Annotated in this window: 47 protein-coding genes (1 of these 47 only partly in view); 22 read left to right on the forward strand and 25 right to left on the reverse strand. The window is 60.4% G+C overall.

What is annotated here, in order from left to right; all coding sequences use genetic code 11:
• The 7 genes in view from KGA85_RS08965 to KGA85_RS08995 are tightly spaced (at most 37 nt apart) and all read left to right on the forward strand, a layout consistent with a single transcriptional unit that may run on beyond the window.
• A protein-coding gene (locus KGA85_RS08965; RefSeq protein WP_223536763.1) for an ImcF-related family protein crosses the window boundary here: on the forward strand, positions 1 to 2,694 show its 3' portion. The gene continues 672 nt to the left of window position 1, outside the view; 2,694 of the gene's 3,366 nt are visible here — the last part of the coding sequence; its start codon lies off the left edge, out of view; it ends in the stop codon at positions 2,692 to 2,694.
• Positions 2,691 to 4,277, forward strand: a complete 1,587-nt coding sequence (gene tssA / locus KGA85_RS08970; RefSeq protein ID WP_223536759.1) for a type VI secretion system protein TssA — start codon at positions 2,691 to 2,693, stop codon at positions 4,275 to 4,277. Before KGA85_RS08965 ends, tssA begins: the two co-directional genes overlap by 4 nt.
• A 27-nt stretch (positions 4,278 to 4,304) precedes the next feature.
• Positions 4,305 to 6,068, forward strand: coding sequence for a type VI secretion system baseplate subunit TssF (gene tssF / locus KGA85_RS08975; protein ID WP_223456718.1), 1,764 nt, complete (start codon positions 4,305 to 4,307; stop codon positions 6,066 to 6,068).
• Positions 6,032 to 7,129 carry a type VI secretion system baseplate subunit TssG gene (gene tssG / locus KGA85_RS08980; RefSeq protein ID WP_223533279.1) on the forward strand — a complete coding sequence of 366 codons (1,098 nt, stop codon included), beginning with the start codon at positions 6,032 to 6,034 and terminating at the stop codon, positions 7,127 to 7,129. Before tssF ends, tssG begins: the two co-directional genes overlap by 37 nt.
• Positions 7,110 to 7,646 carry a type VI secretion system lipoprotein TssJ gene (gene tssJ, locus KGA85_RS08985; RefSeq protein WP_223543063.1) on the forward strand — a complete coding sequence of 179 codons (537 nt, stop codon included), beginning with the start codon at positions 7,110 to 7,112 and terminating at the stop codon, positions 7,644 to 7,646. Before tssG ends, tssJ begins: the two co-directional genes overlap by 20 nt.
• Positions 7,647 to 7,648: 2 nt before the next feature.
• Complete coding sequence (tssE, locus tag KGA85_RS08990; protein WP_150725442.1) at positions 7,649 to 8,089, forward strand: type VI secretion system baseplate subunit TssE; 441 nt, start codon at positions 7,649 to 7,651, stop codon at positions 8,087 to 8,089.
• Between the two features lie 37 nt (positions 8,090 to 8,126).
• Positions 8,127 to 9,266: an OmpA family protein gene (locus KGA85_RS08995; protein ID WP_223456726.1), complete on the forward strand. Its 1,140-nt coding sequence runs from the start codon at positions 8,127 to 8,129 to the stop codon at positions 9,264 to 9,266.
• A gap of 64 nt (positions 9,267 to 9,330) precedes the next feature.
• On the opposite strand, the gene speF is transcribed toward KGA85_RS08995, so the two are convergent.
• Positions 9,331 to 11,514, reverse strand: a complete 2,184-nt coding sequence (gene speF / locus KGA85_RS09000) for an ornithine decarboxylase SpeF (protein WP_223456728.1) — start codon at positions 11,512 to 11,514, stop codon at positions 9,331 to 9,333.
• Positions 11,515 to 11,942: 428 nt separating this feature from the next.
• Here speF and KGA85_RS09005 point away from each other — a divergent pair, with 428 nt between their 5' ends.
• A complete protein-coding gene (locus tag KGA85_RS09005; RefSeq protein WP_223456729.1) occupies positions 11,943 to 12,725 on the forward strand; it encodes a DeoR/GlpR family DNA-binding transcription regulator in 783 nt (260 codons plus the stop codon).
• 106 nt (positions 12,726 to 12,831) lie between these two features.
• On the opposite strand, the gene KGA85_RS09010 is transcribed toward KGA85_RS09005, so the two are convergent.
• The 7 genes from KGA85_RS09010 to KGA85_RS09040 form a co-directional block, all read right to left on the reverse strand.
• The gene (locus KGA85_RS09010) at positions 12,832 to 14,115 is read right to left on the reverse strand and encodes an NAD(P)/FAD-dependent oxidoreductase (RefSeq protein WP_223543064.1); all 1,284 of its coding nucleotides are present in this window, start codon (positions 14,113 to 14,115) and stop codon (positions 12,832 to 12,834) included.
• Positions 14,116 to 14,525: 410 nt separating this feature from the next.
• Positions 14,526 to 15,884, reverse strand: coding sequence for a chromate efflux transporter (chrA, locus tag KGA85_RS09015; protein ID WP_223456733.1), 1,359 nt, complete (start codon positions 15,882 to 15,884; stop codon positions 14,526 to 14,528).
• 44 nt (positions 15,885 to 15,928) lie between these two features.
• Entirely contained in the window at positions 15,929 to 16,417 is a 489-nt protein-coding gene (moaE, locus tag KGA85_RS09020; protein ID WP_223456735.1) for a molybdopterin synthase catalytic subunit MoaE, read from the reverse strand.
• Positions 16,418 to 16,420: 3 nt separating this feature from the next.
• Complete coding sequence (gene moaD, locus KGA85_RS09025) at positions 16,421 to 16,672, reverse strand: molybdopterin converting factor subunit 1 (protein ID WP_223533278.1); 252 nt, start codon at positions 16,670 to 16,672, stop codon at positions 16,421 to 16,423.
• Positions 16,669 to 17,175, reverse strand: coding sequence for a cyclic pyranopterin monophosphate synthase MoaC (gene moaC, locus KGA85_RS09030; RefSeq protein ID WP_223456738.1), 507 nt, complete (start codon positions 17,173 to 17,175; stop codon positions 16,669 to 16,671). Before moaC ends, moaD begins: the two co-directional genes overlap by 4 nt.
• Positions 17,176 to 17,218: 43 nt before the next feature.
• Positions 17,219 to 18,046, reverse strand: a complete 828-nt coding sequence (gene fdhD / locus KGA85_RS09035) for a formate dehydrogenase accessory sulfurtransferase FdhD (protein ID WP_223456740.1) — start codon at positions 18,044 to 18,046, stop codon at positions 17,219 to 17,221.
• 146 nt (positions 18,047 to 18,192) lie between these two features.
• On the reverse strand, positions 18,193 to 19,083 hold the full coding sequence (locus KGA85_RS09040) for a LysR family transcriptional regulator (protein WP_223456750.1): 891 nt from the start codon (positions 19,081 to 19,083) through the stop codon (positions 18,193 to 18,195).
• Between the two features lie 299 nt (positions 19,084 to 19,382).
• Between KGA85_RS09040 and moaB the strand changes: the two genes are divergently transcribed.
• Together moaB and glp are read left to right on the forward strand one after the other, a co-directional pair.
• Positions 19,383 to 19,922 (forward strand): molybdenum cofactor biosynthesis protein B, encoded by a 540-nt coding sequence (gene moaB, locus KGA85_RS09045; RefSeq protein ID WP_007976036.1) that lies wholly within the window; start codon positions 19,383 to 19,385, stop codon positions 19,920 to 19,922.
• Positions 19,919 to 21,124 (forward strand): gephyrin-like molybdotransferase Glp, encoded by a 1,206-nt coding sequence (gene glp / locus KGA85_RS09050; protein WP_223456752.1) that lies wholly within the window; start codon positions 19,919 to 19,921, stop codon positions 21,122 to 21,124. Before moaB ends, glp begins: the two co-directional genes overlap by 4 nt.
• Positions 21,125 to 21,251: 127 nt before the next feature.
• Here glp and KGA85_RS09055 read toward each other — a convergent pair whose 3' ends face one another.
• Together KGA85_RS09055 and moaA are read right to left on the reverse strand one after the other, a co-directional pair.
• Positions 21,252 to 22,151, reverse strand: coding sequence for a bestrophin family protein (locus KGA85_RS09055; protein ID WP_046037405.1), 900 nt, complete (start codon positions 22,149 to 22,151; stop codon positions 21,252 to 21,254).
• Between the two features lie 5 nt (positions 22,152 to 22,156).
• Entirely contained in the window at positions 22,157 to 23,155 is a 999-nt protein-coding gene (moaA, locus tag KGA85_RS09060; protein ID WP_223456754.1) for a GTP 3',8-cyclase MoaA, read from the reverse strand.
• A gap of 332 nt (positions 23,156 to 23,487) precedes the next feature.
• On the opposite strand from moaA, the gene KGA85_RS09065 reads away from it, so the two are divergent.
• The 4 genes from KGA85_RS09065 to KGA85_RS09080 all read left to right on the forward strand — a co-directional run bounded on the left by KGA85_RS09065 (position 23,488) and on the right by KGA85_RS09080 (position 28,531).
• Positions 23,488 to 25,812 carry an FdhF/YdeP family oxidoreductase gene (locus KGA85_RS09065; RefSeq protein WP_223456764.1) on the forward strand — a complete coding sequence of 775 codons (2,325 nt, stop codon included), beginning with the start codon at positions 23,488 to 23,490 and terminating at the stop codon, positions 25,810 to 25,812.
• A 121-nt stretch (positions 25,813 to 25,933) separates the two neighbouring features.
• Entirely contained in the window at positions 25,934 to 27,355 is a 1,422-nt protein-coding gene (locus KGA85_RS09070) for a cytochrome ubiquinol oxidase subunit I (RefSeq protein WP_223543065.1), read from the forward strand.
• Positions 27,356 to 27,372: 17 nt separating this feature from the next.
• Complete coding sequence (cydB, locus tag KGA85_RS09075) at positions 27,373 to 28,389, forward strand: cytochrome d ubiquinol oxidase subunit II (RefSeq protein WP_223543066.1); 1,017 nt, start codon at positions 27,373 to 27,375, stop codon at positions 28,387 to 28,389.
• Complete coding sequence (locus tag KGA85_RS09080) at positions 28,376 to 28,531, forward strand: DUF2474 domain-containing protein (protein ID WP_151214959.1); 156 nt, start codon at positions 28,376 to 28,378, stop codon at positions 28,529 to 28,531. The genes cydB and KGA85_RS09080 overlap by 14 nt, the downstream gene beginning before the upstream one ends.
• A gap of 155 nt (positions 28,532 to 28,686) precedes the next feature.
• Here KGA85_RS09080 and proS read toward each other — a convergent pair whose 3' ends face one another.
• On the reverse strand, positions 28,687 to 30,177 hold the full coding sequence (proS, locus tag KGA85_RS09085) for a proline--tRNA ligase (RefSeq protein WP_223533274.1): 1,491 nt from the start codon (positions 30,175 to 30,177) through the stop codon (positions 28,687 to 28,689).
• A 218-nt stretch (positions 30,178 to 30,395) separates the two neighbouring features.
• Positions 30,396 to 31,247: a CAP domain-containing protein gene (locus KGA85_RS09090; RefSeq protein ID WP_223456769.1), complete on the reverse strand. Its 852-nt coding sequence runs from the start codon at positions 31,245 to 31,247 to the stop codon at positions 30,396 to 30,398.
• Positions 31,248 to 31,388: 141 nt separating this feature from the next.
• Between KGA85_RS09090 and KGA85_RS09095 the strand changes: the two genes are divergently transcribed.
• From KGA85_RS09095 to KGA85_RS09115, 5 genes are all read left to right on the forward strand, one after another.
• Complete coding sequence (locus KGA85_RS09095; RefSeq protein WP_223456771.1) at positions 31,389 to 32,009, forward strand: cell wall hydrolase; 621 nt, start codon at positions 31,389 to 31,391, stop codon at positions 32,007 to 32,009.
• 200 nt (positions 32,010 to 32,209) lie between these two features.
• Positions 32,210 to 33,187, forward strand: coding sequence for an NAD-dependent epimerase (locus tag KGA85_RS09100; protein ID WP_223456773.1), 978 nt, complete (start codon positions 32,210 to 32,212; stop codon positions 33,185 to 33,187).
• Between the two features lie 48 nt (positions 33,188 to 33,235).
• Positions 33,236 to 33,976 (forward strand): glycosyltransferase family 2 protein, encoded by a 741-nt coding sequence (locus KGA85_RS09105; RefSeq protein WP_223456781.1) that lies wholly within the window; start codon positions 33,236 to 33,238, stop codon positions 33,974 to 33,976.
• A complete protein-coding gene (locus KGA85_RS09110) occupies positions 33,973 to 34,251 on the forward strand; it encodes a lipid-A-disaccharide synthase N-terminal domain-containing protein (protein ID WP_223456783.1) in 279 nt (92 codons plus the stop codon). Before KGA85_RS09105 ends, KGA85_RS09110 begins: the two co-directional genes overlap by 4 nt.
• A 3-nt stretch (positions 34,252 to 34,254) precedes the next feature.
• Positions 34,255 to 35,805 (forward strand): ArnT family glycosyltransferase, encoded by a 1,551-nt coding sequence (locus KGA85_RS09115; protein ID WP_223543067.1) that lies wholly within the window; start codon positions 34,255 to 34,257, stop codon positions 35,803 to 35,805.
• Between the two features lie 54 nt (positions 35,806 to 35,859).
• Here KGA85_RS09115 and ahr read toward each other — a convergent pair whose 3' ends face one another.
• Complete coding sequence (gene ahr / locus KGA85_RS09120) at positions 35,860 to 36,891, reverse strand: NADPH-dependent aldehyde reductase Ahr (RefSeq protein WP_223456787.1); 1,032 nt, start codon at positions 36,889 to 36,891, stop codon at positions 35,860 to 35,862.
• A gap of 199 nt (positions 36,892 to 37,090) precedes the next feature.
• On the opposite strand from ahr, the gene KGA85_RS09125 reads away from it, so the two are divergent.
• A complete protein-coding gene (locus KGA85_RS09125; RefSeq protein WP_150814436.1) occupies positions 37,091 to 37,291 on the forward strand; it encodes a YbdD/YjiX family protein in 201 nt (66 codons plus the stop codon).
• Between the two features lie 54 nt (positions 37,292 to 37,345).
• Here the strand turns inward: KGA85_RS09125 and KGA85_RS09130 are convergent, their stop codons facing one another.
• Both KGA85_RS09130 and KGA85_RS09135 read right to left on the reverse strand, forming a co-directional pair.
• Positions 37,346 to 38,227, reverse strand: coding sequence for an NmrA family NAD(P)-binding protein (locus KGA85_RS09130; RefSeq protein ID WP_223543068.1), 882 nt, complete (start codon positions 38,225 to 38,227; stop codon positions 37,346 to 37,348).
• Between the two features lie 38 nt (positions 38,228 to 38,265).
• A complete protein-coding gene (locus KGA85_RS09135; protein ID WP_223456791.1) occupies positions 38,266 to 38,907 on the reverse strand; it encodes an HD domain-containing protein in 642 nt (213 codons plus the stop codon).
• A gap of 120 nt (positions 38,908 to 39,027) precedes the next feature.
• Here KGA85_RS09135 and KGA85_RS09140 point away from each other — a divergent pair, with 120 nt between their 5' ends.
• Positions 39,028 to 40,050: a GlxA family transcriptional regulator gene (locus KGA85_RS09140; protein ID WP_223456793.1), complete on the forward strand. Its 1,023-nt coding sequence runs from the start codon at positions 39,028 to 39,030 to the stop codon at positions 40,048 to 40,050.
• A gap of 68 nt (positions 40,051 to 40,118) precedes the next feature.
• On the opposite strand, the gene KGA85_RS09145 is transcribed toward KGA85_RS09140, so the two are convergent.
• From KGA85_RS09145 to KGA85_RS09170, 6 genes are all read right to left on the reverse strand, one after another.
• The gene (locus KGA85_RS09145; protein ID WP_223456794.1) at positions 40,119 to 40,886 is read right to left on the reverse strand and encodes a metallophosphoesterase; all 768 of its coding nucleotides are present in this window, start codon (positions 40,884 to 40,886) and stop codon (positions 40,119 to 40,121) included.
• 509 nt (positions 40,887 to 41,395) lie between these two features.
• Positions 41,396 to 42,868: an aldehyde dehydrogenase family protein gene (locus tag KGA85_RS09150; RefSeq protein WP_223533272.1), complete on the reverse strand. Its 1,473-nt coding sequence runs from the start codon at positions 42,866 to 42,868 to the stop codon at positions 41,396 to 41,398.
• A complete protein-coding gene (locus tag KGA85_RS09155) occupies positions 42,861 to 43,688 on the reverse strand; it encodes an ABC transporter permease (RefSeq protein ID WP_015095519.1) in 828 nt (275 codons plus the stop codon). The genes KGA85_RS09150 and KGA85_RS09155 overlap by 8 nt, the downstream gene beginning before the upstream one ends.
• A gap of 1 nt (position 43,689) precedes the next feature.
• Positions 43,690 to 44,607: an ABC transporter permease gene (locus KGA85_RS09160; protein WP_223456798.1), complete on the reverse strand. Its 918-nt coding sequence runs from the start codon at positions 44,605 to 44,607 to the stop codon at positions 43,690 to 43,692.
• Positions 44,608 to 44,638: 31 nt separating this feature from the next.
• The gene (locus tag KGA85_RS09165) at positions 44,639 to 45,781 is read right to left on the reverse strand and encodes a PotD/PotF family extracellular solute-binding protein (protein ID WP_223456800.1); all 1,143 of its coding nucleotides are present in this window, start codon (positions 45,779 to 45,781) and stop codon (positions 44,639 to 44,641) included.
• Between the two features lie 39 nt (positions 45,782 to 45,820).
• Positions 45,821 to 46,936, reverse strand: coding sequence for an ABC transporter ATP-binding protein (locus tag KGA85_RS09170; protein ID WP_223543069.1), 1,116 nt, complete (start codon positions 46,934 to 46,936; stop codon positions 45,821 to 45,823).
• A 548-nt stretch (positions 46,937 to 47,484) separates the two neighbouring features.
• On the opposite strand from KGA85_RS09170, the gene KGA85_RS09175 reads away from it, so the two are divergent.
• Entirely contained in the window at positions 47,485 to 47,802 is a 318-nt protein-coding gene (locus tag KGA85_RS09175) for a DUF6124 family protein (RefSeq protein ID WP_223456804.1), read from the forward strand.
• A gap of 235 nt (positions 47,803 to 48,037) precedes the next feature.
• On the opposite strand, the gene KGA85_RS09180 is transcribed toward KGA85_RS09175, so the two are convergent.
• The 4 genes from KGA85_RS09180 to KGA85_RS09195 form a co-directional block, all read right to left on the reverse strand.
• Entirely contained in the window at positions 48,038 to 48,730 is a 693-nt protein-coding gene (locus KGA85_RS09180; protein WP_223533269.1) for a hypothetical protein, read from the reverse strand.
• A 199-nt stretch (positions 48,731 to 48,929) separates the two neighbouring features.
• Positions 48,930 to 49,082, reverse strand: coding sequence for a hypothetical protein (locus KGA85_RS09185; protein ID WP_223456808.1), 153 nt, complete (start codon positions 49,080 to 49,082; stop codon positions 48,930 to 48,932).
• On the reverse strand, positions 49,083 to 49,877 hold the full coding sequence (locus tag KGA85_RS09190) for a hypothetical protein (protein WP_223456810.1): 795 nt from the start codon (positions 49,875 to 49,877) through the stop codon (positions 49,083 to 49,085).
• A partial coding sequence (locus KGA85_RS09195) for a glycoside hydrolase family 19 protein (RefSeq protein WP_223543070.1) occupies positions 49,874 to 51,665 on the reverse strand: 1,792 nt, incomplete at its 5' end. The genes KGA85_RS09190 and KGA85_RS09195, both read right to left, overlap by 4 nt.

Below are 51,665 nucleotides of genomic sequence, written 5' to 3' on the forward strand. Positions count from 1 at the left end.
TGGTTGCAGGAGAAACGCCCGAGCCAGGCGGTGGGCTGCGCACTGTCATCTCGCCTTACCGCCACAGAACTGGAAACGTCGCTGCGCAGTCTACTGGGCCCCATGCGCCAGGAAGGCTGGGCGCAGATGAACCTGACGATGGCGCATGACTTTCTGGTGCGTCTTGCGCGGGACCTGGAGGTCGAAGGCTTGTCACGCTGGCGTAAGGCACTGACGCCGTGGTTCGGCAGTTCCAGGCAGGATGTACCGTTGCGCGGCCTGTGGTTCAGCCTGCCGTTGTCCAATACAACGCAGAACAAGGAAGAGCACTTCTGGCCCATGGACCCTGCCTGGCAAGGCGTGCTCGGCGAGCCAAAACAACCAAGCCGTCGTCTGGGCTGGAGCGCACCACGCGTCGCTTATGGCTTGGTGTTGGCCGTGGCCCTTGCGTGGGGCGCCGGCCTGCTGCTGTCGTTCCTCAGCAACCGCGTGCAGATCCACCATTTGCAGACGTCGCTGACCACGCTGCAACAAGCCACCCCCGGAGACGCGCAGCTCAGCGCCCTCAACGAACTGACCCGCGAACTGGGCCGCCTGGATTACCGCGCCAGCCACGGCTCACCATGGCATCAGCGTTTCGGCCTGAACCAGAACGACGCGCTGTTGGCTATGCTGTGGCCGCGTTACGTCGAGGCCAATCAGCGCCTGTTGCGTGACCCGGCAGCGGCCACGCTCAAGGCCCAGCTCAACGCTCTGGTCAAGCTGCCACCGGACAGCCCCGAACGCGCCAAGCAGGCCCCGGCCGCCTACGCGCAGCTCAAGGCTTACCTGATGCTGGCGCGCCCGGAGAAAACCGACCCGGTCTTTCTCACCCAAGCCTTGGTGGAAGCCGAACCGCAAAGCACCGGCTACTCACCAGGCCTCTGGCACGCGCTGGCACCGACCCTGTGGGCCTTTTACGCCGAACAACTGGCCGCCCACCCAAACTGGCGCATCGACGCCGATCCCAAGCTGGTCGCCCAGGTGCGCCAGGTGCTGATCAGCCAGCTGGGCCAGCGCAACGGCGAAGCCAGCCTGTACCAGACTGTGCTCGACAACGCCGCCAATCACGCGCCGGCGCTGAGCCTGGCGCAGATGGTCGGCGACACCGAGGCATCGACGCTGTTTGCCACTTCGGCCGAGGTGCCGGGGGTGTTCACCCGCCAAGCCTGGGAAGGCCAGGTGCGGCCGGCCATCGATGCCATCGCCGAAGCGCGCCGCGAAGAAATCGACTGGGTGCTCAGCGATAACCCGGGCCGTCTCGCCGCCGACTTGAGCCCTGAGCAGCTCAAGCAACGCCTGACCGAACGCTATTTTCAGGACTACGCCCACGCCTGGCTGGACTTCCTCAACCAACTGCGCTGGCAACCAGTGGACAGCCTCGGCGAGGTGATCGACCAGTTGGCGCTGATGAGCGATGTGCGTCAGTCGCCGCTGATCGCGCTGATGAACACCTTGGCCTATCAGGGCCAGGCTGGCACCCGTCGTCAGGCGCTGGCCGAGTCATTGGTGCAGTCGGCGCAGCAACTGCTCGGCAAGGAGCCAGTGCCGGTGATCGAGCAGGCCAAGCCCGGCGGAGGCAGCCCGCTGGACGCCACCTTTGGGCCATTGTTGACCTTGCTCGGAAAAGACGCCGACAACGCCAACGACAGCGAGCGCCTGAGCCTGCAAGCCTTCCTCAACCGCGTCATCCGGGTGCGCCTGAAGTTGCAGCAAGTGAGCAACGCACCTAATCCCCAGGCAATGACCCAGGCCCTGGCGCAAAGCGTGTTCCAGGGCCACAGCGTCGACCTCACCGACACCCAGGCCTACGGCAGCCTGCTCGCCGCCAGCCTCGGCGCCGAGTGGGACGGCGTCGGCCAGACCCTGTTCGTGCAGCCGCTGGAGCAGGCCTGGCAGCGAGTCCTGCAACCCTCGGTGGCCGGCCTCAACAGCCAGTGGCAGCGGGCGATCGTACGCGACTGGCAGGGCGCGTTTGCCGGGCGCTACCCCTTTGCTGCCACCGGCAGTGACGCCTCGCTGCCGATGTTCGGGCAGATGATCCGCGCCGACGCCGGGCGCATCGACCAGTTCCTCCAGCAGCAATTGGGCGGTGTGCTGCGCAAGGAAGGCAGCCGCTGGGTGGCCGACGCGCGGCACAGCCAGGGTCTGCACTTCAACCCGAAGTTCCTGACGGCGATCAACCAGCTCAGCCACCTCGCCGACGTGCTCTACACCGACGGCGGCATGGGCCTGAGTTTCGAGCTGCGCGGCAAGCCGGTGCGCGACGTGGTGCAGACCACTTTCATCCTCAACGGCGAAAAGCATGAGTACTTCAACCAGAAGGAACGCTGGCAGCGCTTCAGCTGGCCGGGCTTCAGCCAGCACCCGGGCACGCGTTTGTTGTGGATCAGTGTGCTGGCCAATGAACGTCTCTACGGCGATTACGAAGGCACCTGGGGCCTGATCCGCCTGCTCGAACAAGCAAAAGTCACCGCGCTGAACGACACCGACAGCCAGTACCGCGTGCAGCTTCAGGCCCCAGACGGCCTCGACCTGACCTGGCACCTGCGCACTGAACTGGGTGCAGGGCCGCTGGCCTTGCTCAAGTTGCGCGGCTTTGAATTGCCTGCGCAGATCTTTCTCGGCGAAGGCACTCAAGTACAGCCCTATGCGCAGAATGGAAGTTACCCATGAGCCTGCTCAAACTGATCACCCGTTGCCTCGGCGAACGTGACCCGCTGGCCCTTGCCCGTACCCAGGCCGACTGTTGGCAATCCTGGTTGCAGCCCATCAGCGCGCAGTCGCCGGTCGGTGAAGACCCGGGTTATGACGATGACTTCCAGCGCATGCGCGAAGAGGTCAACAAGCTCTCCGGCGCGAACGTCGACGAGGTGATTCAGCTGGCGGAGAAGTTGCTCGGCCAGCGCTGCAAGGACCTGCGCGTCGCCACTTACTACCTGTGGGCACGCCTGCAGAAGGACGGTGAGACGGGGTTGGCCGATGGCCTTGGTTTGTTGGCGGCACTGATCGAGCGCTATGCCGGCGAGGTGTTTCCGGAACGGGCCAACAGTCGCAAGATGGCCCTGGAATGGTTGACCAGTGCCAAGGTGCTGGATTGTCTGTCGCTTTACCCTGAAGTGGTCAAGGCCGAGGCGGAACGCACGGCGGCGGCGCTGGCCTGGCTTGAACATGGGTTGCAAGCCTGGCCCGAGGATCAGCGGCCGCAGCTGGATGCGTTGCATGGGGCGTTGTCGGCGCGCCTGGCGCAGTCCGGCGGGGTCGATGCCGTAGTGCCCCAGCACAGCGCCAGTCACGAGTCCGTCGGCCAGGCCAGCGCGCCGGACAGCCTGGCCATCAAGTCCGGGCGCGACCTGCTGGACAGCGGCCGGAAGCTGGCCGACTACCTGCGTGACCAGCCCCTGGGCTGGCTGGCGGCGCACCGCCTGATGAAGAGTTTGCGCTGGGATACCTTGCACGAGCCGCCGCTACAGGACGCCAGCGGCACGACGCGCCTGGCGCCGCCCCGGGGCGAATCCCGGGCGCAACTAAAGCGCCTGTATCAGCAGCAGAACTGGAGCGAATTGCTCGATCAGGTCGAGCGCACGTTCGCCGAGGGGGTCAACCATTTCTGGCTGGACCTGCAGTGGTACCTGGTCCAGGCCCTGAGCAAACTACCGGCGCCTCACGACGGCTGGGCCGATATCGTCAAGTGCGACCTGGGTATGTTCCTCGAGCGGCTGCCGGGCTTGGAGGCGCTGGGGTGGAACGACGGTACACCGTTCGCCGACGAGACCACCCGTGAATGGATCGCTCAGCACGTCAGCGCCGATCAGTCGCGCCAGCTCCTGCCCGCAGCGGCTGCGCCAACGGTGTTGGCCGACGTCGAGATTCTCTCGCTGGAGAGCGAAGCACTGGCCCAGGCCGACAGCGACGGCGTCGAGCATGCGCTGGCCTGGCTGGCCGCGCGCCCGGACATTCACACCGGCCGCCAGCGCTGGCTGCTGCGCCTGCTGATGGCGCGGGTGGCCGAGCAATGTGGCAAGAACGACCTGGCCCTGCACCTGCTCGGTGAACTGGATGCCACGGCCGAGCGCCAGGCCTTGGCGGACTGGGAGCCGGAATTGAATTTCGAGGTCAAGGCCCGCCTGCTCAAGCTGACCCGCCTGAAAGCGCAGCGCAACGATGCCGACAAGCCGGCCCTGGCCAGGCGCATGGAGACGTTGCTGGCGGCGCTGGTTGCCATCGATCCGGTACGCGCCGCCGTACTGTGCGGTTGAACCCCATTTATCAGGATTATTTACAGCATGGACAATCTGACACTGCGTTATTACGACGCCGAGATGCGCTACCTGCGCGAAGCCGGGCAGGAGTTTGCGCAAGCGTTTCCCGACCGCGCGGCGCAGTTGAACCTGGACAAACCCGGCGCCCGCGATCCCTATGTGGAGCGTCTGTTCGAGGGCTTCGCTTTCTTGATGGGGCGCCTGCGCGAAAAGCTCGACGACGACTTGCCGGAGTTGACCGAAGGCCTGGTCAGCCTGTTGTGGCCCCATTACCTGCGCACCATTCCCTCGCTGTCGATCGTCGAGTTCCAGGTGGAACTGGCACAGCTCAGGCGCAGCGAGCTGATCGCCGCCGGGCAGGAGGTGCTCTCGCAACCCATCGGGCCGCAGCGTACCGTATGCCGTTACACCACCACCCAGGACCTGCGGCTGCAACCCATCGAATTGCAATCCTTGCGCCTGGCCCATGAGCCCGACGGCCGCTCGCTGCTGCGCCTGCGGTTTGCCTGCGCAACGGCGATCGACTGGAGCCAGATCGACCTCAGCCGCGTGCCGATGTACCTGAACGCCGATGCCCCTCTGGCCAGCGCGCTGCATCAGGCCCTGACCCTGCATGCCCAGGCGTTGTATGTGCGCCTGCCGGGCGAGGCGCAACGAGTTGCACTGGCAGGTCATTTCGCGCCCAAGGGCTTTGCCGACGAGGACCGTTTGTGGCCAAAGGGCGACAGCGCGTTCAGCGGCTATCAGTTGCTGCTGGAATATTTCACCTTCCGCGAGAAGTTCATGTTCGTCACCCTCCATGGCCTGGAGCAGGTGAACATCACTGCGGATATGCCCTGGTTCGAACTGGAGGTGGTCCTGCGCGAGTCGTGGCCGCAGGCATTCAACCTGAGCGCCGAACACCTTCGCCTGCATGCGGTACCGGTGATCAATCTGTTCACCCTGGAAGCCGATCCGATGCCGCTGGATCCATTGCAAACCGACTACCTGTTGCGTCCCATGCGCCTGCAGGACGGTCACACGGAAATTTACTCGGTGGACCGGGTCACCGCATCGAAGAACACCGAGCGTCTGGACTATGTGCCGTTCAGCAGTTTTCGTCACAAGGGCGGAATGTTGCGCGACGAGGCGCCCGAGCGTTACTTCCATACCCGCCTCAAGCGAGGCGCCATTGGCCTGCACGATACCTGGCTGATTCTCGGGGGCGACGGCTTCGATCAGGATCGCTTGCAGGGCAGCCAGAGCCTGTCCCTGCAACTGACCGGGACCCACGGCCTGCTGCCACGCAAGGCGCTGCAAAGCACCCTGCTTGATGGGCTGGTCAACACCGCCTTGAGCGGCTTGCGCGTGCGCAATCTGAGCGCCCCGACCTTGCCGTGCTATCCGCCGAACCGCGATCGTTTCCACTGGCGCGTACTCAGCCACCTGGGCTCCAACTTCCTGCCGATGCTCGATAACGCCGAAGTGCTGCGCGGCACCCTGGCGCTGTACGACTGGACCGGCAGCGAACTGAACCGCCGTCGCCTGGCGGCCATCGTCGAAGTCAGGCACCACCTGGTGCAGCGGTTCGAAAAGGGCTTTCTGCTGCGCGGCGTGGACATCGAAGTGACCCTCGACGCCCATGGTTTTTGCGGCGAGGGCGACATCAGCCTGTTCGGCGAAATGCTCCATCGCTTCTTCGCGCTGTACGCCGACATTCACCTGTTCAACCAGCTCACGCTGATCCTTCAACCTACTGGAAAGTGCCTGCGATGGAACGAGAACCACAGTCAGCGTATTCCCGGCTGAAAGCCTGCGGATTGCTCGAGGTGCTGGAGGGGCGGGTGGCCGAGGCCAGTCTGTATCGGTTCTGCCAGCTGCTGGAGCAAGCCCTGCCAGGCCATCCGCCGCTGGGCAGCACCAGCCATCCGGCAGACGACCCGGTACGGTTTCGCCCGGACCCTGGCATGGGCTTTCCCGCCGGTGAGCTGAAGTGCATCGAGATCGATGACCGGCAGCCGCTGCGTCCGGCGACGGTGCGTACGCGGCTGTTGGGCTTGTACGGCGTGGATTCGCCATTGCCGACGGCTTTTGTCGACGACATTGCCCAGCGCCGCGACGGGCATGAGGCGCTTGAGGTGTTTCTGGATATTTTCAACCACCGGATCTTCACCCAGTTCTATCGGATCTGGCGCAAGTATTCCTACCCGGCCACCTTCGAAGCCGGCGGCAGTGATGCGACGTCGCAGTGTCTGCTGGGTCTGGTCGGTCTTGGCATTCCCGGCACGGCCAAGCGCATTGCCACGCCGGTTTCGCGGTTTCTCGCGCTGCTTAGTGTGATGCGCATGCCCACCCGCAACGCCGAGGGCATCACCGCTCTGGTGTCGCTGCTGGCTCCAGAGACCCGGGCCAGGATCACGCCGCACTGGCCACAGAGAATCCCCCTGGCCCATCCGGCGAGTCTGTCCGCGAGTCGTCCGGTCAGCCTGTCCCAGGGCACGCCGCTGGGGAGCAACGGATTCGACGCCAACAGCCAGCTGCACTTGGCGCTGTTCACCAGGGACCGGGACGAAGCACGGGGCTGGTTGCCCGATGGCCAGTTGTATAACGATCTGCTGGTGTTGCTGCGGGTCTACCTGGGCTGGCGCTGCACCGCCAGGCTGCAGTTGTCGCTGCCGGTGCGCAGCTTGCCGCAACCGGTGCTGGGGCGGGCGCCGATCCGCCTGGGCATGACCGGCATGCTGGGTTCGGGCAGTGACACCTGGCAGGGCGCGGAACACGACACCATCACCATCAATCTGGGCCGCTACCAGGGCCTGTCGAAAAACACTCGGAACAGGGAAGCACGGCATGTCGCGTACCGTTGGTAATTCATTGATCCTGACGACGCTGGCGGTAGTGCTCGCCGGCTGTGGTGTCACTCAGACTGTCTCGGAAGGCACGGCATCTGCCACCCGCTCGATTTTCTACAAACAGGTGAAAGACTTGCGCCTGGATTTCAGTGCCCGCACGGCCATCAACACTGATGTTGCGGACATGAATGCGATGTCGGTCCCGACGCTGGTGCGGGTCTATCAACTGAGCGACAGCAAGGCGCTGCTGAGGGCTTCCTACGACAGCCTGCTCGGTGGCGACGAGCAGGCGCTGGCCGGCAATTTGCTCGATACCCGGGCGCTGGTGATCAAGCCTGGCGAGGGCGCGAAACTGGATGTGCCGCTGGACAAGGACGCGCGTTTCGTCACGGTGGTCGCGCTGTTTCGTAACCCCGATGTGCAGATGAATACCTGGCGCCTGACCTTGAACCGCGACGATCTCGACCCGGACCGGGCACGGGTCATCGAGCTGGGGGACAACCAATTGACCCTGCGCGCATTGGCCCGGGACTGACCATGCCTGACCTCAATCCATCGCTTTACGAAACACTGCTGCAGAACTTCGACGGTGACCTGGACCTGTATCAAGTCAATGAAGAGGACCAGCACACGCTGTCGGTACTGGACAACCTGCAACGCATCCTCAACAGCCGGGCCGGAACACTCGCGCACCTGCCCGATTACGGTCTTCCCGACATGGGCCAGATCCTCCAGGGCCTGCCGGGCTCGGCGCACGTGTTGATGAGGGCCATGCAGGACACCCTGAGCAAGTACGAACCGCGTCTGGCGACCGTGCACATCGAGTTGCTCGAGCAAGCTTTGCCAGGCCATCTGGACTACAGCCTCGACGTGCTGCTCAAAAGCGGCCGGCAGGTGACCTTCGGTACCACACTGGCAGCGGAGGGCAAAGTCCTGGTGCGCCATCTGAAACGACAGCAATGGCTGTCGAAATCCTGAACTTATAAAGCAACGGAGGCTGACGGTGCTATTTGAAATGCGTATTCGACTGGGCGGTGATCCGCGCGGTTACGGTGAGTTTATTGCGCTGCGCGAAGAGCTGGCGAAGTTGAGTCATCCGGCCTGTCCCGATGTAGATTGGGCGAGAGTGGAGCAGTGGTGCCTGGCACTGTTCGAACACAACGGCGCAGACCTGCAGACGGCCGCCGCGTTTGCCCTGGCGCGCAGCCAGCGGCATGGCGTGGAAGGCATGACCCAGGGGGTGACGCTGATCGAAACCCTGTGCGGCCAGTGGGCGGCCTGTTGGCCACCCATGGCGTCGGTGCGCCTGGATATCCTCGTCTGGCTGTGCGTGCAGTGGCAGGCGTTGTTGCGCAATCTGGCGCCGGGAACACAACACTTCCCCGAGTTGCTTCAACTGGACAGCGGGCTGGCGCGTTTGCAGCAGCGCCTGGAGCTGCAGGCACAAGCGCCGGTGGTGGCCCTGCATGCCTTGCGCCAGCAGATCGAGAGCCTGATCCGGCGCATGCAGCGCAGCAGCGTTGTGGTCGGCACGCTATCGCCGCCTGCAAGGGAGCCGGCGCCGGCTGTGATGATGCCCGTGGTGATATTGCCGCCCAACCCCTTGCCCATGCCTGAAATGCCGCCGGCGAAGCGTCCCCTGGCCCGGTGGCTTTGCGCTGCAGCCGTTGTGACGGGCCTGGTCAGCGGAGCCTGGTGGCTGGGCTCGACCGGCGTCGCCGAGCAACGCCTGGCGCATCTATTGCAGCCGCCACCGACTATTGTCGCGCCGGTGCGCCTGGACAGCCTGTCGTTGTTCGAGGCCGGCAGCGCCGAGCTCAAGCCGGGCTCGACCAAGATCCTGATCAGCGCCCTGGTCGACATCAAGGCCCAGCCCGGCTGGCTGATCGTCATTGGCGGGCATACGGATGGTCGAGGCAGTGCGCAGCACAATCAGCAGCTTTCCCACGCCCGGGCCTCGGCCGTGCGTGACTGGATGCAACGCATGGGTGATATTCCTGACAGTTGCTTTGCGGTGCAGGGGTTTGCCGCCAGCCAGCCTGTCAGCAGTGATGACAGCGAAACCGGGCGTGCGGCGAACCGACGGGTTGAAATCAGCCTGTTGCCACAAGCGGGTGCATGCGGGCAAACGGCGTCAGGGGAGCGCCCCGTGTAGGCGAGGGGGGAGGGAAATACAGGCGTAGCCGCGGTCCGTGCCCGCGGCTACGCCTGCACAGGGGTCAAGCCTTGATCACATATCCATAAGCGCGAATACGCCCCTCATGCTCCTTCAGATAAACCCCCTGCAACTCCGGTGTGAAGCCGGGCAAGCGGTTGATGCCTTCTTCCAGGGCCAGGAAGTATTTCAACACCGCGCCGCCCCAGATCTCACCCGGCACCACGCACAGGACGCCCGGTGGATAAGGCAGCGCGCCCTCGGCGGCAATACGCCCGTCGGCATCCGCCAGTGCCACCAGTTCGACGTTGCCGCGGATGTACTCGATTTGCGCTTGCTGCGGGTTCATGGCCTTTTTCGGGAAGTGTGCCTTGCGGAACATGTCCTTCTGCAACTGCTGCACATTGTGATGGCGATACAGGTCGTGCATTTCCTGGCAGAGCTGGCGAATGGTGTAGTTGCGATAGCGCTCCTGATGCTGCGCGTAGATCGCCGGCAGCACCCGGCTCATCGGCGCGTCATCGCTGATGAAGCGTTCGAAACGGGCGATTTGCGCGGCCAGGTGGGTCATCTTCGCCCAGTCTTCGGCTGGGGTGAGCAGGAACAGGATCGAGTTGAGGTCGCACTTTTCCGGGACGATGCCGTTCTCGCGCAGGAAGTTGGCCAGGATGCCGGCGTGAATGCCGAAGTCGGTGTAGCTGCCGTCCACCGGGTCGATGCCCGGCGTGGTGAACAGCAACTTGCACGGGTCGATGAAGTACTGCTTCTCGGCGTATCCGGCAAAGGCGTGCCAACGATCCTTGGGATGGAACTCGAAGAAGCGGATGTCGTTGGCGATTTCTTCCGTCGGATAGTCTTCCCACGCGCGCCCTTCAATGCTGTAGGGCACGAACGGGCGGACCATGGTGCAGGCTTCGAGGATCAACTTGCGCGCTTCGATGCCGAACTTCACGCAGTCTTCCCACAGGCGCAGGCCGCTGCGGCCTGAGTGAATGCGCGCATTCACATCCAGCGAGGCGAACAGCGGGTAGAAGGGGCTGGTGGACGCCTGGGCCATGAACGCGTTGTTGAGCCGGTGATGGTTGCAATAGCGCGCCTGGCCTTTGATGTGGCGGTCCTTTTTGTGCACCTGGGAGGCCTGGGAAAAACCGGCCTGCTGCTTGTGCACCGACTGGGTGACGAAGATGCCCGGGTCGTTCTCGTCGAGATCCAGCAACAGCGGCGAGCAGTCCTTCATCATCGGGATGAACTGCTCGTAGCCGACCCACGCCGAGTCGAACAGGATGTAGTCACACAGCTTGCCGATGCGGTCGACCACTTGGCGGGCGTTGTAGATGGTGCCGTCATAGGTGCCCAGCTGAATGATCGCCAGGCGAAACGGCCGCGGCAGCTGCGCCTTGTCCGGGGCGACTTCGGCGATCAGTTCGCGCAGGTAGTCCTCTTCGAAGCAGTGGGCGTCGATGCCGCCGATGAAGCCGTAGGGGTTGCGCGCGGTTTCCAGGTAGACCGGCGTGGCGCCAGCCTGCAACAGCGCGCCCTGGTGGTTGGACTTGTGGTTGTTGCGGTCGAACAGCACCAGGTCACCGGGGGTCAACAGGGCGTTGGTCACCACCTTGTTCGAGGCCGAGGTGCCGTTGAGCACGAAGTAGGTCTTGTCCGCGTTGAACACTTGCGCGGCGTGTTTCTGCGCCAGCAGCGCCGGGCCTTCGTGGATCAGCAGGTCGCCGAGCTTGACGTCGGCGTTGCACATGTCGGCGCGAAACAGCGTCTCGCCGAAGAAGTCGAAAAACTGCCGACCGGCCGGATGTTTGCGAAAGAACTGGCCGCCCTGGTGACCGGGGCAGGCAAAGGTGGCGTTGGCGGCTTCGGTGTAATGCTTGAGCGAATCGAAGAACGGCGGCAGCAGGCTTTCTTCATAGGCCTTGGCCGCTGTCTCCAGTTGGTTGCCATGGTATTCGACGTTGCTGGGCGACAGGTCGAAGATGCCGTTCACTTGCAGCAGCACGTCATTGAGGTGTTTGTAGACTTCCCGGGGGTGGGTGCTGGTGCCGGGGGACGCCACCAGGAAGATCGGGATATCAAAACCGGTGCGCTGAATGACGTCGAGGGATCCGGCCAGCACATCATTGACCGACACCACGGCCACGGCGACGTCGGTGAAGTCGGTGTGACCGAGCGGGACCACCTCCCGGGCGTTCAGGAAACATGTGGATGCGCCTTCACTGGCGGCGATTTTCAGGGCTTTCATCGGTGGCGTCTCCTGGCGGGCACTCAATTGTCCGCAACTTTTTTAGAGATCAACTTCCGGGGGAGCCTTCCAGTTCCCGCTGATCGGAAATCGTGTCACCACTGGTTATAGAGCATATTCCTGATCTGTCAGGCTTTTTACCTCGACCTTGCACATCTTGACGCCCCGCGACATGTCGGTCAGGTGTGCACCAGCGCAATGGTGAACGAGACCACGATCATGCAGGCAAAAGCAAAATTGATATTCATGAGGTTTCCATCCGAAACATGAGTGACGGCGCCATCTTGAACAGGTCACGGGAAAATAAAAAATTCGGCGTAATGATTTGAAAGATCGAAAAAAATGATACTTGGCCGGTTCGTTGTTTTTGCTCCGGGTTGCGGATACTCTCGTGTAACGCGCAACTACATGCATAAACGGGCAAAAACATGCACGACAACCATTCCGCTGCCGAACTTCCATCGGTACGCCGGCAAAAAATCCTGTTGATCCTCGAACGTGACGGCAAGGTCATGGCCTCGGAGTTGAGCCTGCATTTCGCGGTGTCCGAAGACACCATCCGCCGGGATCTGGCGGAGCTGGCCAGTGTCGGGCTGGTGCAGCGGGTGCACGGCGGGGCGTTGCCGCGGCCCAAAGACACCGGCAAGGACTATTTCACCCGGATCAGCGAAACCGATGAGGTGAAAACCCATCTGGCGCAATTGGCCGCGCAACGGGTGCAGGACGGTCAGATCGTGGTGTTCGATTCCGGCACCACCACCTTGCAGATCGCACGTTCGCTGCCGCTGGAGATCGCCATTACCGCGATCACCGCGTCGCCGATGACCGCCATTACCTTGTCCGAATACAAAGGCATCAAGGTGATTCTGGCGGGCGGCCAACTCAACCCGGCGACGATGTCGGCCAGCGGCCACGAAACCCTGCGGCTGCTCGCAGGCATCAAGGCCGACCTGCTGTTTACCGGGGTCTGCGCGATTCACCCGCAGGTGGGCTTGAGCTCACTGCATTTTGATGAGGTGCCGGTGAAACAGGCGATGTTCGACTGTGCTTCCCACGTGATCGCCGTCACCACGGCGGACAAACTTGGGGCGGTGGAACCCTTTGTCGTCGCGCCTTGCAACCGCGTGCATACGCTGATCACCGAACGGCATGTGGCGTCAGGCAATGTCGAGGACTACCGGGCGTTGGGGATTGAGGTGGTGCAGGCTTGAGGATTTTTTGCTGGCAGATGTATTGAATATACCGGCCTCTTCGCGAGCCTGCTCGCGAAGAGGCCAGCCCAGGCAGCATCCATGCTGAATGTGCTGACCAACAACCTCAGCGCAATCGCTCAAGCATCTGGTAGTACCACATGCCGGCGGCGAGCATCGGGTTGCCGAGCAGGTCGCCCATGGGCACGCGGATGTGCTTGCAGGCGGCGAAGGTGTCGAACTGTTCCAGTTTTCCTGTGATCGCCAGACCCATGATTTCGCCCATGATGTGGGTGGTGGCGATGCCGTGGCCGGAGTAGCCCTGGCAATACCAGACGTTGTCCGACAGCTTGCCCAGTTGCGGGATGCGGTTGATCACGATGCCCATCGCGCAGCTCCACTGGTAATCGATGGCCACGCCTTTGAGCGCCGGGAAGGTCTGCTCGATGCACGGGCGCAACTCGGCGGCGATGTCCCGTGAATCCTTGCCGCTGTAGTTGGCGCCGCCACCGAACAACAGGCGACCGTCGGCGGTGAGGCGGTAGTAGTCGAGTACGAAACGGCAGTCGTAGACCGCCAGGTCTTCAGGGTTGATCTGTCTGGCCAGATCGCCCAGTGGCTCGGTGGTGACGATGCCGCCCATGGCCGGGAAAATCTTGCCCTTGAGCTTGCCCGGTTCCAGTTTGTGGTAGACGTCGCCGGCCAGCAGCACCTGGTTGGCGTCGATCTGTCCTTGGGCCGTGCGTACACCCGGCGTGTCTCCATGGATGATCTCCAGCACTTCGCTATTCTCGAAGATCAACGCACCGAGGCTTTCGGCTGCGCGAGCCTCGCCGATGCACAGGTTCAACGGATGCAGGTGCATGTTGCGGGTGTTCTTGATCGCGCCGTGGTAGAGGTTGCTTTGCAGCAGGTCGCGCACCTGGCTGCGGTCGAGCAGGCTGACCTCGTCGCCCATGCCACGGTGCACCGCCTCTTCGTAATCCTTGCGCAAGCCGACCATGTGCGCGGGTTTGTACGCCGCGTGCAGGTGGCCGTGCTTGAGGTCGCAGGCGATGCCGTACTTTTCCACGCGCTGCTGGATGATCTGGTGCCCGCGCCAGCGCAGGTTCCAGATGAAATCGTCGACGTCATCACCGATGGTACGGCGCATCTGTTTGCGCATGGCCTCGTCGCCCGACAGGCTGCCGGTGACCTGGCCGCCGTTGCGTCCGGTGGCGCCCCAGCCGATCTTGTGGCTTTCGACGATGGCGACCTTCAGGCCTTTTTCCGCCAGCTCGACGGCGGTGGCCACGCCGGTGAAACCGCCGCCGATGATCACCACGTCAACCCGGTGCCGGCCTTGCAGCGTCGGGTAATCGGTGTCCTGGTTGAGGGTGGCGGTGTAGTAGGAATTGCAACGTTGAGTCATGTCGGTGTCCAAGCAAATTTGGGAGAACCCAATGCCAGCCAGTCGAAGTGCGCAACCTGTAGGAGCGAGCAGGCTCGCTCCTACAGGGATTGCATACGCTGAGCAAACGCAGGGATAGCGAAGGAGGGGGCTCGCCGATCAGGCGAGCAGGGCGCTATCCGGCGGACGTGCGGAGTGACGCAGTTTGGAGCGGCGCAGGGCCATGGGCAGGTTGACGATGCGCTTCATGCCATGCCGTCCACGGCCAGCAGCGAGGTGGCCAGGTTCGAGAGGTTCAGCAACTGCTGTTCTGACGGCAAAGTACGCATGGCGCAGGTTTCCGGCGGCGGAAATCGTCGGTGGCGAGCAGGACAAGCCATCCGGGGATGGCTGGATACTAGGGAGGATTGGGGCGCGTGTAAATGTTTGATTCAGGACATCAGGTGCACACCGAGGCCGATCAACCCGCAACCGATCAGCACTTCGATCACTCCACGCTTAAATCGAAGCAATGCAATGCCCGCCACCATCGCGATCAGCAGCGAAGGCCAGTCCAGTGCTCCTTCGAAGCCTTTGGGCCACAGCACGTGGTAGCCAAAGAAACAGGCCAGATTGAGAATCACGCCCACCACGGCGGCCGTAATGGCCGTCAGCGGCGCGGTGAACTTGAGTTCGTTGTGCGTCGATTCCACCAACGGCCCGCCGGCAAGGATGAACAGGAATGAAGGCAGGAAGGTGAACCAGGTCACCAGCGTGGCGGCCACGGCACCGGCGACAAACGCTTGATCCGGCCCGAAGACCTGAAGCACGTAGGCACCGATAAAACCGACGAAGGCGACGACCATGATCAACGGACCTGGCGTGGTTTCACCGAGCGCCAGGCCGTCGATCATCTGCGTCGGCGTCAGCCATGCGTAGTGGCCGACCGCGCCCTGGTAGACATACGGCAGCACCGCGTAGGCGCCGCCAAAGGTCAGCAGCGCGGCCTTGGTGAAGAACCAGGCCATCTGGGTCAGCGTGCCTTCCCAGCCGAACAGTGCGGTGAGCATGGCCATGGGCAGCGTCCACAAGATCGCACCGATCACGGCCAGGCGCGCCAGTTTCAAGCCACTGAAACGGGCGTGTTCAGGGGTTGGGGTGTCATCGTCGATCACGGCCGGACCGAAGGACTGTTTCGCCGCGCTGTGGCCACCGGTCCTGAATTTTTCCGGTGCCAGACGCCCGCCGAAAAAGCCGATGACCGCCGCGCCGAGCACGATCAATGGGAACGGCATATTGAGCACGAAGATGGCCAAGAAGGACGCGGCGGCGATGCCCCATAACCAGCCATTTTTCAGCGCGCGCGAGCCGATCCGGTGAGCCGCCTGCACCACGATTGCCGTGACCGCAGGCTTGATCCCGTAGAACAATCCGGCGACCACGGGCACTTCGCCAAAGGCGATGTACACCCAGGACAGCGCAATCAGGATGAACAGCGACGGCAACACAAACAGCACGCCAGCGATCACACCGCCCCAGGTCCGGTGCATCAGCCAGCCGATGTAGGTCGCCAACTGCTGAGCCTCAGGCCCGGGCAGCAACATGCAATAGTTGAGGGCATGCAGAAAGCGCCGCTCGGAGATCCAGCGCCGGCGCTCGACCAGCTCCTGGTGCATGATCGAAATCTGCCCCGCCGGCCCGCCAAAGCTGATGAAACCGAGCTTGAGCCAGAACAGGAAGGCTTCGCGCAGGCTGATGGACCGGGGCTGCGGCCCATCCTGTTGCGTGATCGGAGAGGGCGTGGGGCTCAAGCGGAAATTCCTTGTGCAGAAAAGCGTTGAGCCAATGACTGTAGCTACGCCGGCGCGCGTTGCATAGCCGCCTGACACTGCGTATCTGCCCAGCGCTCAACGGCTGAGCGGTCGCTGTCACGGGCATCGACCCAGCGAGCGCCGCACGCCACGTCTTCGCGTTTCCAGAACGGCGCGTCGGTTTTCAGGAAGTCCATGATGAACGCACAGGCCTCGAAAGCGGCTTGACGATGGGGGCTGCTGACGCCGACAAACACGATCGGCTCGCTGATCGACAACGGGCCGATACGATGCACGATTTCCACGGACCTCAGTGGCCATCGGGCCCTGGCGTTGTCGATGATTGTTTGCAGCGAGCGTTCGGTCATGCCCGGGTAGTGCTCCAGAAACAACCCGGTGACCGCCTCACCCTGATTGATCTCGCGCACGTAGCCGACGAAGTTGACCACGGCACCCACCCCCGAATCGTTCGCCTGCAGGCTTTCGATCAATTGGCCGACGTCAAACACTTCACGCTGGACCCGAACCGTCATGCCTCAACCCCCGGTGACCGGTGGAAAAAAGGCGATCTCGTCGTAGTCCTCGATCACCCGGTCCGGATGGCACAGCTCCTGGTTCAGCGCACACATCAGGTTGTTTTCACCGAGCACATGGCTCCACAGCTCACCGCGAGCCATCAGCAATCGGCGCACGTCTTCGATGGTCTTGAGGCTGCCGGTCAGGGGCAGTTTTTCACCGCCCAGGTTGAGCTGCTCGCGGTAACGGGCGAAGTAATTGATCAGGATCATTGTGCGTCCTCGAACTTGAAATGACCGGAGCGGCCACCTTGTTTACTGAGCAGCCGGATGTCATCGATGACCATGCCGCGGTCCACTGCCTTGCACATGTCGTAGAGGGTCAACGCCGCCACGCTGACGGCGGTCAGGGCTTCGAGTTCGACCCCTGTCTGCCCCTCGACACGGCAGGTGCCGACGATTTTCACGCTGTCCGGTGTGCAGGCCTTGAGTTCGACGTGGATCGAACTGAGCAGCAGGGTGTGGCACAGCGGGATCAGCTCATGGGTTTTCTTCGCCGCCATGATTCCGGCGATCCGCGCCACGGCAAATACATCGCCCTTGGGGTGGCCGTCGCTTTGAATCAGCTTCAGGGTTTCCGGGCGCATCCGCACCCAGGCCTGGGCCTGGGCTTCACGCTGCGTCGGGGCTTTTTCGCTGACATCGACCATGTTGGTGCGACCTTGGTGGTCGAGGTGGGTCAGGCCATCGGGCGATGCATCTGCAATGTCTGTCATGGGAGGTTCCTGCGCTTGCCAGCGCGGTGATCAGGTGAAGGCATCATGCCGGGCTGTAAATGCGTGGTGCGTTGCGGTGGGGGACGTGAATCAGGTTGAGGCGATGTTTGATTGCCCATTGCACGGTCAGGGCGGTGGGCGCCGACAGGCTGACCAGCGTGCCGAGCCTGGCCCTGACGGCTTTGTGAATCAGTTCCAGGCTGCAACGACTGGTGACCACGGTGAAGCCGCAACGGCTGTCGATGCCGGCGTGTTGCAGGGCCCCGATCAACTTGTCCAGGGCGTTGTGGCGGCCGATGTCTTCGCGGCAGATCAGCGCGTTGCCTTCGCTGTCGAAGTACAGCGCCGCGTGCAGTGCGCCGCTGCTGCGGGCCATTTGCTGTGCCTGTTCGATGCGTTTGCGGATGTCGATGAAATGCTCGGCGGGCGGCAGCGCAACCGGATCGAGAATCTCCAGTTTCGGCAGGGCCTGCTCCAAGGCTTCCACACCGCACAGTCCGCAGCCACTGGTGCCCGCGATTTGCCGGCGATGGTTCTTTAGCGCCCAGAATGCGCGGCTGGAGATCTGCACGTCTGCTTGAACGGCCTGGTCGAAGTGGGTGAGTCGCAGGTCGTAGATTTCGCTCTGGTGCGCAACGATGTCGTTGCTGACGCTGAAACCACGGATGAAATCCTCGAGGTTGCCCGGCGACACCATCATCACGGCCTGACTCAAACCGTTGTAGGTGATTGCCAGGGCAATCTCTGATGCCAGCGCCGCCTGACAAACTGACGCGGCATTGTCGTACTCGCGAAAGTTCACACTCAGCGGTTTGGGCGCGGGGGCGTTGGTGTCGCTTCGAATATCGGTTTGTTCAACTTTGCACAACATGAAAAGAACCTCGAAGCGCTGAATTAAGTTCAGGCTACGGGTAACTTTTCAACGCGTCCAATCGCTTGTTCCGATGCGCCGATTGGTGATGTCTATCAAACTGGGCAAACATGTCCGGTTCAGGTTTATATAAAACCGCAACTTGATCAGTGGGTCCGGCTGAATAACGTTCGCGCTTCGGCGAAACACTTCTCGGCAATCGCCGAGCGCGGTTCGGTCTTGCGCATCACCAGGCCCAGGGGCGCGAGCACGCTGGCATCCGGCAATTCGATGAACGACAGGTGTTCGATGGGCTCCTCCAGGCCACTGTCCAGCGGCATGATCGCGCAGCAGAAACCTTCGTGAATTGCCTGCAGCAACTGGTAAGTCGAGTCGCTTTCGAGGATCGGCTGCGGGTCCAGTCCGCGGCTGCGAAAGCTCAGGTCGATGGACTTGCGGTAGTGCATGCCGTTGCTGAGCATCCCCAACGGCAGTTCGGCGGCGTCCTCCCAGCTCATTTGCGTGCCGTCGAAATGGAAGTGGCGGTTGTCGTACAGCAGGCCGACGCGGGTCTCGCCGATCTCGAAACACTCGAAATAGCTCGGGTTGACGTGATCGAGGTAGCACACGCCCAGGTCCAGTTGGTTGTTGCCAAGGCCCTCGATGATCTGGTCGGAACTCAAGGACGACAGGCTGTACTTGAGCTCGGGAAAGCTGCGGGACAGGCCCTGGATGTAGGTGACCGGGTTGAAGCTGCTCAGCGGCACCAGCCCCAGGCGCAAGTTGCCGACGAGCTGGCCCCGGCACGCGGCGGCCTCGGCGAAGAGCCCGTCGTGGGCGGCCAGCAGGGTCCGGGCCCACGCCAGTACGCGTTCGCCGGCCTCGGTAAAACCCTCGAAGCGCTGGCCCCGGGTGACCAGCACCAGGTCCAGTTCATCCTCCAGGTTGCGCAGGCGCATCGACAGCGTGGGCTGGGTGATGTGGCAGCGCGCGGCCGCCTGGCCGAAGTGGCGGGTCTGCTCCAGGGCGATCAGGAACTTGAGTTGTTTGATGTCCATGACGGCACCTGCTGGCGGGGGAGTGAAGGGGTAAGTATTGACTCAGGTGCGCAAGACACAAGGCGAGGCAGGAATCGTGAGGTGCGGACGATCTCATTGTCTTTGGTGTGCGTCCAATCACTGCTATCTAAGGGGTTATCGACGGGCTCTATCATTGAGGTGGTTTCTGGTCTTTTTATATTGATAGATTGGCTCGATAGTCTGGTTGGTTAGAGTGATTAGACACGGCTTGATTGATCGAATTAGTCTCCGTTAGCTATTTAATTTGGTTATTTAATTAATATCTGCCGGAGAACCCCATGAGCGTCAAACCGGATGCATTGTTTATACCCCTGAATATTGCCGTGCTGACCGTTAGCGATACCCGTGAATATGCCAATGACACCTCCGGCCAATTACTCGTCAGCCGTTTGCTGGAAGCCGGCCACACCCTCAGCGAGCGCAACCTGCTCAAGGACGACCTGTACAAGATCCGCGCGCAGGTGGCGAACTGGATTGCCGACGACGGCATCCAGGTGGTGCTGATCACGGGCGGTACCGGGTTCACCGGTCGCGACAGCACACCGGAGGCAGTGGCCTGTTTGCTGGATAAACAGATCGATGGTTTTGGTGAGCTGTTCCGGGCGATTTCGATACTCGACATCGGCACCTCCACGGTGCAGAGCAGGGCGCTGGCGGGGTTGGCCAATGGCACGCTGGTCTGCTGCCTGCCAGGTTCCACGGGCGCTTGCCGCACCGCGTGGGAAGGCATCCTTGCTGAACAACTCGACGCGCGCCACCGGCCGTGCAATTTCGTACCACACCTCAAGCCTGTGCAAGCCTGCGGGACACGGGGATGAGCACTTCACCGCTGATCTCGGTGGAGCAAGCCGTCGACCGGCTGCTGACAATGGCCGAGGCGCAGTGGATTGAAGACAGTGAAGCGGTACCGCTGAGTGGCGCCAGGCAACGGGTGTTGGCCAGTGACCTGATGGCGACCCTTGATCTGCCGCCGTGGCCGAACAGTGCCATGGACGGCTATGCCCTGAATTTCGACGGTTGGGGCGGCGAACCGCTGAGCGTGTCGCAGCAGGTGTTTGCCGGTCACGCCCCCGAAGCCCTGGCACCGGGAACCTGCGCGCGCATCTTCACCGGCGCCCCGGTTCCGTCGGGTGCCAACTGCGTGGAGATGCAGGAGAACACCGAGGTACTGGATGACGGGCGTATCCGCTTCAAGCAGCCCTTGAGCGCCGGCAGCAACATTCGCCCGCAAGGCCAGGAGAACCGCGCCGGCGATGTGCTGCTGCGCGCCGGCAAGCGCCTCGGCCCGTTCGAACTGGCGGTCGCGGCGGCGCAGGGTTGCACCCATGTGCAGGTCGTGCGGCGACCACGGGTGGCGTTGTTGTCCACCGGCGATGAACTGGTCGAGCCGGGCACGCCACTCAAGCCCGGCAGCATCTACAACAGCAACCGCACGTTGTTGAGCCATTGGTTGAGTGCGTTGGGTTGCGAGGTCATCGATGCCGGCATTCTCCCCGACGAGCCACGCCAGACGCGGCTCAAGCTCGAACAGCTACAACACACGGCGGACCTGATGCTCAGCACGGGCGGCGTGTCCGCCGGTGACGCCGACTGCCTCGGCCAGGTGCTGCGCGAGTGCGGCAAGCCGTTGCTATGGAAACTCTCGATCAAACCGGGTAAGCCATTGACCGTGGGCCACTTCGGCCGCGTGCCGGTGATTGGCCTGCCGGGTAATCCGACATCGGCGCTGGTCACTTTCGGCCTGTTGGCCCGGGTTTATCTGTTGCGGATTCAGGGCGTCGAAGACGTCGAGCCTTTGAGCTTCCTGGTGAGTGTCGGCTTTGCCTGGCCCAAACCCGGGAGCCGCCGCGAGTACCAGCGGGCGAAACTCGAAGCCGGTCGCCTGGTGCTCTATCCGAACCAGAGCTCAGGCGTATTGCTGGGCGCATCCTGGGCCGATGGGCTGGTGGAAGTGCCGGAAGGCTGCACACTGGAAGAGGGCGACATGGCGCGGTTCATACCCTTCAGCGAGCTGTTCTGAATACCGCAAACATACTGTGGGAGCGGGCTTGCCCGCGAAGGGGCCGGCACATCCAACAGAAATGTCGACTGACCCACCGCCTTCGCGAGCAAGCCCGCTCCCACAGGTTTTGCGTTTGTCCTGAATATCAGTTCAACACAAAATCCACCGGCTCCAGTTGTGGCGGCAATTCCGTCACGCCCAGGGCCGCCAGCACATCGCGCTCGATGTTGCGCACGATGGCGTCGGTGGGCAGGTCGTTTTCATCTCGGCCGAACGGGTCTTCCAGCTCGTCGGCAATCGCATCCAGGCCGAAAAAGGTGTAGCTGACAATCGCGGTGAAAATCGGTGTCAGCCAGCCCAGGGGTTCGGCCATGGCAAACGGCAAGAGGATGCAGAACAGGTAGATGGTGCGGTGCAGCAGCAGGGTGTAGGGGAAGGGTAGCGGGGTGTTCTTGATCCGTTCACAGACAGCCTGGGCATGGGTCAGGCTGGCCAGATGGTTGGCCATGAGCGTGTAGCGCCAGTCGTTGATCGCCCCGGACTCGTTGAGTGTCGAGCACTGTTGACCGACCTGCATCAGTATCTGCCCGCTGATGTCCGTGGAGTTGCCCTTGGGCATCGGGTGCAGCCAGTCGCCACTGGCAGCCATTTCGTTTTCCTGGCGCAGGCGCGCGTTGAGGGCATGGGCGAAGCCGCAAAGGTTGCTGAGGATCGTGTGGCGTTCAGCCGTGTCCTTGATTACCAGGGTTTCACGAATCATCGAGCGGACTTCCACAATCACATCGCCCCAGGCCTTGCGCGCTTCATACCAGCGGTCGTAGCAGGCGTTGTTGCGAAAGCTCATGAAGATCGACAACGACAAACCCAGCAGCGTGAAGGGCGTGGCACTGACCTTGGAAAAGTAACTGGGGTGCAGGGTTTCGATGAGCACGATGGCCGAGGCGAGCAGCGTCACCATCAGGCTGCGCCAGGCGATGCGTTTGGCAATCGAACCCTTGAGGGACGTCAACACGCCGATCAGGTTGGGTTTGGGTCTCACAATCATGGGTTTCAGCCGCCCGTCATGTTCATGAAGCGAACAACCTGAACATCGTCGTTCACTTCGAAGTTGTGTCGATATGGCTTGAGTTTCATTGCCTCGATAATGGCCTTTTCCAGGCGCTCGGGCTGTCCGGGGTGGCTGCGCAGGACAGCCTTGAGATCCACCGAGTGTTCATTGCCCAGGCACAACAGCAGGCGTCCTTCCACGGTCAGCCGCACCCGATTGCAGGTGCCGCAAAAGTTGTGGCTGTGGGGCGAGATGAACCCCAGGCGAATCTGCGGCGCCTCGGCCAGGCGCCAGTAGCGCGACGGACCCTGGGTTGACTCGGCGGAATCAATCAAAGTGTAGCGTTCGGCGATGCGTTCGCGGACCTGGGCGCTTGCGAAAAACGATTCGGCGCGGCTGTGTTCATCGATGGTGCCCAACGGCATTTCCTCGATGAAGGAAATGTCGAGGTTACGGTCGATGGCGAAGCTCACCAGATCATTGATCTCATGGTCATTGCGGCCTTTCATCACCACGCAATTGAGCTTGGTGTTGCGAAATCCGGCCTGGTTGGCGGCGTCGATGCCCTTGATCACCTGCGCCAGGTCACCGGTGCGGGTCAGTTCGCGAAAACGTTGCGGGTCCAGGCAGTCGAGGCTGATGTTGAGGCGCTTGACCCCGGCTTCGAACAACGGCTCGGCCAGTCTGGCCAGCTGCGAACCGTTGGTGGTCATGCACAGTTCACGCAGGCCGGGCAGGGCGGCGATCTTCTCGCACAGTTGCACCACGCCCGGACGGATCAACGGCTCGCCCCCGGTCAGGCGGATCTTGCGGGTGCCCAGCGCCACGAAGCTTTCGGCAATCTGGTAAATCTCTTCCAGAGTCAGCACCCGTTGGCGCGGCAGAAACTGCATGTCCTCGGCCATGCAATAGACGCAACGGAAATCGCAGCGGTCGGTGACCGACATCCGCAGATAGTCCACGCGCCGGGAGTAGCCATCGATCAAGACTCGTTCTGACATGACACCCTCGCTTGGCGCTTTTTTGTATGGGATTTCCGTCACTGACGGACTTGTTGAGCGCAGGCTAAGAGCAACTTCAACGGGCGTCCAATCACTATTGATGACCGGGTGATCGAGCGGATCTATGATGAACTTTATTTCGTGATTAAAAGAGCTTTAAGTGATTTCAAGTCATTGAAAAACAAGGTAATAAAACCGTGATAGAGCGTTTCGATAATGTGGTCATAAATAGCGATTAGACAATAATTAAACGCCATTCATATTCTTTCTCCGTCATCGAACAAAGACCTGAATCAGGTCGAAGCCTGTGTGCATTGTCACGGAGAAGTACCATGTCTCAAGTCGACCGCTACAAACCCTATAAAGGTGCCGCCGCTGGTTGGGGTGCGCTGATCGCTGTTACCAAAAACTGGCTGGGCAGTGAAAACGCGCTGAAGAACATTCGCGCCATGCTCAAGACCAACCAGAATGGCGGGTTCGACTGCCCCGGTTGCGCCTGGGGCGAGTCGCCGGAAAACGGCATGGTCAAGTTCTGCGAGAACGGCGCCAAGGCGGTTAATTGGGAAGCCACGGGGCGTTTGGTCGACCCGGCCTTCTTCAACAAATACAGCGTCTCGGCGCTGGCCGAACAGAGCGATTACTGGCTGGAGTATCAGGGCCGCCTGACCCACCCGATGCGCTATGACGCGGTCACCGACCGCTACGTGGAAACCACCTGGGACGAAGCGTTCGCGACGATCGCCCGGCACCTCAATGCGCTGGAATCGCCGGATCAGGCCGAGTTCTACACCTCGGGCCGGGCCAGCAACGAGGCCGCCTTTCTCTATCAGCTGTTCGTCCGGGCCTACGGCACCAACAACTTCCCGGACTGCTCGAACATGTGCCACGAAGCCAGCGCGGTGAGCATGATCGAAAGCCTCGGCGTGGGCAAAGGCACCGTGGTGTTTGACGACCTGGAGCATGCCGATGCGATCTTCGTCATCGGCCAGAACCCCGGCACCAACCACCCGCGCATGCTCGAACCGTTGCGTGAAGCGGTCAAGCGCGGTGCGCAGGTGATCTGCATCAACCCGCTCAAGGAGCGCGGACTGGAACGCTTCCAGCATCCACAGCACCCGATCGAAATGCTGCTGAACGGCTCCGAGCCCACCAACACCGCGTACTTCCGCCCGGCACTGGGCGGTGACATGGCGGTCATGCGCGGCATGGTCAAGTTCCTGTTGCAGTGGGAGCGCGAAGCTCAGGTCAGCGGCGGCGAGCCGGTGTTCGACCATGCGTTCATCGCCGAACACACCTCGGGAATGGGTACCTACCTGGGCGAAGTCGACGCCACCAGTTGGGAGCACATCGAGCAGCAGTCGGGCATGACTTTGGCTGACATCGAACTCGCCGCCCGCATGTACGCCCGGTCCAAGCGGGTGATCATGTGCTGGGCGATGGGCCTGACCCAGCACACGCATTCGGTGCCGACGCTGCAGGAAGTCATCAACCTGATGCTGCTGCGTGGCAACGTCGGCCGCCCCGGCGCGGGGCTGTCGCCGGTGCGTGGTCACAGTAACGTGCAGGGCGACCGCACCATGGGCATCAACGAACTGGCGCCTGCGGACTTGCTCGATGCCCTGGAAAAACGCTTCTCCTTCAAGCCGCCGCGCGAGCATGGCCACAACACCGTGATGGCGATCGGCGCGATGGAGCAGGGGCGTTCGAAAGTGTTTATCGCTCTGGGCGGCAACTTCGCCCAGGCCACCCCCGACACACCGCGCACCCACGCCGCGTTGCGCAAATGCGACCTCACCGTGCACATCGCCACCAAGCTTAACCGCAGCCATCTGGTCACCGGCCGCGAAGCGCTGATCCTGCCGTGCCTGGGTCGCACCGACATCGACATTCAGGCCGAAGGGCCGCAAGGCGTGACCGTGGAAGACACCTTCAGCATGATCCATATCTCCCACGGGCAACTGAAGCCGAAGTCAAAACACCTGCGCTCCGAGCCTGCGATCATTGCCGGCATCGCCGCCGCGACCCTGGGCAAGCACCCGATCGACTGGAACTGGGCCATCGGCGACTACGGCCGCATCCGCAACATGATTGCCGACACCATTCCCGGCTTCGAGGATTTCAACCGGCGCTTGCTGCATCCGGGCGGTTTCCACATGCCCAATGATGCGGCCAAGCGCATCTGGAAAACCGCCAGCGGCAAGGCTCAGTTCACCCCGAGCGTGTTGCCGGAGCACCTGATCAGCGAGGGCGTGCGCAACCTGGCGGTCAAGCCGCACCTGATCCTGCAGACCATGCGCTCCCACGATCAGTACAACACCACGCTGTACGGCCTGGATGACCGCTATCGCGGGGTGTACGGCATGCGCGACGTAGTGTTCGCCAACGAGCAGGACATTCGCCGGCTGGGCTTTGAACCTGGGCAGAAGGTCGACCTGGTGGCGCTGTGGGACGACGAACGCGAGCGTCGGGTCAGCGGTTTCACCCTGATCGCCTACGACATTCCTGCCGGTCAGGCGGCGGCGTACTACCCCGAGACCAACCCGCTGGTGCCGCTGGAAAGTTACGGTGACCGCACCTTCACCCCGACTTCCAAGTTCATCGCCATCCGGCTGGAACAGGCGAAGGCCAGCAACCTGATTTCGACTTCCGCCGCCTGACACCGGGGGCGGCCCGATGCCGCTCGCGTAACCCTTTCGACTTGTGTTGGCTGCAGGCCCCCCGGCCTGACGGTGGCCCGGCCGTGTGCCGCCGTTTTTCAGCCGCGATGAGGATATCGACATGTTTAACCTGGAGGCACTGGACCTGGCGCGCATGCAATTCGCGTTCACGGTTTCGTTCCACATCATCTTTCCCGCCATCACCATCGGGCTGGCCAGTTTCCTGGCGGTGCTCGAAGGGCTTTGGCTGAAGACCCACAACGACACCTACCGCGATCTCTACCATTTCTGGTCGAAGATCTTCGCCGTCAACTTCGGCATGGGCGTGGTCTCGGGGCTGGTCATGGCCTACGAGTTCGGCACCAACTGGAGCCGCTTCTCCGATTTCGCCGGCAGCATCACCGGGCCCTTGCTGACCTATGAAGTGCTCACGGCGTTCTTCCTCGAGGCCGGTTTCCTCGGGGTCATGCTGTTCGGCTGGAACCGGGTAGGGCGCGGCTTGCACTTCTTCTCGACGGTCATGGTCGCCATCGGCACGCTGATTTCGACCTTCTGGATTCTTGCGTCCAACAGCTGGATGCAAACGCCCCAGGGCTTCGAGATCGTCGACGGTCGGGTGATGCCGCTGGACTGGCTGGCCATCGTGTTCAACCCGTCGTTCCCGTACCGCCTGGCGCACATGGCAATTGCCGCGTTCGTGGCCACTGCGTTCTTTGTCGGCTCGTCGGCAGCGTGGCATCTGCTGCGCGGCAACGACACCAAGCAAGTGCGCAAGATGCTGTCGATGGCGTTGTGGATGGCATTGATCGTCGCGCCGATCCAAGCGGTGGTCGGTGACGCCCACGGCTTGAACACCTTGGAACATCAACCGGCGAAGATCGCGGCCATCGAAGGGCACTGGGAAAACAACGGCAATGAAGCGACGCCGCTGGTGCTGTTCGGCATCCCCGACATGCAGGCCGAGAAGACCAAATATGCCATCGAGATTCCGTACCTCGGCAGCCTGATCCTGACCCACAGCCTCGACAAGCAGATCCCGGCGCTCAAAAGCTTCCCGAAAGAGGACCGGCCCAATGCGACGGTGGTCTTCTGGAGTTTCCGCGTCATGGCCGGGCTGGGCATGTTGATGGTGCTGGCCGGCGTGCTTGGGCTGGTCCTGCGTCGCAGCGGTGCCATCTACCGCAATCGCTGGTTCCTGCGCCTGATGTTGTGGATGGGGCCAAGTGGTCTGATCGCCATGCTGGCCGGGTGGATCACCACCGAAGTCGGGCGCCAGCCGTGGGTGGTGTACGGCCTGCTGCGCACCGCCGATGCCGCGTCGAACCACAGTGTCGCGCAGTTGAGCATCTCGCTGGCGCTGTTCGTGGTGATCTATTTCTCGGTGTTCACGGTGGGCATCGGCTACATGATGAAACTGGTTGGCAAAGGGCCGCAGCCGCATCGCGGGCATCCCGTCGACGGGCATTCCGATCAGGTCATCACACCGCGCCGGCCGCTGTCCGCCGACGCTGAAATCTTCGAAACCGACGCCCGCGTCAATTGAAGGAAGGGAGTTGAGTCATGGGTATTCAAGGTATCGATTTATCGCTGATCTGGGGCGTGATCATCGCCTTCGGCGTGATGATGTACGTGATCATGGACGGCTTCGACCTGGGGTTGGGCATTCTGTTTCCGCTGATCCCGGATGCGAAGGAGCGCGATGTGATGATGAACACCGTGGCACCGGTCTGGGACGGCAACGAGACCTGGCTGGTGCTGGGCGGCGCGGCGCTGTATGGCGCATTCCCGCTGGCCTATTCGGTGATTCTGGAAGCGTTGTATCTGCCGCTGATCCTGATGTTGTGCGGCTTGATCTTTCGCGGCGTAGCGTTCGAGTTTCGCTTCAAGGCCAGCCCTGAAAAGCGGCATGTCTGGGACATGGCGTTCATCGGCGGCTCGCTGCTGGCGACCTTCTCCCAGGGCGTGGTGATCGGTGCTTACATCGCCGGCATCCCGGTGGTCGACCGCCAGTTCGCCGGTGGCTCGCTGGACTGGCTGGCACCGTTTCCGCTGTTCTGCGGAGTCGGTCTGATCGTCGCTTATGCTTTGCTTGGCAGCACCTGGCTGCTGGTCAAGACCGAAGGCATGCTGGAATCGCGGATGCGCCTGTTCAGCCGGCCCCTGGCCTGGCTGCTGTTGGCGGTGATCGGGGTGATCTGTGTGTGGACGCCAATCCTGCATCCGGAAATCGCCACCCGCTGGTTTGCCCATGCGCACCTGGTGGTGTTCGGTGGCCTCGCGGTGCTGGCCTTGCTGGCGATGTTCGGTTTGCTCAAGACCCTGCGCCAACGCCACACCCATTGGCCGTTCGCCTTCACCCTGATGCTGGTGTTCCTGGGCTACATCGGCCTGGCGTTCAGCATCTGGCCGAACATCGTGCCGCCTTCGATCAGCCTGTGGGCAGCGGCGTCACCGCCGACCAGCCAGTTGTTCATCCTGATCGGCGCGCTGTTCATCCTGCCGATCATCCTGATGTACACGGTCTGGAGCTACTACGTGTTCCGCGGCAAAGTGAGGATTGGCGATGGCTACCATTGAAACGAATCAAACGGCACCTGCGCGCTGGTACAAGCGCCTGGGATGGCTGGTGGTGATCTGGCTGGGCAGCGTGGTTGCGCTGGGAGTGGTGGCGGGGGCATTGCGGATGTTGATGCATGCGGCCGGGATGAGTAGCCACTGAGGTTTATTGCGAAAAATGGAACCCGGAGCCCATGACAGGGCTTCGGTTTTTTTTTTTGTTGGAAAGGCGGTGTGATTTTTTACAAAACAGGCGGAAAGTTGGCTTCTCTGGAAACAATACAGCCCCGCAATAGCGGGGCTGTAGGTGATCAGGGATCAATATGACTTTGCGTAAAGTGCCCACGTGTTCGTTTTTCGGCCGGTGAATAAACAGGTTGCGGAGATTCCAGGTTGTTTTAGCGGAATACAGCGAACGGTTACTCCAAGCTCTCCGATGGCTTGTTCAACTTTGTTGTCTTCGCTGAAGGGGGCGAGAACAAAGGCGCTAAGTTTTGCGTTCTGTTTGAAGTGCTTTTTGAATTCGTCCAGAGTAGTGACCGTTGTGGTGTTGTCGGACAATCTCTTCTGTGCCGCCTCTAACATGTCTTTTTGAAGGGTGGCCAGTGTTTTCGAGATGTTATTAACTAAATCTTCAGTGTCAAGTTTCAGGAGGATTTTGCAGTTGTTTCGACAGGAATAGGACACCACATTTTGCTCCAGTTCCTTTATGCCAATCTCGATCCGGACAGGGACGCCACGCTTGATGTGGTACCACTTTTTTTCGCCACTGTTCATGTCCCGCCAATCAACACTGGCCCGAAGGTTTTGCCCTTTCAGTTTTTTCCGACAAATTTGCTTTTGCAGTTTTTTGCAGTAGTCATGAATGGCATCTGCATTCTGTTCGTTGCGCACGATCGGGATAATGACGACCTGCGTCGGTGCCACGAGGGGCGGGAGTACTAGTCCATCATCGTCACCATGGGCCATGATCATCGCGCCGATCAGTCGCGTGGATACTCCCCAAGACGTGGTCCATGCCAGTTCTTTTATCCCTTCTTTGTTCACGAAGCGGATGTCTGAACTCTGTGCGAAGTTCTGGCCTAAAAAATGAGAAGTACCTGCTTGCAGGGCCTTGCCGTCTTGCATCATCGCTTCAATGGTGTAGGTGCTGACGGCGCCCGGAAAACGTTCCCAAGAGCACTTTTCGCCCTTGATTACTGGTATGGCCAGGTGCTCGGTAGTAAAGCGCTCATAGATATCCAACATCTTTAGCGTTTCGACCAAGGCCTCATCATGAGTTGCGTGAACGGTGTGACCTTCCTGCCATAGGAACTCCGATGAGCGCAGGAAAATCCGGGGACGCATTTCCCAGCGCAGTACGTTCGCCCATTGATTGATAAGCAAAGGCAGATCCCGATAGCTTTGTACCCATCGTGAAAAGGATGCACCGATGACCGTTTCACTGGTGGGCCTGATGATCAACGGTTCTTCTAGTGTTCCAGCGGGAGTAAGCGCTCCATCCGTTGATTTTTCGAGGCGGTGATGAGTTACAACTGCGCACTCTTTGGCAAAGCCTTCAACATGCTCGGCTTCTTTTTGAAGAAAGGATAATGGAATCAAAAGTGGAAAATATGCGTTTGAATGTCCTGTGTCTTTGATTTTCTTATCAAGTTCTCGTTGAATTTGCTCCCATATGCCATACCCCCAAGGACGGATAACCATGCAACCTCGAACTGGAGAGTTCTCAGCCATTTCCGACTGGGTAATCACTTGTTGATACCAGTCAGAAAAGTTTTCATTTCTTGTAGGTGATATTGCGTTTTTCATAGGACCCTTGCTTTGAAGTCGAAATTGTTATTCGAAATGGTGTCGTAAGGGGTAGGTATATTTATTGAGCTTTGAAATTTCAAGACTTCATGTGTGGTTTTTCATATTTCAGAAATTTCCTTCAGAAGGATCTTTCTTTTTGTAAAGTTACTCCGCTCTTCGACGTGTTCGTCGACCACAAATAGCCCCCAATGCAATCGCTTCGGGGGCTATGGCACTCACTGAGCCCCAAACATCGCCGTCCAGTAAATCCCCGCATCGCTCTTCGGGTCGGTCGCATACGCCGCGCCCAGTTCGCGGAACTGCGGGTTCATCAGGTTGGCGCAGTGGCCAGGGCTGGTCAGCCAGCCTTCGACCACCTTGCGTACGCTGTCCTGCCCGGCGGCGATGTTTTCGCCGATCTGCTGGAAGTTGTAGCCGGCCAGTTCTGCGCGGTCGCCCGGGGTGCGGCCATCGCGGTCCTTGTGATCGAAGTAGTTGTTGTTGGCCATGGAGCGCGAGTTGCCTTCGGCGGCGGTGGCCAGCGTGGCGTTCCAGGCCAGCGGCGCGGTCGCATTGAAAGACTGGGTGCCGCATTGACGCGGCTTGGCCCGTGCGGCGTTGAGTTCGATGAGCAGCTTCTGGCCCTCGGTCTGCCAGTCGCCCAAGCGTGAACTCAGCAGTGGCCGCGCCACGACGATGCGCCACTGATTGTCCTGGCGGCTGACGCCGACATCGACGAATTGCGGGTCGAGGACGATCTGGCAAAAACTCTCCTGAATCGCCTTCATCGCCGAGGCGGCATCGCGAGGCCCGGACAGGCTGATGGCTTGCACATTCTTCATGGGATAACCGGCAGTGGCCATCGCCTGCTGCAGATTACCGATGCTCGAGGCGGTCAGCACCAGGCGTGGGTCGGCCGACAACGGCGGAAGTTCCGATGAAACCTGGCCTGCACAGCGCTGCAGTTGGCTGCGGTAGACGTTGATCGATTCGACCAATTGCGCTTCGTCCGCCGCCACGGCGTGGGCGGCGAATACCAGGCCCAGAGACAAACCGGTCAAACGCATTGCGGATGAGATGAAACCCATGAATATCCCCTTGAGCAGATTGCGCCCATGATGCGCGAAGTTGGTCCATCCAGGACAACGGATTTATCCAGAGTGTAGTGGGGTGGGCGAAATCATTTCACTACTAGACTGAATCGAATCGCTCACCGAGTGACACCGACCATGCGCCTCGACTGGATCGCCACCTGCCTCGCTCTCACGTTGCTTGCCAGCCCGGTGTCCGCTGCGGATCAAGCGCAAAAGCAGCAAGCGGCCGAGAACAAGGCCGAGGTGCTGGAACAGAAAGCCGCCGAGAACAACAACCCCGCACCGGTGCCCAAGGCTGAAGCGATTACCCCGTCCGAAGTCCAGGCCGTCGACCCGGCGGGTGTCGCGCCGCTGGACGACGCGATCACGTGCCTGGCCCGCTCCATTTACTGGGAAGCCAGGGGCAAGGACATCGCCGACATGGAGGCAGTGGCCAACGTGGTCATGAATCGTCTGGGGCATGAGGGCTTTCCGGACACGGTGTGCAAAGTGGTCAAACAGGGTTCAGAGACCAAGAGTTGCCAGTTTTCCTGGTGGTGTGATGGCAAATCCGATTCGGTGCAGGAAGAGGTGCCTTACGCGATGGCCAAGGAAATCGCGCGCAAGGCCCTGAACAAGGAACTGCCGGACCGCACGCAGGGTGCCCTGTATTTCCATGATCGTACCGTCAAACCGGATTGGGCCACGCAATACATCAAGACCGTGGATATCGGTTTGTTCCGGTTTTACAAGCCACATGACGATTCGGCCAGATAATAGCGGCTGTTTCGGCCAGATATTGTTTTTTTTGCTGAGGTTGCGCACGGCGTTATCGAAACTGAAATGTTTCTGTTTTATAAGCTTCACAACGAAACCGTGCGCGAATGACGCCATAAGCAGGAGCTACATATGAAGCTGACGAGGGTCTGGATCAGTAATCTCGCGCCGATCGCGGCGCAGTCGCAGGCGTGCGCCCAATGACCGTTCTGGTCACCGGTGCGGCCGGTTTCATCGGTTTTCATACGGTCCAGCGCTTGTGCGGCGAGGGTCAGGAGGTTGTCGGTATCGACAACCTCAACGACTACTACGACGTGGAGCTCAAGCACGCACGCCTCAAGGTGCTGGAAACTTTGCCGGGTTTTCGTTTCCGGAAGATGGACATCGTCGACAAACCGGCCCTGATGAGCCTGTTTCAAGAACACCGTTTTACCGAAGTGGTGCATCTGGCTGCTCAAGCCGGGGTGCGTTACTCGCTGGACAACCCGGATATCTATGCGCAATCGAACCTGGTGGGTTTCCTCAATGTGCTGGAAGCCTGTCGGCACCATCGCCCCGAGCATCTGATCTACGCCTCGAGCAGTTCGGTGTACGGCACCAACAGCAAAATGCCGTTCAGTGTCGAGGATCCTGTCGAGCATCCCGTTTCGTTGTACGCTGCCACCAAGCGCGCCAATGAACTGCTGGCCGAAAGTTATTGCCACTTGTACGGATTGAAAGCCAGTGGCCTGCGCTTTTTTACCGTCTACGGTCCGTGGGGCCGCCCGGACATGGCGCTGTTCAAGTTTACCGACGCCATCCTCAAAGACCTGCCCATCGACATTTACAACGAGGGGCAGATGTCGCGCGACTTTACCTACGTCGACGACATTGTCGAAGGTATCGCCCGACTACGTCCAAAGCCACCGGTGCCGGAAGGCTCCGCCGCCGGGGTAAACAGGCTCTTCAACATCGGGCGTGGCATGCCGGTGGCGTTGCTGGATTTCGTCGACTGCCTGGAATCCGCCCTGGGCACGCAGGCCCGGCGCAACTATATGCCGATGCAGGCCGGTGATGTGGTCAAGACCTGGGCCGATATCTCGGCACTGGCCGAGTGGGTGGGCTTCAGCCCGCAGATGACGCTCGAAACCGGCGTCGGCGAGTTTGTGAAGTGGTATCGGCAGTTCTATCAGATTTGAAGCATTCGCCTCTGATCTCGAAAAAATCAAAAGGGCGAGAGAGACCCCATGAGCCAAGACATTTTTGTATCCGTACTGATTCCCGCCAAAAACGAAGCGAACAACCTCAAGCCATTGCTTGAGGAAATCCGCGTCGCATTGGCCGCTGAATCGTACGAAATCATCGTCGTCGACGATGGCAGCACCGATGCGACCCTGCAGGAATTGCGGCAGATCCGCCAGAACGGCCTGAACACCCTGCGCATCCTGCATCACGAACGTTCGCTGGGACAGAGCACCTCGCTGTACCACGCCGCCCGTGAGGCCCGCGGGCAGTGGCTGGCGACCCTCGATGGCGACGGGCAGAACGACCCGGCGGACATCCCCGGCATGCTGGCGCTGGTGCGCGGCGAACCGGGCAAGGTTGACGTGCAACTGGTTGCCGGGCACCGGGTCAATCGCCGCGACACGGCGAGCAAACGTTACGCCTCGCGTTTCGCCAACAACCTGCGCCGCCGCCTGCTCAAGGACGCCACCCCGGACACCGGTTGCGGCCTGAAGCTGATCGAGCGCGCGGCGTTCTTGCGCCTGCCGTACTTCGACCACATGCATCGCTATATTCCAGCGCTGATCCAGCGCCATAACGGCCGCATGATCGTCCATCCGGTCAACCACCGGCCGCGCACGGCCGGGGTGTCGAAATACGGCAACATCGACCGCGCACTGGTCGGCATTCTCGATTTGTTCGGTGTCTGGTGGCTGATCAAGCGCACGCGGCTGAACACCATTGCCCAGGAGATCGAAGGATGATGTTGTCTCGTGAAACCCTGTGGCTGATCGTCGGCTTTGCGGGGCAGGTGGCCTTTACCGGACGGTTTGTCCTGCAGTGGTTGTACAGCGAGTACAAGAAACGCAGCGTGATCCCGACCAACTTCTGGTACCTGAGCATCGTCGGCAGTACCTTGTTGCTCGCCTACGCCATCTACCGCCAGGACCCGGTGTTCATCGCTGGTCAGGCGTTTGGCTCCATCGTCTATTTCCGCAACCTGCAATTGATTGCCAAAAGCAGAAGCGTGAAGGAATAAACCATGCGTAGATCGTTGTCGCCCAGGGTCGAATGCCTGGGCCTGATGCTGCTTGCCCTGTTGCTGATCGGCGCGGGAATGGGGCTGCGCCAGGCACAGAATGTGGACGAAGAGCGTTTCCTCGGCGTCGCACTGGAGATGCTGCAAAACGGCTCGTGGCTGATCCCGCACCGGGCCGCCGAAATCTATGGCGACAAGCCGCCGATTTTCATGTGGACGGTGGCGTTCTTCACCTGGCTGACCGGCAAACCCAACATCGCCCTTTATATCCCGGGGCTGTTTTCGGCGGTGACGGTCACGGCGATGGTCTATGACCTGGGCCGTCGCCTGTGGACCCAGCGTACCGGGCGCAACGCCGCGCTGTTGTACCTGGCGACGTACCAGACCTACAGCATCCTGCGCACCGGGCAGATCGACAGCCTTTTGATTCTGTTCAGCTCCCTGGGCCTGTACGGTCTGGCGCGACACCTGCTGCTGGGACCTGCGTGGCGCTGGTTTTACGCGGGTTGTGCGGCCATGGGCATTGGCGTGATCACCAAAGGCGTGGGTTTCCTGCCGGCGCTGTTGCTGATTCCATACGCCTATGCGGTGCGCAAAGGCTGGCCCGGCGTGGTGGCGATGCCCGGCGATGCGCGCAAGTGGTTGCTCGGGTTTGCGCTGATGCTTGGCGCCATCGCGATCTGGCTGTTGCCCCTGGCCTTGTCCATCATCGTCAATGGCAGCGCCGACGAAATTGCCTATGCGCGGGAGATCCTCCTGCACCAGACCGCAGGCCGCTATGCCGCTGCGTGGCATCACCGCGAACCGTTCTGGTATTTCTTCACCAACGTGATTCCGCAGTACTGGCTGCCATTGGTGCTGGTGCTGCCATGGCTGGTGCCCGCCTGGCGCCGGCAGTTGCAAAAACGCGATGGTCGGGTGTTGGTATTGCTCGGTTGGGTGGTGCTGGTGGTGCTGTTTTTCTGCATCAGCACTGGCAAGCGCAAGTTGTACATCTACCCGGCGCTGCCTGGGCTGGTGCTGGTCGCCGCGCCGTTGATCCCGTGGCTGCTCAAGCGCTGGTTCAAACGGCACCCGCGTTTGCGTCGGGTGTTCCCGGCACTGGTGGCAACCTGGTTCGCGTTGTGGTTCGCCCGTGGTTTCATCGAACCGCTCAAGGAAGGCACCAACATTGATCAGGTGCTCATGGCGCAGGCTGCGACCATGACCCAAGGCGCCGATCTGGTGCTGGTCAACTGGGAGGAAGGGCACTGGTTGTTTGCCCGTCAACCGATCGTGCATTTCGGCATGGATTACTCCTCCATCGAGAAGGCTGCGCAGTATCTGCGCGAACACCCCAAGGCCTACGCTTTGGTGCCGGATGACGTACTGAACCAGTGCTTCAAGCCCGAAGCGGCCCGTGAACTGGGTGAAAATTCCCGGGCGAACTGGTCGATCGTGGGCGCGGATGCCGATAACGGCAAATGCCTGCCGCAAGAGGCTGGCAAAGCCTATCGGTTCACCTGGAATGACCCGCATATGCCAGCGTTGCCTGCGCAGGTGGCTAATCCCTGAGGGCAAAAAAAGGGCTGCTTGAATAAGCGGCCCTTTCTCTTCGTTCGTCGCCTGTCACTGACTGGCGTCCAGTACCACGCGGTAGCGTGCCTTGCCGCTGCGCAAATGATCGATGGCTTCGTTGATCCGGCTCATGGGAAACATCTCGACCTGCGGCAGGATCTGATGGCGGGCGCAGAACTCCAGCATCATCGCGGTGTTGGCCGGTGAGCCGACCGGTGAGGCGGACAAGACTTTTTGCTGGGGAATCAGGTTGAACACGTGCACCGGTATGGCATCGGGCACGACACCGACAAAGTGCAGGCGACCCTTGCCGCGCAGGGTGGCGAGCATGGCCGTCCAGTCGAGGTTGGCGTTGGCGGTGACCAGGAGAAAATCCAGGGTACCGGCAATGGCATTGAGCGCATCGGTGTCGGTCGAGGCGACCACCTTGTGCGCGCCCAGGCGCTTGGCTTCGTCCTGCTTGCTCAGCGATGAGGTGAAGGCGGTGACTTCGCAGCCCCAGGCGTTGAGGAAGCGCAGCGCCAGGTGACCGAGACCGCCGATGCCCACCACGCCGACCCGGTCGGTGGGCTTGATGCCGAATTCCACCAGCGGGTTGAACACGGTCGAACCGGCACAGAACAACGGCCCGGCCATCGCCGGATCGAGCCCCGCCGGGATCGGCAGAGCCCAGGCCCAGTGCGCGCGAATGCGGTCGGCAAAGCCGCCGTTGCTGCCGATGATGGTCGGTTGCACGGTGCGACACAGGTTATGCGAGCCTTCGATGCACGACGTGCAATGCATGCAGCTGCCCTTGTACCAACCGATGCCCACCCGTTGCCCCAGTTCCAGACCGCGCACCTGCTCGCCGACCCGCACGATACGACCGACCACCTCGTGGCCGGGAATGAACGGGTAGTGGCTGATGCCCCAATCGTTGTCGATCAGCGACTGGTCGGAGTGGCAGACGCCGCAATATTCCACGGCGACTTCCACCTCATCGTTGCCCAACGGGCCGGGATCGTAGCTAAAGGGTTCCAGTGGCGCGCCCGCTGCCGTGGCGGCCCAGCCGGTAAAGGTGGTGAGTTCGCTGCTGTCGCTCATGAGATACCTCCAGATCAGAAGTCAGGGGTCTTGGCCGCTTTGGTGCAGCGGCGGAGCGAGGAAAGTGTAGCGGGTTGCCGGCGTTCCATCGGGCGCGAGCCTGGATACTTGAACATACAAAGGCGCCTGATGTGGACACATTGCCGATACATCAGCGCGGTTTCATGGGCCAGGTCCCACGCTCACAGAGAGATCAACCATGTTCCGCAAACTGCAGCAGGTCGCCAGATTGTTCAGTCAGAGCGCCCGATTGATGGTGGGCGTTCCCGAGTACGACAACTACGTGGCACAAATGGCCCGCAACCGTCCGGGCGAGCCTGTCATGAGTTATGAGATGTTTTTCCGTGAACGCCAGGAAGCGCGTTTTGGCCGGGGGAAATGCAATACGCGGTGCTGTTGAGGGCGTTGGGCGTACGCGCGGTTCAAAAGAACACGACGCATACGCTCGCCACGGTCACTGTTCGAACAATTGGCGATTGGCCTGTACGAAGTCAGCCACCGTTTGTGGTGCTTGACCGGTGACTTGTCCAATCACGCCATCCACTCCTGAAAAGATTCCGTTCTGGTAATCGACAGCGACTGCAAGGAAGTGCTGGATGACAAATTCCGGCAGATCGTAGGTCTGCAGGTGCTGGCGATACTCCTCCAGCGTCGACGGGCTGTAGGTAATGGTGCGGCCGACGATGGCGCTGATTTCCTCGGCAATTTGCTGATGGCTCAGTTCGACGGGGCCGCACAGCGGGTAGGTCTTGCCGATATGACCGGACGGCTGGGTCAGGAGCCTGGCGATCACACGGGCCTGATCCTCGGCGGCAATCGGTGCGTGCCGCCCGCTACCGTACGGCAGCGTTATCTTGTTTTCCTTGACGATCTGATCCAGCACCCAAGGGAAAATTAGCCATTCGGAAAAGAGCGTCGGGCGAATGTGCACAGTGGGCACGCCCGACCAGTCGAGTACACGCTCGGCGATCCAGTGGTCGCGGGCGGCGTGGCTCAGCGAGTCTTCTCGGGCGGAAATCTGCGACATTTCCACCACCACCTCGACGCCTGCGCGGCGTGCGGCATCGGCAAAGTAGGCGGTCGCCTGAATGTAGCCGGGACGAACCGGGTAGCACAGGTACGCGCCTGTCATGCCCTCCATGGCACGCAGGATGTCGTCATGCTCAAGCAGGTCGCCAACGAAAATTTCGGCGCCCTCGCTTTGCAAGGCGGCACTGCGCTCGTCCAGTTGGTGCACGAAAGCCCGCACTGCATGGCCTTCATTGATCAGGTGGCGAACGGTGTAGACACCGGTTTTACCGGTGGCGCCGGTGATGAGGTATTGGCGTGGCTGCAAGGTGGATTCTCCCACTGTAATAAACGAATTGGCGTGGATCAGCTGTCGAAGGGGGCGTTGTCGATCAGGTCGCAGACATTCGGGCAGTCGAAGCCATGGATATGGCGACGTCCGACATCCGCGAGCCCGGTGCCGATGGCCGTATGGGGTTTCTTCCTGGCCACCTCGGCAATGGCTTGGGTAAAGGCCGCCTTCATGCCGATGCGGGGGTAGAGCGCAAGCGTGTCGTCGACCAGAGACGGGGTGATTTCATCCAGATGCAGCCCCATGACGTCGACATGGGCGCCCAGATAGATCAGGGCGATTTCCGGCTGTTTGCGGTCGGCGATGCCGGCGCTGGAGTGCAGGGCAATCGCATCCCAGACCTGTTCGGCTTTCGCCTGCGGATACCCGTTTGCCCGCAGAAAACGACTGGCGGCATCGGCGCCATCGACTTCAAAGCGCTGGTCGGCGGCAAACTCGGGCGTCAGCCCCAAGTCGTGCAGCAGTGCGGCGAGGTAGACCGCTTCACGGTCATACTTAGAGCCCCGACGCTGGCCAAGGAATTCGGCAAACCACCATGTCCGGTGTACGTGATGCAGCAGCGCCTTGGAGTGGACACGCTCCACGAGCGAAGCCGCTTTGCGGGCGAGCTCGGAGTCTGGAGCGCTGAAGCCGCCGATGTTGATGGGTGTATGCATGTTGCCTCCCGAGGGATGAAGTGGACTTGCCGTTCACTCTAGGGATTTGGCGGATGGCACAATTGACTATTTACGGATGATTTGTGCCAATATGGCGCTTTGTACGCGCAGGAGTCAGCCGTGACCAGCAAGACGAAATCCGGCGGTCCATCGATTGGCCGTACGCCAAAACGCGTCGTGATATTGGGCCTGCCCCCCGTGGACGGGCTCGATGTGATCGGCCCGGCCGAGGTGTTTTCCCTGGCGAACAATCTGCACGACGGAGCATTCGCGCCCTATGTACTTGAGCTGGTCTGCGCCGGTGGCGAGCCGCAGATGGCGAGCAGCACCGGCATCGGGCTCGTGGCGCACGCGACCCTTGAGCACGAGCGGCATGCCAACAAGGCAATCGACACGCTGATCGTGGCGACAGGCTGGCAAGCCATCGATCAACTGGACGGGGCGGCCATCGAATGGGTTCGCACAAGGTCCGAAAGCGTGCGACGGGTGTGCTCGATCTGTGTCGGCGCCTTTGCCCTGGCGGACGCAGGGCTGCTGGACGGGCGCCGGGCGACGACGCACTGGCGCATGGCACGCGATCTTGCCGAGCGTTATCCCAAGGTGCAGGTCGATCCGAATCCGATCTGGATCAAGGACGGCAACGTCTATACCTCGGCCGGCATCTCGGCGGGCATCGACCTTGCCTTGGCGCTGGTCAGCGAAGACCTGGGGGATGACGTCGCGCTGGACATCGCGAAAAACCTGGTGCTGTTCCTGCGCCGTCCCGGTGGGCAGGCGCAGTTCAGTGTCGCCCTGCAATCGCAGCAGGTGCCCGGTTCAAATCTGGATGAGCTGTGCCACTGGATCAGTGAGCACCTGAGTTCGCAGCTGACCGTGGAAATTCTGGCAGACCGCTTTGCCACCAGCGTCAGAACCTTGATACGCATCTTCCAGCGGGAATTGCAGACCACCCCGGCCAAGTACGTTGAAGACGTTCGGCTGGAAGCGGCCTGCCGGGAGCTTGAACTGGGCGGACGGTCGATGGAGGAGGTCGCACGCCGATGCGGTTATCACAGCGTTGACGTACTGAGGAAGGTGTTCGTCCGGCGCCTTGGCGTGAGTCCCAGGGAGTACGCGCAACGTTTCGCGCCAGACGCGGGGTAGGGGCGCCCGAGGCTTTCGGAGGATGTCGAGCTGTTCGATGCGCTGGAACTGGCAATTTGAGGATTGCCTCAGAACTCCAGATCGATCACGAAAGCCTCATCGAAATCAGGATTTTCATTGATGCCATTTTTGGCATAGCCCCGGGGGTTGCAGACCACGCGGGTGTTGCCTACTCGATAGTCAAAGCTGCCATGGGTGTGGCCATGCAGCCACAGTGCCGGCTGCCAGTGTTTGATCCGCGCTTCGAGGTCCGAGACAAAGCTTGAGTTGATCGGCGAACCGGTAAACGTCGGGCTGATGCTCGACCGCGTCGGGGCGAAATGCGAGACCACCACCGTGGGCGTGCTGCTGTCGCGGGTGAAGCAGTCTTGCAGCCAGGCGACCGTCTGCAGAAACACCAGCTGGGAAATGGCCGGCGTGAACAGGTCAGGGAAATCGGGGGCAATCCTGATGTGGCTGAAGTCACGGATCAGCTGGGTCGCCAGATCGATGCCCAGCGCCCGATCTTCCGGGCTGTCGAGCAGGCGATAGTCAGACCACAAGGTGCAGCCGAGAAAACGCACGCCGTCGTGGATGTACTCCGAACGTTCCAGAATGTGGATCTGCGTGCCTTGCGCCAGGCTGTTCAACTGTTCGTAGGTGGAGATCAGGTCACTGCCATAAAACTCGTGATTGCCTGCCACGTACAGCAGTGGAACCGGGCACGCTCTGGCCCACTCGATGGCCTTGGCCGGCCGGGCGATGTCTCCGGCGAGCACGACAATATCGGCATCCACGGCGGGAAAAGGGATCGCGTTGACGGACAGGTGCATGTCGGACAGCAAGGCGATGCGCATGGATCAACTCCGGCGTGTGTTGAAGGGCAGGTCAATCAAGTTACGCGTTGATAACCCGTTGTCACAAGCCTGCTGGTCAGCAAAACAAATGTGGGAACGGGTGTACGCCGATGCGGTGCTCACAGCCGATACATATCCGTTTCTGCGGTAACTGCCGCTTATGGTTCCGCCCTTACGGCGGGTCACTTTCGAAGAGCGCGAAAGTAACCAAAGCGCTTTGCCCCTGACGTTCGGTGCCTCGCTGTGGCTCGGCATGCCCTCGCTCCGGTCCTGCTCCGTGGGCCCGCCGCCATCGGCCATCCATGGCCGGCGGCGGCTAACCCGGCATCCATGCCGGGTTGCCCACTGCGCAGAACCTGCGCTCGGCCTCACGAGGGGGCGTTCACCGCAAAAGCAAAAGCAAAAGCAAAAGCAAAAGCAAAAGCAAAAGCAAAAGCAAAAGCAAAAGCAAAAGCAAAAGCAAAAGCAAAAGCGAGACGGGCGGCCTGCTCGCGATGAGGTCGACCCGTTTACTTCAAGTACCACCCCCACGGCTGGTCACTGACGTACTCGGTCACCTGCTTGACCTCAAGATAATTGTGCAACCCCCATTGCCCCAGTTCCCGGCCGATGCCGCTGTGTTTCATCCCGCCCCAGGGCGCTTCGACGAAGGTCGGTTGCGAGCAGTTGACCCAGACGATCCCGGCGCGCAGTTGGTTGGCGACCCGGGCGGTGCGCTGCAAATCGGCGCTCATCACGGCGGCGGCCAGGCCGAAGCGGCTGGCGTTGGCCATTTGCAGCGCTTGCTCTTCGGTCTTGAAACGCTTGATGCACAGCACCGGCCCGAAGACTTCTTCACGCCACAGAATGCTGCTGTGCCCCGGTTCGTCGAAGATTGCCGGCTCAATGAAATACCCTTCGGCCAGATGCGCCGGGCGCCGTCCGCCGGTGAGCAAACGGGCGCCGCTGGCCAGGCCCTGGTCGATGAAACCGAGTACCTTGTCGTACTGGCCCTGACTGACCAGCGGCCCGAGCAGCACGCCGGGCTGCATGCCCGGGCCAATGCTGATCTTGCGGGTTTCTTCCACCAGCCGTTCGATCAGGCGCGGGGCGATGGTTTCCTGCACCAGCAGGCGTGACGTGGCGCTGCACACCTGACCCTGGTTCCAGAAAATCCCGAACAGAATCCACTCCACAGCGGCTTCGACATCGGCGTCGTCGAACACGATGAACGCAGACTTGCCCCCCAGTTCCAGGCTGATGTTCTTGATGTCCCGCGCCGCCGCCGACATGATTTTCGCCCCGGTGGGCACACTGCCGGTGAAGGCCAGTTTGTCCACTCCCGGATGCTCGGTGAGCGGGCTGCCGGCGTCGGCGCCGAGGCCGGTGACCACGTTCAATACCCCGGCCGGCAAGCCGATACGATCGGCGGCGGCGGCCAGTTCCAGGGCGGTCAGCGGCGTCAGTTCAGACGGTTTCAACACCACTGTGGCCCCGGCGGCCAAGGCTGGGGCGACTTTCCACGCGGCCATCAGCAGCGGGTAGTTCCAGGGAATGATCTGCCCGGCCACGCCAATCGGCTCGTGGCGGATGCGGCAGCGGAAACGCGCGTCGGGCAAGGCCAGCGGCTGATCCTGTTGCAGGTCCAGTTCGCGGGCCAAACCGGCGTAGTAACGAAAGCAACCAATCGCATCGCCAATGTCCCACTGCGCTTCGGGCAAGGGTTTGCCGTTGTCGCGCACTTCCAGTTCTGCCAGCGCCTGCTGACCACTTTCCAGTTCATCGGCCAGCGCCTCCAGCCATTGCCCGCGCTCGGCGCCGCTGGTCTGGCCCCAGCCATTGTCGAAGGCACGCCGGGCCGCACGCACGGCATGGTCGACATCCTCTTCAGTGCCTGCCGCCACGCGGTGGAAGACCTGTTCGGTAGCCGGATCGATCACGTCCAGATAACCGCCCAGGTCCGGGCTGACCCATTCGCCGTTGATGTAGAGCTGATCACGCATGGTGTGACTCCTGGACGCCGGTACGGCGGTTTTGCAGATGGCGGGAAGTGAACAGCAGGGCCAGCGACACGCAGATGATCACCGTGGAAATCGCGTTGATCTCCGGCGTCACGCCGCGGCGGATGGAGGAAAAGATGTAGATCGGCAGCGTCGTTTCGGAACCGGCGACGAAGAACGCGATGATGAAATCGTCGAAGCTGAAGGTGAAGGCCAGCAGGAACCCGGCCATGATCGCCGGGCTGATTTGCGGCAGGGTCACCCGCCAGAAGGTGTCCATCGGTGGCGCGTACAGATCCGCCGAGGCTTCCAGCAGGGCCTTGTCCAAGGAGTCGACGCGACTGCGAACGATCACCATCACCAGGGCCATGGTAAACAACGAATGCGCGGCGATCACGGTGAAGAACCCCATGTTCAGCTTCGGCACAGTCGGCAGCCAGCTCGCCAGCAGCGGGTTGATCAGGTCGAACAGGCTGATGAACGCAATCAGCGTCGAGATGCCGATGACGATGCCCGGCACGATGATCGCGCAGTAGGTCAACGCATCGAATAGCAGGCGCACTTTGGCGCCGCAGCGCTGCAAGCCGAACACCGCCAGGGTGCCGAACAGTGTGGCAATCACCGCCGAGCTGAACGCGATCAGCGCACTGTTGCCCAGCGCCTCCATGATGAACGGGTTGCCGAACGCTGTGCCGAACCATTGCACCGAGCAGCACTGGAACGCCAGGCCACTGCGCCCGGCGTTGAAGCTGAACAGCACGATCAAGGCAATCGGCGCGTAGAGAAACAGGTACAGCGAGGTGGAATAGCTGCGCAGCCACATGTCACAAACCTCCGTCGGCAGGGCGGCCGCCGTAGCGCGCCACCAGTTTCAAGTACACGCCGATGATCAGCAGCATCATCGCCACCAACGTCATGGCCAGCGCACTGCCGAACGGCCAGTTGCGCGATTGCAGGAACAGGTCGACCAGCGCGTTGCCGACAAAGAACACCTTGCCGCCGCCGAGAATGGCCGGGATCAGGAACTCGCCCATCAGCAGGATGAACACCAGCATCACCCCGGTGATGATCCCCGGCGCGGACAGTGGCAGGGTGATCCGGCGGAAGCTTTCGAAGGCACTGGCGCCCAGGTCCGCCGAGGCTTCGAGCAGGCGCTTGTCGAGTTTTTCCAGGCTGACGTAGATCGGGAACACCATCAGCGGCAGGTAGCCGTAGACGATGCCGATCAGCACCGCCCACGGCGTGTTGATCAGCCGCACATCCTCAAGCCCCAGGCTGGCCAGCAGCGCCGGAATGCCCTTGCCGCTGAGGATGAAAATCCAGGCGTAGGTGCGGATCAGGAAACTGGTCCAGAACGGCACGATCACCAGGGTCAGCAACAGTGAGCGGTTCCTCGTGACCTTAACCGCAAGGAAGTACGCCAATGGATAAGCCGCCACCAGGCACACCAGGGTGCCCAGCGGTGCCAGCATCAGCGTGTTGCTGAACGCCGCGCCGCGAGAACCGAGGTTCAGGTAGTTGGCTAGGGTGAAGCCACCGGCGTAACCGCCCACGGCGCTGCGCTCGCCGAAACTGAAGACCAGGATGATCACCAGCGGCATCAACAACAGCAGCAGGAACCACAGGGTCGAAGGCAAGAGCATCAGCAGGGTGATGCGCCGGCCGAGGCTGCGCCGTTGGCGAACCTCGACCGACAGGGCATGGCCCGGCTGCACCGTTTGCGGGTGGGCGACGGCATTCATGGGTGACTCCTCATTGGCCATGGTCAGGCGATCAGGCGGACTTGAAACGCGCCATCAGTTCGGCGCGGGCCGGGCTGGTCAACGTCGCGGCGGCACCGAACTCCAGCGGGCTCAGGGCCTCGGCGGCCGGGTACATGATCGGATCGTCGAGCATCGCCACCGGCAGCAGCGCGTCGACACGCTTGTCGCCGCTCGGGTAGCCGTGGCTCAGCACTTCGAGCTTGTTGTGCTGCGGATCGAGCAGGTAGTTGATGAAGGCGTAGGCGGCGTCCTTGTGCTCCGAGCTTTTCGGAATCGCGAAGAAGTCGCTCCACAGCTCGCCACCTTCCTTGCCCAGTTCGAACTGCATTTGCGCGTTGTCGCGGTGCAGTTGCGAGGCGTCGCCGGTCCAGGACATCGCCAGCCAGGCATCGCCGCTGCGCATCGACGGCTGAATGTCGGAGTTGATCGCGAACAGGTGCGGCTTGACCTCGATCAGCAGCTTTTCCGCGTCGGCCAGTTCTTTCGGGTCCAGGGAGTTGAAGCTGTAGCCGAAGCTTTTCAGCGCGTTGCCGATGGCGGTCAACTGGTAGTCGTGGACCATCGTCCGGCCACTGGCCGGGCCTTGGGCGGCGGCCCAGAATTCCTTCCAGCTGGCGGGGCCGTTTTTCAGCTTGCCGGCGTCGTAGAGCATGCCGGTGGTGCCCCAGTTTTTCGGCACCGCATAGACCTTGCCGTCCACCGTGCCCTGGGCCATGAACTTCTGCTGGAACGCCGAGGCGTCGAAGTTGGGAATGCGCGACAGGTCCAGCGGCTCGATCAGCCCCAGGCCGACGTAGGTGCTGATGGTGTAGTTGGTCGGCACCAGCACGTCCCAGCCACTGCCGCCGGCCTGCAATTTGGCGAGCATTTCTTCGTTGGAACCGAACACGCTCATCGACACCCGGGCGCCGGTGGTCTTGCCGAAGGTGTCTAGGTTTTCCTGGCTGTGATAGTTCGGCCAGGTCGCCAGCGACAGGCGATCACCGAGTTTGGTTTGCTCGGCAGCCTCGGCGGTGGAGGTCAGCAGGCCGGGCATGTTGGTGGCGACCACGGCGGCGGCGATCCCAAGGCCCGTGCGGCCAAGGAACTCGCGGCGACTGATCGAGCCGTTCTGCCAGCTGCGCAAGGTTTTTATAAAAGTCTTCTGGTCCATAGCACGCTCCACATCCGGTTGATGAAACGAATCGATGATTTACAACGCCATGGCCAGGCCATTGGCGTGATCCCAGCCGACGCGCACTGGCGCGCCGTGTTCGAATGCATTGGCGCCATGGTCCTGCTGGCGCGGCACCCGCACGCAGACCACGCCGAAGGCCTGGGTGCGCACGCGGTACTCGGTGGAATTGCCCAGGTAGATGCGATCTTCGACGCAGCCCGGCAGCTTCACTTCCCGGATCATTTCGGCGTTGGCGCTGGCGATGCTGATCAGCTCCGGCCGCACCGCAATGCAACCGGCGGCGTTGGCGCTCAGGCCTTTGCCGGTAGGTGTCAGCGGGCTGGTCAGCTCCAGCCCTTGCTCGGTACGCAGTACCACCGAGTTGCCGTTGAGCTGGCGCACAGTGCCGTCGAACAGGTTGGACTCGCCGATAAAATCAGCCACGTAGCGGCTGGCCGGGGCTTCGTAGAGTTGTTCCGGGGTGGCGGTCTGGATGATCGAACCGTTGTGCATCACGCTGATGCTGTCGCTCATCGATAGGGCTTCTTCCTGGTCGTGGGTAACCAGCACGAAGGTGATGCCGACCTCGCGTTGCAAGCGCAGCAGTTCCGATTGCATCTCCTTGCGCAGCTTGCGGTCCAGCGCGGCCAGCGGCTCGTCGAGTAGCAACACCGTTGGCTTGTTGACCAAGGCGCGGGCGAGGGCGACACGTTGTTGCTGGCCGCCGGACAGTTCACTCGGCTTGCGCTGGCCAAAGCCGCTCAGGCGCACCATCTCCAGTGCTTCATCGGCCATGCGCAGTTGCTGCTTTTTGTCCGGGCGCGGGGTGCGATAGCGCAGGCCGTAGGCGATGTTCTGCGCCACGGTCAAATGCGGGAACAGCGCGTAATGCTGGAACACCATGTTCACCGGCCGCTCGAACGCCGGCACACCGGCCACACTTTTACCGGCTAGGCGAACCTCGCCGCTGGTGGGCTGTTCGAAGCCGGCGATCATGCGCAGGGTGGTGGTCTTGCCACAGCCCGAGCCGCCGAGAAAGGAATGAAACGAGCCACGCCGCACCGCGAAATCCAGACCGCTGACGGCCTGCACCTCGCCATAGCGTTTGACCACATTGCAGAATTCGATATCGCTTGGCGGGGTGTTGTTCACGAGGCGGGCTCCCTTGCAGTGATGAATCAGTGCGTCGGGGGCCAAACTAGCAATCGGGGTTTTGCGGTGTATATATCCCTTGGGGGATAGGAGGGGGCAGGCTCAACGTAAAAGTACGTCGGATGTTTCCTGTATTTCCATCATGATTTCAGCGCTGGCAGGTTGCTTGAATCCAATCATTCAGTACTGTTTAAACGTGCGCGTTTAAGCGCTGTAAGCGTTACTTCCCGCAAGCTACAACACCTTGCGTCGTTGCCTACAGGTACGCCAGAATCCGCCGGCTTGTGCGCCTTGGTGGTGGGTTTTATCGTTTGTCGGTCGCTGGAAAACAGCGATCGGGTTTGGTAGCCCGTCTTCGTTCTAGGCGCATTGCGCCACCTTGATGCAGTCATTTTTTGGGACTGTGTTTTATATGGTGGTCATGCGCGGGGCTCCCTTGCGGGCGCCGGGTTCTAGTGCGACCGGTCTACCAACCCGCGTGTGGCCGCCACCCTTCGTTTGGTAGCGAGGGTGATGGCTCTTTACTATTCGCGCTAGAGGTTCATTCCATGTTCAAGGTCACACCCAATCCCCCGGACACCGATCCGGCATCCCCATACGAAAGCCACGATCTCAATCCCGGCCCCCACATCATGGCGATGCCGCGCAAGCCCGGCACGATGTTCATCGTCAATCCCGAACTCAACACTGAAACCTTGCTGGTGCATGCCTGTGAATCGCTGGCGTCGGCCAATGTCATGGCCAACGATCTGGTGGATCATCTGGAAGGGACGAACCGCAATGCGCTGTTGGGTATTGCGCAGGTGATCATGCTGGGTGAACTGGCGGTAAACCGCGCACTGGATCAACTCGACCCACCTGAATAATCGCGACCCGAGCTGCCGAAAGCTGTGATCTTTTCTAGATTTGCTTGGGATTGCCGAGAATCAAGACAAAGGGATCGCAGCCTGTGGCAGCTCAGAGAGTTGCAGTCGAAGATGTCGAACAGTCGGCTCTTGATCGGTCCTTTGTCTTCAGCGTCGGCCATGGGGCGGTAGCGTTCGAGTTGCGTTTCGTTGAGTTTAAAATTTACGCTGAAACGTCACGTACATTTTTCCACCGCTATTTTTTTAGATCCTGCTCCTGTATTCTTTGAAGTCGCACCGGATCTTCAGAACGAAGCACATCAAGGTAATGGAGAGTGGGCTTATCTTTGTTGATAAAAACCAGAAACCCAACAGCATCTGCAAAATTAAAGCACCCAGAGCGGCTTTTAATGATTTTTTGAGGTGCTGAGTTTTCTAGTGAGTTTGCTGATGGGTATCTATCAAAGATTTCAATTTCTCCTATTTTTCCCAGGAAAAAATCTTTCCCAATACCAGTCTCAAATATCTCTTTAGTGTCAAATGAAAAAAATGACTCTCTCCATGTATTTGAATAATCCTGCGCAATCTCATCGTAGTTCTCGGTAAGTTGTGTATTTAGCCCGCATATAGCGGTGGATACTCTGGCGCCATTATAAATATTTCGTACGTCAAAGTAGGCGCAGTCAATTAGTATCTCGTTCTCCTTAGGTGTCAGAGTGTAGTAGAACTTATATCTAGCACTCGCGCGCAGTGCAGGGGAGTCATTTATGGTTATTAGTTTTCGGTCGAAACCTTCTTTGTCGCCAACTATATTCTTGTAGATCACTTCGCTATTGCTATCGCGCAGTATGATACTTCTCGGAGTTTGCCCGCTCACTATTTCTCTAGATGCAGCTTTTGAACAGGCTAGAAGTAGTAGCGATAGGAGTAGGGGAAAGTATTTAGTCATGTTAAAACTCCATGGAAAATTTTGATGTCTGCTTTAAAATGGCAGGCGAGAAGTGCGTATGTGTCTTCTCGTATTGCATTAAAAGCTCATCCACATCAATTGGACTACCTAGCTTCGCCAACTGTCCATCCAACCCCGCCGGATGAAAGTGAAACACCTTACCCTGCACCGGCAACCCCTCGCTGTCCGCCTCGTCCCCCTAACAAATCAATTGCTTGATCCGCTTTTTCTCCGCCAGCCAGTTCAAATGCGGCGTCGAGCCGCTATGGTCGAGTAACTCATCCAGCGCCTCCCACTTCTGTGGCTGTTGATTCCACTTACTTTCTGTGTGGGTGATCAGCGGTGAGAACATTTACTTGATATTCTCGCAATTATCTAGGTCACTGCATTTTAACCATCCTTCGGTCACTGCCACCCCCGAAAACCTAAATTCAATCCAATCCGAACCATCATCGTCTTTGAAAAAGTCGAGCAGTGTGACCTCGTCTCCTTGGACTAAATATTTTTTTGTATACCTTGCAGCCTCTGGCGAAGAAAAAATAACGGCTTTAAATGATGAAACCGTAGCGCTCAATGGAGTTCTACGCTCATGATCAACATTATCGGAAACCAAAAGCCGAGTAATTGACCCATCCGGGTGATACACCTCTCTCTTTATTTCTCCACACCCAACGCAACTATCTAGAATCTCAAGCTTAACTACCCCATCTCTAATGTGATATAAATATTCACTCCATGTCGAGCCATCCCTGTAGGAGCTGGTGATATAATCACCTCCGATTCTAAAATTACACAAAGCCCCATCATCGAAAATTAATTCATCTAAAGAATTGCTGGCGGCTCTGTATTGCAATACCTTATAGCAGATATTGATGCTGTCTCCTTCTAGACGAAAAATTACTTCTCCTATTCCATCTCCATCTAAATCCTCAATATAAACATTGCTATAAATCCCTTCGATTTGCCTCATGAAATTAGTAGGTGGCGGCAATGAATAAGGAATCCCTTGCAAAGAAACCGAAATCGCAAGAGGTGTGCGATTATCAATTTTTAGAATAGGCAGAGAAGGGTCAGCATTAACCCCAAAAGAAAGAAAGCATAGCGCCAGTGAAAGTCCAGCAGTTAATACCGGTTTCATGGTGTTCATTTATTTAATCCCCACTCTTCTCTAATCGCTTCGTATATTTTTACTCGTTCATGCAGTCCATTATCACCACCATTTACCGCCAACGTAACGAGCCTGACATTGTCGGGCTCGTTGTCTATAAGGATGTTAATGTTTCCACGTGCATTGTGTCGTCTACTTACCGCGCCGTTGTGCCGCCAGTACCAACATGAAACATCTATGGCATCAAACATGTTTTCGGCAATTAAGTTTGGCGAGCGTACAAAGTCAACTCCTCTGTAGCTCGAGTAAGCTGCATAATTATTTTTCCAAGTGAGCTGAATTAGACCTCTTCCTTTATATCTAGGGCCATCACCGATTTCCGTATTCCCGCTGGCTGCAGCATTGACATGCCTGCCAGGGTCGTACTGCTCACCTGACGCAAATTCTACAGTTGTTTCGAAGCCCGCTGACTCGTGAAAACACTGAGCAATAAAATGTGCTTGTTGGTGCGGGCTTGTAATTTGATATCTCTCAAAAGCTTTATTTAAACTAGCAACAAATTCATACTTGTCATGTTTGTGTATTAATGGATATCTCGCCTTGAATTCGTTAATAAAGTTGCGTCCACCTCCTCGTCCCGTAAACCAATTGCCAGATTTCCCCGTGACTTTTTCTAACAGTTCCACAGTAATTCTTCTTTCAGTCGTGTTGAGCAATCCACTCACCCCCACCGGATGAAAGTGAAACACCTTCCCATACACCGGCAACCCCACTTTCTCCGCTACCTCACTCCACCAACTTATCTGCTTGATCCGCTGCTTCTCCGCCAACCAGTTCAAATGCGGCGTCGAGCCGCTATGGCCGAGCAACTCGTCCAGCGCGTCCCACTTCTGTGGCTGGTGATACCACTCACTTTCCTTGTGAATGATCAGTTGCGATATCGATTGCGCATGGGCCGGCAGGCGGATGGCCGCCTGTAGTTCCTCGGCGGTCATTTTGCCGTCGCGGTTGCGGTCGATGATGTCGAAGAGGCGGCTCTTTACCGGTCCTTTGTCTTCAGCGTCGGCCATGGGGCGGTAGCGTTCGAGTTGCGTTTCGTTGAAGTGGCGGATGTTGCTGAAGAACGAGGCGAGGGCATGTCGAGGCGTGCCGTAGTCGTAGATGATGTCGTAGCCTTCCCAGGACCATGGGCTGAGCCATGGTGTGACACCGACTTCTTCGCGCACCCAGCCGTCGAGCAGGTTGTTGTCCGCGTCGTGTAGCAGCCCGTCTAGGCGATACCAGGTGCGGGCGTTGTGGCTCGGGCTGGCCGGCACCTGGATTTTTCGGTCGGCCGGCAGAGCATCCAGCACATTTTTGGGGAGCAACAGGTCGGCGGTGCTGAGTGGGCTGGAGGCACTCGCCATCTGCAGGCGGGCGGCAGTGGCATTGTCTTCATGAGTCACCACGGCCGTGCCCTTGGCCAGCTTCAGCCAGGTCTTGTCTTTATCTGGCAGGCGCTGAGCCCAGGCACGACTGGCCTCGATGAAAATATCGACGTCATCGCCACTGAACACTTCCAGGTGCAGTTTCTCTTCCGGGTACTCGGCACGGCATTCGTGATATTGACCGATATGGCCTATCAGATTCCCGGCCTTGATTGGCACCGGCTGGTCGAGCACCACCACCTGATCCGTCAACGCTGCCGGCTCACCTTGCAACGACGCGGCCAGCACGTATTGGCTGATGCTTTCCAGCTTGCGAAACTCGCCTTCACCACTGATGGTGATTTCCGTTCCTTGCCTCAAATGGAGCAAATCACGACCGTTGAGATCGAAGCGGGACCGA

Origin of the sequence: Pseudomonas sp. GL-B-12 (assembly GCF_019955895.1) — a bacterium.
GTDB lineage: Bacteria > Pseudomonadota > Gammaproteobacteria > Pseudomonadales > Pseudomonadaceae > Aquipseudomonas.

Bases quoted from the DNA above. Each gene is read 5' to 3' on its own strand.
- tssA (WP_223536759.1), top strand. From the start codon at position 2,691: ATGAGCCTGCTCAAACTGATCACCCGTTGCCTCGGCGAACGTGACCCG.
- tssF (WP_223456718.1), top strand. From the start codon at position 4,305: ATGGACAATCTGACACTGCGTTATTACGACGCCGAGATGCGCTACCTG.
- tssG (WP_223533279.1), top strand. From the start codon at position 6,032: ATGGAACGAGAACCACAGTCAGCGTATTCCCGGCTGAAAGCCTGCGGA.
- tssJ (WP_223543063.1), top strand. From the start codon at position 7,110: ATGTCGCGTACCGTTGGTAATTCATTGATCCTGACGACGCTGGCGGTA.
- tssE (WP_150725442.1), top strand. From the start codon at position 7,649: ATGCCTGACCTCAATCCATCGCTTTACGAAACACTGCTGCAGAACTTC.
- KGA85_RS08995 (WP_223456726.1), top strand. From the start codon at position 8,127: ATGCGTATTCGACTGGGCGGTGATCCGCGCGGTTACGGTGAGTTTATT.
- speF (WP_223456728.1), bottom strand. From the start codon at position 11,514: ATGAAAGCCCTGAAAATCGCCGCCAGTGAAGGCGCATCCACATGTTTC.
- KGA85_RS09005 (WP_223456729.1), top strand. From the start codon at position 11,943: ATGCACGACAACCATTCCGCTGCCGAACTTCCATCGGTACGCCGGCAA.
- KGA85_RS09010 (WP_223543064.1), bottom strand. From the start codon at position 14,115: ATGACTCAACGTTGCAATTCCTACTACACCGCCACCCTCAACCAGGAC.
- moaE (WP_223456735.1), bottom strand. From the start codon at position 16,417: ATGACGGTTCGGGTCCAGCGTGAAGTGTTTGACGTCGGCCAATTGATC.
- moaD (WP_223533278.1), bottom strand. From the start codon at position 16,672: ATGATCCTGATCAATTACTTCGCCCGTTACCGCGAGCAGCTCAACCTG.
- moaC (WP_223456738.1), bottom strand. From the start codon at position 17,175: ATGACAGACATTGCAGATGCATCGCCCGATGGCCTGACCCACCTCGAC.
- fdhD (WP_223456740.1), bottom strand. From the start codon at position 18,046: ATGTTGTGCAAAGTTGAACAAACCGATATTCGAAGCGACACCAACGCC.
- KGA85_RS09040 (WP_223456750.1), bottom strand. From the start codon at position 19,083: ATGGACATCAAACAACTCAAGTTCCTGATCGCCCTGGAGCAGACCCGC.
- moaB (WP_007976036.1), top strand. From the start codon at position 19,383: ATGAGCGTCAAACCGGATGCATTGTTTATACCCCTGAATATTGCCGTG.
- glp (WP_223456752.1), top strand. From the start codon at position 19,919: ATGAGCACTTCACCGCTGATCTCGGTGGAGCAAGCCGTCGACCGGCTG.
- KGA85_RS09055 (WP_046037405.1), bottom strand. From the start codon at position 22,151: ATGATTGTGAGACCCAAACCCAACCTGATCGGCGTGTTGACGTCCCTC.
- moaA (WP_223456754.1), bottom strand. From the start codon at position 23,155: ATGTCAGAACGAGTCTTGATCGATGGCTACTCCCGGCGCGTGGACTAT.
- KGA85_RS09065 (WP_223456764.1), top strand. From the start codon at position 23,488: ATGTCTCAAGTCGACCGCTACAAACCCTATAAAGGTGCCGCCGCTGGT.
- KGA85_RS09070 (WP_223543065.1), top strand. From the start codon at position 25,934: ATGTTTAACCTGGAGGCACTGGACCTGGCGCGCATGCAATTCGCGTTC.
- cydB (WP_223543066.1), top strand. From the start codon at position 27,373: ATGGGTATTCAAGGTATCGATTTATCGCTGATCTGGGGCGTGATCATC.
- KGA85_RS09080 (WP_151214959.1), top strand. From the start codon at position 28,376: ATGGCTACCATTGAAACGAATCAAACGGCACCTGCGCGCTGGTACAAG.
- proS (WP_223533274.1), bottom strand. From the start codon at position 30,177: ATGAAAAACGCAATATCACCTACAAGAAATGAAAACTTTTCTGACTGG.
- KGA85_RS09090 (WP_223456769.1), bottom strand. From the start codon at position 31,247: ATGGGTTTCATCTCATCCGCAATGCGTTTGACCGGTTTGTCTCTGGGC.
- KGA85_RS09095 (WP_223456771.1), top strand. From the start codon at position 31,389: ATGCGCCTCGACTGGATCGCCACCTGCCTCGCTCTCACGTTGCTTGCC.
- KGA85_RS09100 (WP_223456773.1), top strand. From the start codon at position 32,210: ATGACCGTTCTGGTCACCGGTGCGGCCGGTTTCATCGGTTTTCATACG.
- KGA85_RS09105 (WP_223456781.1), top strand. From the start codon at position 33,236: ATGAGCCAAGACATTTTTGTATCCGTACTGATTCCCGCCAAAAACGAA.
- KGA85_RS09110 (WP_223456783.1), top strand. From the start codon at position 33,973: ATGATGTTGTCTCGTGAAACCCTGTGGCTGATCGTCGGCTTTGCGGGG.
- KGA85_RS09115 (WP_223543067.1), top strand. From the start codon at position 34,255: ATGCGTAGATCGTTGTCGCCCAGGGTCGAATGCCTGGGCCTGATGCTG.
- ahr (WP_223456787.1), bottom strand. From the start codon at position 36,891: ATGAGCGACAGCAGCGAACTCACCACCTTTACCGGCTGGGCCGCCACG.
- KGA85_RS09125 (WP_150814436.1), top strand. From the start codon at position 37,091: ATGTTCCGCAAACTGCAGCAGGTCGCCAGATTGTTCAGTCAGAGCGCC.
- KGA85_RS09135 (WP_223456791.1), bottom strand. From the start codon at position 38,907: ATGCATACACCCATCAACATCGGCGGCTTCAGCGCTCCAGACTCCGAG.
- KGA85_RS09145 (WP_223456794.1), bottom strand. From the start codon at position 40,886: ATGCGCATCGCCTTGCTGTCCGACATGCACCTGTCCGTCAACGCGATC.
- KGA85_RS09150 (WP_223533272.1), bottom strand. From the start codon at position 42,868: ATGCGTGATCAGCTCTACATCAACGGCGAATGGGTCAGCCCGGACCTG.
- KGA85_RS09155 (WP_015095519.1), bottom strand. From the start codon at position 43,688: ATGTGGCTGCGCAGCTATTCCACCTCGCTGTACCTGTTTCTCTACGCG.
- KGA85_RS09160 (WP_223456798.1), bottom strand. From the start codon at position 44,607: ATGAATGCCGTCGCCCACCCGCAAACGGTGCAGCCGGGCCATGCCCTG.
- KGA85_RS09165 (WP_223456800.1), bottom strand. From the start codon at position 45,781: ATGGACCAGAAGACTTTTATAAAAACCTTGCGCAGCTGGCAGAACGGC.
- KGA85_RS09175 (WP_223456804.1), top strand. From the start codon at position 47,485: ATGTTCAAGGTCACACCCAATCCCCCGGACACCGATCCGGCATCCCCA.
- KGA85_RS09180 (WP_223533269.1), bottom strand. From the start codon at position 48,730: ATGACTAAATACTTTCCCCTACTCCTATCGCTACTACTTCTAGCCTGT.
- KGA85_RS09185 (WP_223456808.1), bottom strand. From the start codon at position 49,082: ATGTTCTCACCGCTGATCACCCACACAGAAAGTAAGTGGAATCAACAG.
- KGA85_RS09190 (WP_223456810.1), bottom strand. From the start codon at position 49,877: ATGAACACCATGAAACCGGTATTAACTGCTGGACTTTCACTGGCGCTA.